Source organism: Mesobacillus sp. MER 48, from assembly GCF_023714225.1.
GTDB classification, from domain to species: domain Bacteria; phylum Bacillota; class Bacilli; order Bacillales; family Cytobacillaceae; genus Mesobacillus; species Mesobacillus oceanisediminis_A.
The window spans coordinates 692,058-733,545 of sequence record NZ_JAMAUR010000003.1 but is presented as its reverse complement, the minus strand read 5'-3'; the positions used below and the strand labels follow the sequence as shown (position 1 = coordinate 733,545).

At 44.1% G+C, this 41,488-nt stretch carries 35 protein-coding genes, 3 tRNA genes and 1 rRNA gene (1 of these 39 running past the window's edge); 29 read left to right on the top strand and 10 right to left on the bottom strand.

Annotated features, from left to right (window positions below; translation table 11 throughout):
* The 9 genes from M3593_RS14830 to dnaA form a co-directional block, all read right to left on the bottom strand.
* Positions 1–411: ribosomal RNA gene (locus M3593_RS14830) — 16S ribosomal RNA — on the bottom strand; the annotation flags it as partial.
* Positions 412–789: 378 nt separating this feature from the next.
* Positions 790–1,875, bottom strand: coding sequence for an HD-GYP domain-containing protein (locus M3593_RS14825; protein WP_251542414.1), 1,086 nt, complete (start codon positions 1,873–1,875; stop codon positions 790–792).
* A 93-nt stretch (positions 1,876–1,968) separates the two neighbouring features.
* Entirely contained in the window at positions 1,969–4,530 is a 2,562-nt protein-coding gene (gene gyrA / locus M3593_RS14820; protein ID WP_144479464.1) for a DNA gyrase subunit A, read from the bottom strand.
* 218 nt (positions 4,531–4,748) lie between these two features.
* The gene (gene gyrB / locus M3593_RS14815) at positions 4,749–6,680 is read right to left on the bottom strand and encodes a DNA topoisomerase (ATP-hydrolyzing) subunit B (protein WP_483308919.1); all 1,932 of its coding nucleotides are present in this window, start codon (positions 6,678–6,680) and stop codon (positions 4,749–4,751) included.
* Positions 6,681–6,840: 160 nt separating this feature from the next.
* Positions 6,841–7,089 (bottom strand): extracellular matrix regulator RemB, encoded by a 249-nt coding sequence (remB, locus tag M3593_RS14810; protein WP_144479462.1) that lies wholly within the window; start codon positions 7,087–7,089, stop codon positions 6,841–6,843.
* 10 nt (positions 7,090–7,099) lie between these two features.
* On the bottom strand, positions 7,100–8,218 hold the full coding sequence (gene recF / locus M3593_RS14805) for a DNA replication/repair protein RecF (protein WP_144479460.1): 1,119 nt from the start codon (positions 8,216–8,218) through the stop codon (positions 7,100–7,102).
* Positions 8,219–8,237: 19 nt separating this feature from the next.
* A complete protein-coding gene (yaaA, locus tag M3593_RS14800; RefSeq protein WP_144479458.1) occupies positions 8,238–8,453 on the bottom strand; it encodes a S4 domain-containing protein YaaA in 216 nt (71 codons plus the stop codon).
* Positions 8,454–8,924: 471 nt separating this feature from the next.
* Positions 8,925–10,061 carry a DNA polymerase III subunit beta gene (dnaN, locus tag M3593_RS14795; protein ID WP_144479456.1) on the bottom strand — a complete coding sequence of 379 codons (1,137 nt, stop codon included), beginning with the start codon at positions 10,059–10,061 and terminating at the stop codon, positions 8,925–8,927.
* Between the two features lie 180 nt (positions 10,062–10,241).
* On the bottom strand, positions 10,242–11,588 hold the full coding sequence (dnaA, locus tag M3593_RS14790) for a chromosomal replication initiator protein DnaA (protein WP_144479454.1): 1,347 nt from the start codon (positions 11,586–11,588) through the stop codon (positions 10,242–10,244).
* A 791-nt stretch (positions 11,589–12,379) separates the two neighbouring features.
* On the opposite strand from dnaA, the gene rpmH reads away from it, so the two are divergent.
* The 11 genes from rpmH to M3593_RS14735 all read left to right on the top strand — a co-directional run bounded on the left by rpmH (position 12,380) and on the right by M3593_RS14735 (position 23,190).
* Entirely contained in the window at positions 12,380–12,514 is a 135-nt protein-coding gene (rpmH, locus tag M3593_RS14785; RefSeq protein ID WP_144479452.1) for a 50S ribosomal protein L34, read from the top strand.
* A gap of 271 nt (positions 12,515–12,785) precedes the next feature.
* Positions 12,786–13,148, top strand: a complete 363-nt coding sequence (gene rnpA / locus M3593_RS14780) for a ribonuclease P protein component (protein WP_144479450.1) — start codon at positions 12,786–12,788, stop codon at positions 13,146–13,148.
* Between the two features lie 162 nt (positions 13,149–13,310).
* Positions 13,311–14,087 carry a YidC family membrane integrase SpoIIIJ gene (spoIIIJ, locus tag M3593_RS14775; RefSeq protein ID WP_144479448.1) on the top strand — a complete coding sequence of 259 codons (777 nt, stop codon included), beginning with the start codon at positions 13,311–13,313 and terminating at the stop codon, positions 14,085–14,087.
* The gene (gene jag / locus M3593_RS14770; protein WP_144479446.1) at positions 14,084–14,704 is read left to right on the top strand and encodes an RNA-binding cell elongation regulator Jag/EloR; all 621 of its coding nucleotides are present in this window, start codon (positions 14,084–14,086) and stop codon (positions 14,702–14,704) included. Before spoIIIJ ends, jag begins: the two co-directional genes overlap by 4 nt.
* A 489-nt stretch (positions 14,705–15,193) precedes the next feature.
* Entirely contained in the window at positions 15,194–16,579 is a 1,386-nt protein-coding gene (gene mnmE, locus M3593_RS14765; RefSeq protein ID WP_144479444.1) for a tRNA uridine-5-carboxymethylaminomethyl(34) synthesis GTPase MnmE, read from the top strand.
* Positions 16,580–16,723: 144 nt separating this feature from the next.
* On the top strand, positions 16,724–18,607 hold the full coding sequence (mnmG, locus tag M3593_RS14760; RefSeq protein WP_251542416.1) for a tRNA uridine-5-carboxymethylaminomethyl(34) synthesis enzyme MnmG: 1,884 nt from the start codon (positions 16,724–16,726) through the stop codon (positions 18,605–18,607).
* A 23-nt stretch (positions 18,608–18,630) separates the two neighbouring features.
* The gene (rsmG, locus tag M3593_RS14755) at positions 18,631–19,347 is read left to right on the top strand and encodes a 16S rRNA (guanine(527)-N(7))-methyltransferase RsmG (RefSeq protein WP_251542418.1); all 717 of its coding nucleotides are present in this window, start codon (positions 18,631–18,633) and stop codon (positions 19,345–19,347) included.
* A gap of 199 nt (positions 19,348–19,546) precedes the next feature.
* Positions 19,547–20,440 (top strand): nucleoid occlusion protein, encoded by an 894-nt coding sequence (gene noc, locus M3593_RS14750; protein ID WP_251542800.1) that lies wholly within the window; start codon positions 19,547–19,549, stop codon positions 20,438–20,440.
* Positions 20,441–20,718: 278 nt separating this feature from the next.
* Positions 20,719–21,480 (top strand): ParA family protein, encoded by a 762-nt coding sequence (locus M3593_RS14745; protein ID WP_144479437.1) that lies wholly within the window; start codon positions 20,719–20,721, stop codon positions 21,478–21,480.
* The gene (locus M3593_RS14740; RefSeq protein WP_251542420.1) at positions 21,473–22,321 is read left to right on the top strand and encodes a ParB/RepB/Spo0J family partition protein; all 849 of its coding nucleotides are present in this window, start codon (positions 21,473–21,475) and stop codon (positions 22,319–22,321) included. The genes M3593_RS14745 and M3593_RS14740 overlap by 8 nt, the downstream gene beginning before the upstream one ends.
* 158 nt (positions 22,322–22,479) lie before the next feature.
* Positions 22,480–23,190 carry a DUF554 domain-containing protein gene (locus M3593_RS14735; RefSeq protein WP_251542422.1) on the top strand — a complete coding sequence of 237 codons (711 nt, stop codon included), beginning with the start codon at positions 22,480–22,482 and terminating at the stop codon, positions 23,188–23,190.
* Positions 23,191–23,324: 134 nt separating this feature from the next.
* Here M3593_RS14735 and yyaC read toward each other — a convergent pair whose 3' ends face one another.
* Positions 23,325–23,957 carry a spore protease YyaC gene (yyaC, locus tag M3593_RS14730; RefSeq protein WP_251542424.1) on the bottom strand — a complete coding sequence of 211 codons (633 nt, stop codon included), beginning with the start codon at positions 23,955–23,957 and terminating at the stop codon, positions 23,325–23,327.
* 365 nt (positions 23,958–24,322) lie between these two features.
* Between yyaC and M3593_RS14725 the strand changes: the two genes are divergently transcribed.
* From M3593_RS14725 to walK, 18 genes are all read left to right on the top strand, one after another.
* Entirely contained in the window at positions 24,323–25,231 is a 909-nt protein-coding gene (locus M3593_RS14725) for a mechanosensitive ion channel family protein (RefSeq protein ID WP_186326821.1), read from the top strand.
* A 17-nt stretch (positions 25,232–25,248) separates the two neighbouring features.
* Positions 25,249–25,443: a DUF951 domain-containing protein gene (locus tag M3593_RS14720; protein WP_079505969.1), complete on the top strand. Its 195-nt coding sequence runs from the start codon at positions 25,249–25,251 to the stop codon at positions 25,441–25,443.
* Positions 25,444–25,528: 85 nt separating this feature from the next.
* Positions 25,529–27,529, top strand: a complete 2,001-nt coding sequence (locus M3593_RS14715; RefSeq protein WP_251542426.1) for a molybdopterin-dependent oxidoreductase — start codon at positions 25,529–25,531, stop codon at positions 27,527–27,529.
* An 836-nt stretch (positions 27,530–28,365) separates the two neighbouring features.
* The gene (ychF, locus tag M3593_RS14710) at positions 28,366–29,466 is read left to right on the top strand and encodes a redox-regulated ATPase YchF (RefSeq protein WP_144479425.1); all 1,101 of its coding nucleotides are present in this window, start codon (positions 28,366–28,368) and stop codon (positions 29,464–29,466) included.
* A 258-nt stretch (positions 29,467–29,724) separates the two neighbouring features.
* Entirely contained in the window at positions 29,725–30,012 is a 288-nt protein-coding gene (gene rpsF, locus M3593_RS14705) for a 30S ribosomal protein S6 (protein ID WP_144479423.1), read from the top strand.
* Between the two features lie 78 nt (positions 30,013–30,090).
* A complete protein-coding gene (gene ssb, locus M3593_RS14700; protein WP_144479421.1) occupies positions 30,091–30,576 on the top strand; it encodes a single-stranded DNA-binding protein in 486 nt (161 codons plus the stop codon).
* Positions 30,577–30,626: 50 nt separating this feature from the next.
* The gene (rpsR, locus tag M3593_RS14695) at positions 30,627–30,863 is read left to right on the top strand and encodes a 30S ribosomal protein S18 (RefSeq protein WP_079507585.1); all 237 of its coding nucleotides are present in this window, start codon (positions 30,627–30,629) and stop codon (positions 30,861–30,863) included.
* A gap of 251 nt (positions 30,864–31,114) precedes the next feature.
* Positions 31,115–32,056, top strand: a complete 942-nt coding sequence (locus tag M3593_RS14690; protein WP_144479419.1) for a YybS family protein — start codon at positions 31,115–31,117, stop codon at positions 32,054–32,056.
* A 30-nt stretch (positions 32,057–32,086) separates the two neighbouring features.
* Complete coding sequence (locus tag M3593_RS14685; RefSeq protein WP_144479417.1) at positions 32,087–34,060, top strand: DHH family phosphoesterase; 1,974 nt, start codon at positions 32,087–32,089, stop codon at positions 34,058–34,060.
* Entirely contained in the window at positions 34,057–34,506 is a 450-nt protein-coding gene (rplI, locus tag M3593_RS14680) for a 50S ribosomal protein L9 (RefSeq protein WP_144479415.1), read from the top strand. Before M3593_RS14685 ends, rplI begins: the two co-directional genes overlap by 4 nt.
* Before the next feature lie 114 nt (positions 34,507–34,620).
* Positions 34,621–35,985 carry a replicative DNA helicase gene (dnaB, locus tag M3593_RS14675; protein ID WP_144479413.1) on the top strand — a complete coding sequence of 455 codons (1,365 nt, stop codon included), beginning with the start codon at positions 34,621–34,623 and terminating at the stop codon, positions 35,983–35,985.
* 191 nt (positions 35,986–36,176) lie between these two features.
* Positions 36,177–37,466, top strand: coding sequence for an adenylosuccinate synthase (locus tag M3593_RS14670; protein WP_144479411.1), 1,290 nt, complete (start codon positions 36,177–36,179; stop codon positions 37,464–37,466).
* 501 nt (positions 37,467–37,967) lie between these two features.
* Positions 37,968–38,043 (top strand) — tRNA-Lys (locus M3593_RS14665).
* 41 nt (positions 38,044–38,084) lie between these two features.
* Positions 38,085–38,156 (top strand) — tRNA-Glu (locus tag M3593_RS14660).
* A 168-nt stretch (positions 38,157–38,324) separates the two neighbouring features.
* Positions 38,325–38,397, top strand: a tRNA-Phe gene (locus M3593_RS14655).
* Positions 38,398–38,782: 385 nt separating this feature from the next.
* Positions 38,783–40,270: a peptidoglycan DD-metalloendopeptidase family protein gene (locus M3593_RS14650; protein ID WP_251542428.1), complete on the top strand. Its 1,488-nt coding sequence runs from the start codon at positions 38,783–38,785 to the stop codon at positions 40,268–40,270.
* A gap of 260 nt (positions 40,271–40,530) precedes the next feature.
* Positions 40,531–41,241 carry a response regulator YycF gene (gene yycF / locus M3593_RS14645; RefSeq protein ID WP_144479407.1) on the top strand — a complete coding sequence of 237 codons (711 nt, stop codon included), beginning with the start codon at positions 40,531–40,533 and terminating at the stop codon, positions 41,239–41,241.
* 8 nt (positions 41,242–41,249) lie between these two features.
* A protein-coding gene (gene walK, locus M3593_RS14640) for a cell wall metabolism sensor histidine kinase WalK (RefSeq protein ID WP_251542430.1) crosses the window boundary here: on the top strand, positions 41,250–41,488 show its beginning. 1,588 nt of this gene lie beyond the right edge of the window; only the first 239 of its 1,827 coding nucleotides appear in the window; it begins with the start codon at positions 41,250–41,252; its stop codon lies off the right edge, out of view.

The window sequence follows — 41,488 nt, the reverse complement described above, 5'->3', positions numbered from 1 at the left end:
ACGCGGCGTTGCTCCGTCAGACTTTCGTCCATTGCGGAAGATTCCCTACTGCTGCCTCCCGTAGGAGTCTGGGCCGTGTCTCAGTCCCAGTGTGGCCGATCACCCTCTCAGGTCGGCTACGCATCGTGGCCTTGGTGAGCCGTTACCTCACCAACTAGCTAATGCGCCGCGGGCCCATCTGTAAGTGACAGCCGAAACCGTCTTTCAGCTTTCCCTCATGTGAGGGAAAGGATTATCCGGTATTAGCTCCGGTTTCCCGAAGTTATCCCAGTCTTACAGGCAGGTTGCCCACGTGTTACTCACCCGTCCGCCGCTGATCTTCAAAAGCAAGCTAATGAAGATCCGCTCGACTTGCATGTATTAGGCACGCCGCCAGCGTTCGTCCTGAGCCAGGATCAAACTCTCCAAGAAAGAGTTATGAGTTAGCTCATAAGTTAAAACGTTGGCTCATGTCTTCTATTAATAGAAGCATGATAATTTATTGTTTGTTGACGCTTGTTTGTTTAGTTTTCAAAGAGCAATTTGTTACCTCGTCGCCCGTAAGCGACTTTATTAATATAACATTTTCTTGCTGTATAAGTCAATAACTTTTTTCAAAAACTATTTAATTGAAGTTGTTGTTTCGCTACTGACTTTGAAGATTATATCAGTCATATAACTATAAAGCAATACCTTTTATACAGTTTCTCATTTTTGTTCAATAATTCTCTTCATAGCTATTTTTCAACATATTGTTTATATCTTCACAGCATCTCTGAAAATAAAAAAGCTGGCATACACAGCCAGCTCTTATTGGATGATTTCCTCGATATGCAAGTATCTGTTCTTCTCCAGAGCAAGGATCTGATCCGACTCCAGCAATTTCACCAACGGCCTTGCCGGATTCTTTTCCTCAACAAAAATGATTTCTGCAGCCTGGCCATCCGACAGACGGATTTTGGTGCCTACGGAATAATTCATAATCGCTGAACTTAATGCCTTCAATGCCGTTATATCAAACTCTCCGAATAACTCCTCATTGATCATTTCCAGCACTTTGAATGGCGAGTGCTTTGGTTTGTAGATCCTTTCTGAGGTCATTGCGTGGAATGAATCGGCCACCGCAAGGATTTTTGCAAATGGATGGATCCTGCTTGCCTTTTCGCCGAATGGATAACCGCTTCCGTCCATTCTTTCATGATGATGAAGAATGGCAATCTTCGTAGCATCCTTCAGCAATGGGCTGTTCCTGACCATCTGGTAGCTAAATGTTGGATGTTTTTTGATTTCCTCGAATTCCTCAACCGTTAAAGTTGTATTTTTGTTGAGGATGCTCGGGCTGATTTTTGCCATGCCGCAATCAGAAAGACATCCAGCAAGCGCAATTTGGGTCACTTCCCCTTTGCTGTAATTTAATTTTTTTGCGATGAAAGCACTGATAACCCCTACTGCCAATGGATGGTCATAGAGATATTCAGTCTTGGTAGAATAATGATGAAGGTTGAATATATCCGACGAACTCATGTCAGTTTGCTCAATAAGCGGGACAATGATCGACCTTAGTTTGGCAATATCAATCTGCATTCCTGATTGCCAGGAAATGAATTCTTTCTTGAACTCCTGTTTGGCCTGTAAAAACAACTCAACAAAAGTACGTTCGGTCCTGTCGGAATTCAATGAAAGATTCTTATCTTTTCCAATCGAAGGGGCTGTGCATGGCAATCCATTCACCAGCGTTTTCTCTACTTCTACCTCCTTGACCAGAAAGACTTTCAGAATATCGATTAGATGCTCTGATAAGACTGTTTTCTTGCTCATGATGGGTCTATTCGTTTTACTTAGAACATCTTCAGTAAGGATACAGCCCTCTTTTAGGTTGTCTACTAGTACGCGCAAGGCTATCCACTCCGGAATTTTAATTTTCTTACAATTATTTTACTTTATTTTACCAAAAAAGAGGAACACATTTTTGTGTTCCTCTTAAAAAGTTTATTCTTCTTCTGATTCGTTTGGTGTTTCTGCTGTTTCGGCTGATTCTGCTTCTTCACTGCCAACCTCTTCTGGGTCGACGATTGCTTCTGCATTCTCATCCTCTTCCAGTTCTTCCGGCTTATCTTCTTCCTTGTCCACCTTCGCGACTGTCGCAACATACTCATTTTCTGCTTTGTTGAGACTGATGAGTTTAACACCTTGTGTATTACGACCTGTCATGGAAATCGAGCTTACAGGAATTCGGATCAGCACGCCTCCTGTTGTGATCAGCATCAGGTCTTCCTCACCTGTCACAACCTTCATCGTGACAAGGTCACCATTCTTATCGGTGATATTGCATGTCTTGATTCCTTTACCGCCGCGCCCTTGCCTTCTGTATTCTTCGGAAGGTGTCCTCTTGCCGTAACCGTTCTTGGTGACAACAAGGATTTCGGCACTTTCTTCAAGGACTTCCATGCCGACAACTTCGTCACCTTCAGACAGGGTGATTCCTTTTACCCCGGTGGCTGTACGGCCCATAGAGCGGACGTCTGTTTCAGGGAAGCGGATCAGTAAGCCATCTTTTGTGCCGATGATCATTTCTTTGCTTCCATCTGTCAGACGAACGGAAATCAATTCATCGCCTTCGCGCAGGTTAAGGGCAATCAGTCCATTGTTGCGGATATTCGCAAATGATGAAAGCGGTGAACGTTTTGAAATTCCTTCTTTGGTTGTGAAGAACAGGAACCAGTCATCCACAAATTCGGACACAGGAATGATGGCATTAACCCATTCACCTTTCTCGATCTCCAATAGGTTAATGATTGGAATCCCCTTCGCTGTACGGCTGAATTCAGGGATTTCGTAACCCTTCGAACGATATACCTTTCCTTTGTTTGTAAAGAAAAGAATTGTATCGTGAGTGGAGGTCGTGATTAAGTGTTCAACGAAATCATCTTCATTCGTACCCATCCCCTGGATTCCGCGGCCGCCGCGGCGCTGTGCCCTATATGTCGATACTGGCAGGCGTTTTACGTAGCCGTTATGGGTAAGGGTGATGACAATATTTTCACGAGGAATCAGATCCTCGTCCTCGATCATTTCAAGACCGCCTGAGACAATCTCCGTGCGGCGCTCATCATTGAAGCGCTCTTTGATTTCAAGAAGCTCTTCACGGATGATTTCAAGTACCTTTTCATTGTCAGCAAGAATTGCTTTCAATTCTGCGATCAGCTGCATAAGGTTCTGGAACTCTTCTTCGATCTTTTCGCGTTCCAGGCCTGTAAGCCTCTGCAGACGCATATCAAGAATGGCCTGTGCTTGCTTTTCGGATAGATTGAACTGTGTCATCAATCCTTCTCTTGCGATATCTGTCGTGCGTGAGCTTCTGATCAGGCTGATGACCGCATCAAGATTATCAAGTGCGATTCGCAACCCTTCGAGAATGTGGGCACGGGCTTCTGCCTTCCTGAGTTCAAACTCCGTGCGGCGTCGAATGACGACTACCTGGTGGTCAAGATAGTATGTCAGACATTGCTTCAGGTTAAGAACCTTCGGCTGACCATCGACTAAAGCAAGAAGGTTGATACCAAAGCTTGTCTGCAAGGCAGTTTGTTTATAAAGGTTATTTAAAAGGACATTGGCATTCGCATCCTTGCGAACTTCAATGACAATCCTCATACCCTTACGGTCAGATTCATCCCGTAAGTCTGTGATGCCGTCAAGCCTCTTGTCGCGGACTAATTCAGCGATTTTCTCAATCAGCTTGGCTTTATTGACCTGGTATGGAAGTTCCCTGACGATAATGACTTCCTTGCCATTTGATTTCTGTTCGATTTCAACCTTCGCTCGCAGGGTAATCGAACCGCGGCCAGTCTCATAAGCTTTACGGATACCGCTGCGCCCTAAGATCAATCCTGCTGTGGGGAAGTCAGGCCCTGTGATGATTTCCATCAATTCCATGATGGTCATGTCAGGGTCTTTACTGATGGCCAATACGCCATCAATAACCTCGCCAAGCTGATGCGGCGGAATGTTAGTTGCCATGCCGACCGCGATACCGGAAGTACCGTTGACAAGCAGGTTCGGGAACCTTGAAGGCATTACAATCGGTTCTCTTTCAGAACCGTCATAGTTGTCCTGATAGTCGATTGTATCTTTATTGATGTCACGCAAAAGCTCCATCGAAATTTTGGACATACGCGCTTCTGTGTAACGCATCGCCGCTGCAGCATCGCCATCGACAGATCCAAAGTTGCCATGTCCATCCACTAGCATATAGCGATAGTTGAAATCCTGCGCCATACGGACCATTGTGTCGTATACAGCAGAGTCACCATGCGGATGATACTTACCAATTACTTCACCGACGATCCTCGCCGATTTTTTATAGGCCTTGTCTGAATGCATGCCGAGATCATGCATTGCATATAGAATCCTTCTATGTACGGGCTTTAAGCCGTCACGGACATCCGGAAGCGCACGAGCTACGATTACACTCATGGCATAATCCAGGAAGGATGAACGCATTTCCTGGCTAATATTAATCTCTTTCACACGAGAGTTTGGTGTCTCAGCCATTTAAGAGAAACCTCCTTTAGACGAAAAGCACAGGCGCTTAGGTTTAGCGCGAATGCCAATCACTAATCTAGTAATCAAATTACATATCATTATTCCATAAGAAGACAGGGGCTTAGCAGCCCGGTTCAATGCAGCCTTTTTCAAGAAAAATCAGGATAAGGATAGAGGACGTACCTTCTATCCTGGAAAAAGAATCGTACTTTTCAAAAAGAGCCTTATTAAATATCCAGGTTCTTTACATAAAGTGCATTCTGCTCGATGAAATTGCGTCGTGGCTCTACCTTGTCACCCATGAGGATTTCGAAGGTTTCATCCGACTCGATTGCGTCCTCAAGGCTTACCTGGAGCAATGTCCTTGTCTCAGGGTTCATTGTCGTCTCCCAAAGCTGTTCTGGATTCATCTCGCCAAGACCTTTGTAACGCTGGATGCCTGGTTTTGGCTGCTGCGGAAGCTCAGCAAGGATCTGTTCGAGCTGCTTGTCGTTGTAAGCATACTCGATTTTTTTGCCCTGCTGGATTTTGTACAATGGCGGCTGGGCAATATAAATGTAACCAGCTTCAAGAATTTTTCTCATATAACGGTAGAAGAACGTCAATAATAAAGTACGGATGTGAGCGCCATCCACATCGGCATCGGTCATGATGACGATTTTTTGGTAACGTGCTTTGGAAAGGTCGAAATCTTCGCCGATTCCTGTTCCGATTGCCGTAATGATTGCTCTTACCTCGTTATTCGATAGGATTTTATCCAGACGTGACTTTTCAACGTTCAGGATTTTCCCGCGCAATGGCAGGATTGCCTGGAAGTGGCGGTCACGGCCCTGCTTGGCGGAACCACCCGCAGAGTCACCCTCTACGACATATATTTCACTGATTGACGGATCCTTTGAAGAACAGTCAGCCAGTTTGCCCGGCAAACTTGAAATTTCGAGCGCACTCTTTCTTCTGGTCAGTTCACGCGCCTTTTTCGCAGCGAGTCTGGCTCTTGCTGCCATTAAGCCTTTGTCAACAATCTTCCTTGCGACATTCGGGTTTTCAAGCATGAATTTTTCGAAGTGGTCGGAAAACAGCGTGTCTGTTACCGTACGGACTTCCGAATTACCAAGTTTTGTTTTCGTCTGGCCTTCGAACTGAGGGTCAGGGTGCTTGACTGACACGATTGCCGTCAGGCCTTCACGAACATCATCTCCGGAAAGATTGGAGTCACTTTCCTTGAAGATGCCATGCTTACGGGCATAGTCATTGATGACACGAGTCAAAGCTGTCTTAAAGCCTGATTCATGCGTTCCACCTTCATACGTGTGGATATTATTCGCGAAAGAATAGATGTTGCCAGTGTAGCTGTCGTTATATTGGAGAGCGACCTCGACAGTGATGCCTTCCTTTTCACCCTCAATATAGATTGGATCTTCATGGAGTACTTCCCGCGTGCGGTTTAAATGCTCAACATACGATTTAATTCCGCCTTCGTAGTAATACTCATTCTTTTTGCCTTCGCCGCGCTTATCCTCAATCGTAATCTTGATTGCCCTGTTCAGGAAGGCAAGCTCGCGCAGGCGGTTTGCTAGCGTATCATAGTCATATTCCAATGTTTCAGTGAATATTTCCGGGTCAGGCTTAAAGTGGACAGTTGTTCCCGTATGGTCCGTTTCGTCAATGATCTTCAACGGATCACCGACAGCACCTCGTTCGAATTTTTGGTAATGGACTTTGCCATCACGGTGGACAAATACTTCCAGATACGTAGACAGGGCATTGACAACAGATGCACCAACGCCGTGGAGTCCTCCGGATACCTTATAGCCTCCGCCGCCGAATTTACCGCCGGCGTGAAGGACTGTCATGATGACCTCAACCGCAGGACGTCCCATTTTCTCGTGGATACCGACAGGGATTCCGCGGCCATTATCCTTTACAGTGATACTGTTATCTTCTTCGATTATGACGTTTATTTCATCACAGTAGCCTGCAAGAGCTTCGTCTATACTATTATCAACGATTTCCCATACAAGATGGTGCAGACCTTTTCCACTCGTTGATCCGATATACATCCCTGGACGTTTGCGTACCGCTTCCAGGCCTTCGAGCACTTGTATCTGGTTTTCATCATACGCTTGTCCCTGCATGGATTGTTGTTCCTCCATTGCCATATCGATCACCTACACTTTCAATTTCACTCATCTTTTTTCTAAATCGGTTCTGTAAAATAAAACAGCGGATTTACTGAAAATTTCCCAGCTACAATCATTTCAAGTGGGCATTTCCGCACACATCGTGTTTTTCGACATTTTTTGCGGATAAGCCGATCTATTAAAACTCCTGAACGGATAATTTTTGTGAGCGTTTCTTCAAAGTCCCTGATGCCAGTGGGGAATAATATATATGATTGCCTGTTACGACGATTGATTTGGCCGACCCTTTGGCCAGCTGGACAATCTCCCTGTCCTGCCGCGCGATGAATTCCTCCATGAAAGGAGAAGCACCGGCGCTTTCAATGTCTAATATCGCTATGATATCTTTCGTCCTGACAAGGACCTCTTCACCAACATGCAAATACATCGTGTCCACCTCATTGGATTCTTGACATTTCGCCGGTCTTCACGTTATAAGTGGCCGCTTCCCTTAATGTCTGATGGTCAATCCCATCCACACTGGTGGTGGTGACAAAGGTTTGAACTTTCCCCTGGATGGTATTTAATAAATGGGATTGGCGATAATCATCCAGTTCAGACAAGACATCATCAAGCAGGAGGATTGGATACTCACCGATCTCCGCATTGATCAATTCGATTTCAGCCAGTTTCACCGAAAGCGCAGTCGTCCGCTGCTGTCCCTGGGATCCGAAAGTCTGGACATCCCGGCCGTTGACGAAAAATTGCAGATCGTCCCGGTGCGGACCGAACATCGTCGTTCCCCGGTCAATCTCTCTTGTCTTTATTTTAGCAAATTTTTCTTCATACACTGCTATCATTTTCGACAAATCATCACCTTCTGATACCTCTGCAGAGGGTTTATAGATGATTTTCAGGTCTTCCAGCCCTCTTGAAATTCCCTGATGGATGGGCAATGCCCATTGTTCGAGCAAATTCAGGAACTCAAACCGCTTAAGAATGATCCTCGCGGCCGCCTGGATAAATTGTTCAGTCAGGATATCAAGCATCGTCTGGTCTGTCGCTTTTTTGATCTGCAGCTGCTTGAGATAATGATTCCGCTGCTGGAGGATTTTATTGTACTGGCTGATGTCATGCAAATAGACTGCCGATACCTGTCCTATTTCCATATCGACAAATCGTCTTCTTACCTGAGGGCTACCTTTTACAAGGTTCAGGTCCTCTGGTGCAAACATGACGACATTCATGTTGCCAACATACTGGCTTAGCTTGCGCTGCTCCAGATGGTTGACTTTTGCCTTTTTGCCTTTTTTGGAAATGACAAGCTGCATGGGCAGCGATCCGTTTGTTTTTTTAATCCGTCCCTCTATTTTAGCATATTCCTCGTCCCAGCGAATCAAATCTTTATCATTTGAGGTCCGATGTGATTTTGCCATTGCAAGCACATAGATGGATTCCATGACATTTGTTTTCCCCTGGGCATTTTCGCCAAGGATGACATTCACCTTATTTTCAAATGTCGCCTCGAGCCCCTGGTAATTGCGGTAATTCCTTAATTGCAGTTCCTCTATATACATGAACAGTTCATCCTCTGGATTATTGCATTATGACGAACTCGCCAAATCCAGGTATTGCAACCTGGTCTCCGGAACGAAGCTTTCTTCCTCTTCGCTGATCTTGTTCACCATTGATAAAAACATCGTGTTCACTTAAAAACCACTTTGCCATTCCGCCGGATTGGATCACATCGGCTAATTTAAGGAACTGGCCAAGCGTAATGTATTCGGTATCGATTTTTATTTCCTCATTCACGATTCTCACCCTTTTCTTCCAAAAGGACTTAATACTTTATTTTACTAAATATTTTCCATAGAAACAAATTTTCTTATTTTTTGCCTATAACCTTGGCCTTTTGATTTTCGTTCCAGGCGCTTCGCTTTCTGCTGGAAGAATAATAAAAAAGTCCAACTGCCGGCTTTTTCAAAAGGCAATTCTTCCTAACTGGCGCTGAGCCTCCTCGCCGCCTTTGGCGTCTGCGGGGTGCAAATGATTCCTCACGTGAATCATTTCACCTAGGTCTCTCCTATCCAGCTGATCCCGCAGGACATTGATTTGGCTTCCTTGAACCGGCCCACGCACGAAGGAAATGCGTTAGCAATTTCGAGGAGTCTTCGCGCCTTCCACTGCAATCAACAGGTGCTAAATATCATTTTTGTCTAAAATAAAGTCTATTTTTCATATATAAAAAAAACCACCAGCAATAAAACTGGTGGCGTTATGGAATTAGTAAGTTCTTACAGGCAGGATCAGCTGCAGGATGGAATCATCATGAAGCGGACGGATGACGAATGGTCTCATCGCGCCTGTGAAGCTGATCTGGATTTCTGTTCCCTCTAGTGCTTTTAAGGCGTCCATCATATATTTGGCGCTGAAAGAGATTTTCAGTTCTTCACCATCGATAGACTGGCTCTGGATTTCTTCGACAACAGTACCGATTTCTGGTGTGTTGGAAGAAACTTCGATGGCTCCGCCTTCGATTGTGGAAAACTTGACGACATTGTTTCGTCCCTCTCTAGCGAGCAATGAAGCACGATCAATAGCATGCAGGAATTCTTTTGTATTCACGACAACATCTGTTTTGCTTTCAGTCGGAATCAGCCGTCCTGTGTCAGGATAGTTTCCTTCAAGCAATCTTGAGAAGAATAACAGATGCTTGGCTTTGAATAAAACCTGGTTTTCGGTAATGACGATATCGACTGAATCAGAGCTGTCATCGAGGATTTTGCTCAACTCAGTCAAGCTTTTTCCTGGAATGACCACGTTGTAGTTCTCGGTATTGTCAGCCTCTAGCCTTGCCTTTCGCAATGCCAGTCTGTGGCTGTCTGTTGCAATACAGATCAGTTCATTGTTTTCGACCTTCCAGTTTACACCTGTCAAGATCGGGCGTGTTTCTGAGGTGGACACTGAAAAGACAGTCTGGCGGATCAGCCCTTTTAATAAGTCTGTCGGAATCTTGAATACATGCTCTTCCGAAATTTGCGGAAGGTGTGGATATTCTTCTGCATCAAGGCCATTAAGGTTGAATTCGGATTTTCCAGAACGGATGATCGTCTGCAGATTATTATGGACTTCGATTTCCACTGTGTCTGTCGGAAGCTTTTTAACGATCTCACTAAAGAAACGCGCCTGCAGAACAATGGATCCTGGCTGTTTGATTTCAACGATTTCATCCCCTGCTTCTTCTTTAGGAATGAAAGATTCAATGGAAATATCGGAATCGCTGCCTGTAAGAGTTACTCCCTCTTCATTTGCAACAATCTTGATACCAGTCAAAATAGGGATTGTCGTTCTGCTTGTTACTGCCTTCATGACGTCCTGGACGCTTTGCAGCAGAAAATCGCGCTGGATAATAAATCTCATTTTTTGGCCTCCGTTTTGGAATATTTTTTTCTTAAATGCATATATTAATATGTTTTAAAAAGTAATAGAAGTACTAGTAGGGCCTGTGGATTTGTGGATAAGTGATTTGATCAAAGGAAAGACAGCCTATCCACATGTGGACAGACTGTGCGTAACCAATGACGAGTTATTCACATTATCCTAAACCCTTAATTGTTCATTTATATCTTTTAACTGCCTTTGCAGATTTGTATCAGTTGAAATCATTTTAGAAATTTTCTCATGAGCATGGATGACGGTTGTATGGTCACGTCCTCCGAATTCTTCCCCGATCTTTGGAAGAGAGAAATCTGTCAGCTCCCTTGATAAGTACATGGCGATTTGCCTTGGATAAGCGACGGATTTTGTCCGTTTCTTAGCTTTGAAATCCTCGAGCTTAACATTGAAATGCTGCCCAACGACTCTTTGGATATCCAGGATTGTAATCACCTTTGGCTTCGAGCTCGGAATAATATCCTTCAATGCCTCGGCAGCCAGGTCTGCATTGATATCCTTATTGATGAGTGAAGAGTACGCGACCACACGGATCAAGGCTCCCTCAAGTTCACGGATGTTGGAGTCGATCTGGTTCGCGATATAAAGCATGACCTCATTAGGAATATCCAATCCTTCTGCTTTCGCTTTTTTGCGCAGGATCGCGATTCTTGTTTCCAAGTCAGGCGGCGTAATATCAGTGATCAAACCCCATTCGAAACGGGATCTCAGCCTGTCCTCAAGAGTCGGAATTTCTTTTGGCGGACGGTCACTGGAGATGACAATCTGCTTGCTTTCTTCATGCAAAGTATTGAATGTATGGAAAAATTCTTCTTGCGTTTGTTCTTTCCCCGCCAGGAACTGAATATCATCAATAAGCAGTACATCAACATTACGATATTTATCGCGGAAATCTCCTGCTTTGTTGTCCCTGATTGAATTAATAAATTCATTTGTGAATTTTTCAGATGACAAATAAACCACTTTCGCATTCGGATTATGATCCTGGACATAGTGCCCAATTGCATGCATCAAGTGGGTTTTACCAAGTCCTACGCCCCCGTAGATGAATAAAGGGTTATAGGCTTTTGCCGGCGCTTCAGCTACTGCAAGCGATGCCGCGTGGGCGAAACGATTGCCTGATCCAATGACAAAAGTATCGAATGTATACTTTGGATTCAGCATGCTGACTGGCAAATCGGGCGTGTCTTCTTCCTTCTTGACCCTTCTGGGCGGCAAGGGAATATCAAGATCTTCTTGATTCTGGTTTTGGGGAATGATGAATTTAACAGCAAGCTCTTCACCAGTAATTTCATACAAAATGCCGCTGATGAGCTGGGAATAGCGCTCTTCCAGCCAATCGCGGGCAAACTCGTTCGGTGCTGTAATCGTAAGGACATCACCCTGGAGCGAATGTGCTTTGGTTGATTTTAGCCATGTATCAAAACTGGGCTTACTGATCTTTTTCTCGATTTTAGCGAGAGCATTATTCCAGAGATCTGCAATATTCTCCAACAATTTTCCCTCCTTTTCTCGTAAGTTTTATCTCTATGTCTGGCTGATCTTCACATTTAGCCGTTTGGCCATATGCATCAGATCTGTTCGAAAAGCATAAAACGAAAGGTTATACACGTTGTACAACCCCTGATTAATAAATATACAAAACTATTAATGTGGAAAAATATATAATAAGGAAGAAAAGAAGCTTTTCGACAATATCCACTTTCTGTGGACAAACTTTTACAACAGCCCTGAATAACCTATCCACAGTTTATCCACATTTTGTGGATAATTATATTTCTGCCATCGAATTATTAAGAGTGAAAACACAAATATAATATCAGATAATCTAGCATGGTGCAACGCTTTTTCATACATTATCCACAATACACCCTCTCTGTGGAGAATAATTGTCCACAGCCATCTGGCTTGTGTAAAAGCTGTCAAAAAGGGGTGTGGATAATAAAAATGGTGTCGATTTTTGTCCACAGGTCTTCCGAAACAGTGAAATTTAAAAAAGTAAAATATATAAAATAAGATTTTCTTTTGGTGAAAAAATATTCTTTTACTTCAAAAATTTAAGTGGAATGAAAAACAACTGTTTCAGAAACCTGATACTTTTTTTCAATCTGTAAGCCAGGTGAAAAAATCCATCGAGGATCTCAAAAGAGCTGGCGGGGAATTCAAATTATTACTATATGGTAATAAGGTTCTTTTCCGAATAGGCACTTGACAATTTATGCTGCCCCTCTTTATAATTACAAAGACTGTCTGTAACAGCTATTCCTCAGGGAGGTGTAACATATATGAAACGCACTTATCAACCAAATAAACGTAAACACAGTAAAGTTCACGGATTCCGTGCTCGCATGAGCAGTGCAAATGGCCGTAAGGTTCTTGCTCGCCGTCGTCAAAAAGGAAGAAAAGTATTATCAGCTTAGGCCACTGAAATGTCAGTGGTCTTTTTTCTCTTTGGGCAATACTATTTTGGGTTGGGCTTACTGAGAAATGGGCTTTAGGGATTTATTTTTGGATATACTTTAAGAGGCTGTGTGAATGTACCACTTCTTTTTTAAAATCCTGTTGATTGTAGTGGAAAGCGAAGCGCCTGGAACGAAAATCAACAGTCTGATTTACACAGCCTTTAAATCCTTATAGCCATTCCAGCGAAGTTTACATAACAGGATCCATAGAGAATTGAAGGTGTTATAGATGAAAAAAGATTACAGAGTGAAAAAAAATAAAGAATTCCAAGAGGCTTTTAAAAAAGGAAGATCTGTCGCTAACCGGCAATTTGTCGTCTATATTTTGAAAAAACCGGAGCAGGAGAATTTCCGCATCGGACTATCAGTCAGCAAAAAAATCGGCAATGCCGTCATGCGAAATCAGATAAAACGTTATATCCGGCAATCTTTCCATGAATTGCAGGACCGGGTTCACAACGGCAACGATTATATCATTATTGCCCGGAAGCCGACTGCCGAAATGGACATGCATGAGGTCAAGAAAAGCCTTGAGCATGTTATGAAGGTCGGAAAAGTTTTGAAGAAGCCGAAAACTGGAGATAATGATTGAGGCAAAAATATTTGCCGAATTGCATTTTTTAAAAGCGCTTCCCTATAAAAGATGTTAAAATACTTTTGATTGCATTATGCAGCCAAAGGGAAATGTACATAAAATTTGGGACAAACTTTTGAAAATAAATGAACGTATCGGGAAGTTAGGAGGAAATGAAGCTTGAAAAAAAGAATATTATTGATATTGGGCTTGGTGTTAGTGGTGTCATTGCTGACAGGCTGTACAGAGTATAACCAGCCGATCACTCCAGAGAGTAAGGGTTTCTGGAACGAATATATTGTCTATCCCTTATCCCTGTTAATCATCAAGATGGCCGAATGGCTCGGTGGAAACTTCGGACTATCGATTATTGCTGTTACTTTGCTGATCCGTTTTGCGATCCTGCCGCTTATGATCAAGCAAACGAAAAGCTCGAAAGCGATGCAGGCATTGCAGCCGGAAATGCAGAAGCTGAAGGAAAAATACAGCTCAAAGGACCAGAAGACACAGCAAAAGCTTCAGCAGGAAACGATGGCACTTTTCCAGCAGCATGGTGTCAATCCGCTTGCAGGCTGTTTCCCGCTGATTGTCCAGATGCCAATCTTGATTGGTTTCTACCACGCGATTTCAAGAACCAGGGAAATTGCCGAGCATAACTTCTTATGGTTCGATCTTGGTGCACCGGATCCGTTTTATATTCTGCCGATTGTTGCAGGTATCACTACTTTCATTCAGCAAAAAATGATGATGGCTGGCCAGGAAGGCAATCCGCAAATGGCGATGATGCTTTGGCTGATGCCAATCATGATCGTTGTATTCGCGATCAACTTCCCAGCAGCACTTTCACTGTACTGGGTAGTAGGTAACTTATTCATGATTGGTCAAACGTACTTTATTAAAGGGCCGGATCTTAAAAAAGCAAAGGCTGCCGGCAATGCGGGAGGAGCAAAAAAGTGAAACAGGTAACTGCTACAGGACAAAATGTCGACGAAGCAGTAGAATCCGCTTTAGCTCAATTAAAGACAACCAAAGACCGCACAGAAATTGATGTAATTGATGAAGGCAAAAAGGGGATTTTCGGACTTTTCGGCACACGCCCGGCTGTTGTCAAAGTGACAGTCAAAATCGATGCTGTTGAAGAAGCCGTAAATTATTTGAAATCGGTTGGCGAAAAAATGGGTGCATCCATTGACGTGGATGTGAAAAAAGAAGGAAAAACAGTCCTATTGACGATGTCAGGTGAAAAAATCGCTTTGCTGATCGGAAAAAGAGGCCAAACACTGAATTCGCTGCAATTTTTAACGCAGCTCGTGGTAAACCGATATTCTGATCAGTACGCTACTGTGGTACTTGATGCGGAGGATTACCGTCAGCGCCGGAACGATACACTCGTCCAGCTGGCTGAACGCCTGGCACAAAAAGCAGTAAGAACCGGACAAAACGTCGCGCTTGAACCGATGCCTTCGTATGAACGCAAAGTGATTCATACTGCATTGATGTCAAACAAGAAAATCAAAACTTTTTCAGACGGCACAGAGCCGCACAGGCATATTGTGATCGCACCGTCTAAATAAAGAAATGTAACCCGAACCTGGTCCAGGTTCGGGTTTTTTTGTTGTTATTTTATGAAAAAATGAACCCTGGCAGCTTAATCTGACTTGAATAATCATGTTTAGATCACGATTATGATCTGCCTAATATGTTTATTGGCGAAAATTTAATTATATTGGCGATTATGAGCTGTTTTCTAGCGAAAATCAGTTTTTATTGGCGACTTGGAAATTTGCCGCGATTTTTACCAGTTTTTTGAATGGCAGAAAATCCTTATGAATTTCCCTGTGAGTTTTTCCACAATGCGAAATTTCCTCTCCTGGTTTTATTGTTATTCACATGTGGATAAGTTAAAATTAAAAGAGTTTATTTTATTTATTGTGGATAATTTGGCGATAGAGAAGATTCCTTTCTTTTTTTCGCTAAACTGATGTGTTATTCTAGTAATTTGTAGAAAACAAACTTCAATCTTTATATATATATTATTTTTTTAAAAAAGTGGGGTGAAGCATGTGGAATTTGATACGATTGCGGCGATCTCTACGCCGATGGGTGAAGGTGCGATTGCGATTGTCCGTTTGAGCGGGGATCAGGCATTCGAAATAGCAGACCGATTGTTCAGAGGGGTTGGAAGCAAGAGGCTTAGCGAGGCGGCTACGCATACGATTCATTATGGCCATCTGATCGAACCGAAAACTGGCCAAGTTGCTGAAGAAGTAATGGTCTCCGTCATGAGGGGGCCGAAAACGTTCACGAAAGAAGATGTAGTCGAAATCAACTGCCATGGGGGTCTTGTTTCTGTAAACCGTGTGCTCCAGCTTGTCCTGAATCAGGGTGCGAGACTGGCGGAGCCAGGAGAATTTACAAAACGGGCTTTTTTAAATGGACGGATCGATCTTTCCCAGGCAGAGGCAGTCATCGACTTGATCAGGGCGAAAACGGATCGGGCGATGAATATGGCACTTGGCCAGATGGAAGGGCGCCTTTCAAGACTGATCCAGAAGCTGCGCCAGGAAATTCTCGAAATTCTAGCGCATGTCGAAGTGAATATCGACTATCCGGAGTATGACGATGTCGAGGAAATGACTCATCATATGCTTCTGGAAAAAGCGAACTATGTAAAAGCTGAGCTTGAAAAGCTTTTGCAAACCTCGCAGCAGGGGAAAATCCTCAGGGAAGGGCTTTCCACTGTCATTGTAGGCCGGCCTAATGTAGGGAAATCCTCTTTATTGAATAGCCTTGTTCATGAAAATAAGGCGATCGTTACAGATATTCCAGGTACTACTCGTGATGTCATCGAAGAGTATGTCAATGTACGCGGTGTTCCATTAAGACTTCTTGATACAGCAGGGATCCGTGAGACGGAGGATATCGTCGAACGAATTGGTGTCGAGCGTTCCCGACAGGTTCTGAAAGAAGCGGATTTGATCTTGCTCGTTCTGAACTATTCGGATGAGCTTTCGGAAGAGGATCAGAACATCTTTAAAGCTGTAGAAGGCATGGATGTCATCGTCATCGTCAACAAAACGGATCTCCCGCAGAAAATCAATATGGATGAAGTGAGGGAGCTTGCGAAGCCATATTCACTTGTTACGACCTCGCTGCTGGAAGATCAGGGTGTGGACCAGCTTGAAGAAGCAATTTCAACACTGTTCTTTTCAGGTGCGATTGAGTCAGGGGATCTGACTTATGTATCCAACAGCCGTCATATCGCATTGCTCAACCAGGCTGCACATTCGATTGAAGAAGCGATCAGCGGCGTGGAAATGGGAACGCCTATCGATATCGTTCAGATTGACTTGACCCGTGCATGGGAGCTTCTTGGCGAAATCATTGGTGAAAGTGTTCATGAAAGCTTGATTGACCAGTTATTTTCCCAGTTCTGTCTAGGAAAGTAATTTTTAAGAGCAAATAAGGAAATTATTTCACGAAAATTTTCTATATAGTACGTTACTGGAAAACAGTAAATTTTTTCATAGAACAATATGACTATGGATTTTTAAAGTGGCTAGCTTATAAGCAGCATAAAAGGAGGCAGCAGGATGGGTTATGAAGCCGGGAATTTTGATGTGGTTGTAGTGGGTGCCGGCCATGCGGGTGTTGAGGCAGCTCTTGCGCCGGCGCGGATGGGTGCAAAAACAGCGATGATTACCATCAATCTAGATATGATTGCGTTCATGCCGTGCAATCCGTCAATCGGCGGACCTGCAAAGGGAATCGTTGTGCGCGAAATTGACGCTCTTGGCGGCGAAATGGGACGCAATATTGATAAAACCTACATCCAGATGAGGATGTTGAATACCGGTAAGGGACCTGCCGTACGTGCATTGCGGGCACAGGCCGATAAATTTGATTATCAGAATGAAATGAAGAAGACGCTTGAAAACCAGAAAAACCTCACATTGATACAGGGCATGGTGGAGCGCCTGATTGTAGAAGATGGTGAATGTAAAGGGGTCATTACTCAGACTGGAGCCATTTACCGTGCGAAAACAGTCGTCATCACGACGGGGACGTATATGCGCGGGGAAATCATCCTTGGTGAGTTGAAATATTCAAGCGGCCCGAATAACCAGCAGCCGTCAATCAAGCTTTCGGAGCATCTTGATGAGCTTGGCTTTGACCTTGTCCGTTTTAAGACTGGCACGCCGCCGCGGGTTCACAGCGACACTATTGATTATTCTAAAACAGAAATACAGCCTGGTGATGATGTCCACCGTGCTTTTTCCTATGAAACGACGAAATACATTACGGACCAGCTTCCTTGCTGGCTGACATATACGAATGAGCGTACACATCAGCTGATTGATGACAATTTGCACCGCTCACCGATGTATTCCGGAATGATCAAGGGGACTGGGCCGCGCTATTGCCCATCCATCGAGGATAAGGTCGTCCGCTTCAATGATAAGCCGCGCCACCAGATTTTCCTGGAGCCAGAAGGAAGGAACACTCAGGAAGTGTATGTGCAGGGACTATCAACCAGCTTGCCAGAAGAGGTCCAGCACAAAATCCTACAGACAATCCCTGGTCTTGAGAAAGTCCAGATGATGCGTGCCGGCTATGCAATTGAGTATGATGCGGTTGTACCGACGCAGCTATGGCCGACATTGGAAACTAAATTGATCAAAAATCTTTATACTGCTGGCCAAATCAATGGTACTTCAGGTTATGAAGAGGCTGCCGGACAGGGAATCATGGCCGGAATCAATGCCGGCAGAAAGGCACTGGACAAGGAAGAAGTCATCCTCAGCCGTGCCGATGCCTATATTGGCGTATTGATTGATGATCTCGTGACAAAAGGAACGAATGAACCGTACCGTCTGCTGACATCGAGAGCGGAGTACCGCCTGCTGCTGCGGCACGACAATGCCGATCTTCGCTTAACCGAAAAGGGTTACGAAATTGGTCTGATCACAGAAGAACGATACCAGAAGTTCCTGGCGAAAAAAGAGGCAATCGATGCGGAGAAGAAACGACTTCAGTCCATCATCATCAAACCTTCAGCTGAGGTCCAGGAATTAATCCGTTCGCTGGGCGGCAGTGAGTTGAAAGATGGAATCCGTGCTTCAGACCTCCTGAAGCGTCCGGAAGTTTCATATGAGCATATCAAGCAGCTCGTGCCTGCCGATGGAGAGCTCGATTTCGACACAGAAGAACAAACAGAAATTCAAATTAAATATGAGGGATATATCGAAAAATCACTTCAGCAGGTTGAGAGGCTGAAGAAGATGGAAGATAAGAAAATCCCGGAAAATATCGACTATGATGCGATTTCAGGACTGGCGACAGAAGCGCGACAAAAACTGAAAGAGGTCCAGCCATTGACTTTGGCACAGGCATCGAGAATCTCAGGTGTAAACCCTGCGGATATTTCCATCCTGCTCGTGTATCTCGAACAGGGACGCATTGCACGGATCAAGTAGTAACCATCAGAAAGGGTTGGCTTATGAATACAGATCAATTTAAATCGTTGCTCGCTGAAAAGGGGATTGAGCTTTCCCAGAGGCAAATGGAGCAATATGAAACATATTACCAAATGCTCGTCGAGTGGAATGAAAAAATGAATTTAACTGCGATTACGGAAAAGCCGGATGTGTACTTGAAGCATTTTTATGATTCCGTTTCAGCCGCTTTCTATTTTGATTTCAATAAGCCGCTCGATTTGTGCGATGTTGGAGCCGGTGCCGGCTTCCCGAGCATTCCGATAAAAATTGCTTTTCCAGAAATCAGGGTCACGATCGTCGATTCCCTGAATAAGCGGATCACGTTTCTTGAACAGCTTTCCAAGGAACTGGGTCTCGAGGGAACAACCTTCATCCATGACCGCGCAGAAACTTTCGGGCAAAACCCGGCATATCGTGAAAAATATGAAGTGGTGATGGCGAGGGCCGTCGCAAGAATGTCCGTACTGAGTGAACTTTGCCTTCCTCTTGCGAAAGTAGGCGGAACCTTTATCGCCATGAAGGGCAATCAGGCTGGGGAAGAACTCCAGGCCGGGGAAAAAGCGATCTCCGTTCTTGGAGGAAAACTTGAATCTTCGTATTCTTTCACTTTGCCAGTAGAAAAAAGTGAACGCAATATTTTAATCATAAACAAACAAAAGCCAACACCTAAGAAGTACCCGAGAAAACCAGGGACTCCGAATAAAACGCCAATAGAATAACGATGCTGCTCCTGATCGCGCACCCCTGACGCCCGTCAGGAGTGCAGAGTTTATCGAAATACAGATATCAAACGTGCTGGCTTGCGCTTTTTGTCCTATTTTGAAAAATGATTTTAGTTTATAATAGAGTCTATAAGCAGGAACTTGTCATTTTTATAGAGAATATGTAATAGGGAGTTCATAAAGGTGGTGTAGGGTGATGAAGCCTTCTTTTTCGCGCTTTTTTGGCCTTGGAGAAAAGGAAAAAGAACGGAACCAAGTGGAAGAACCGAACCAAATGGAAGAACAAACGGTTGAGGATTTTGACAACATAGAAAACGAAGAAATCAAAAAAATTCCGATTGACCATATTATTCCAAACAGATACCAGCCAAGAACTGTTTTTGATGATGAGAAGATTGAAGAATTGGCCCGTACCATTCACATACATGGAGTAATCCAGCCAATCGTCGTACGGGAATACGACCAAGATCGATTTGAAATCATTGCCGGGGAACGCCGCTGGCGGGCAATGAAAAAGCTTGAGTGGGAAGAAGTTCCGGCAATCGTTAATAACCTGTCTGATTCCGAAACGGCATCTGTGGCTTTGATAGAGAATCTTCAGCGGGAGGAACTGTCACCGATTGAAGAGGCGATGGCCTATGGGAAATTGCTGGAAATCCATAATCTCACACAGGAAGCATTGGCCCAAAGGCTTGGGAAAGGACAATCGACAGTTGCAAATAAGCTGCGGTTGCTGAAGCTTCCCCAGGAAGTCCAGGATGCACTTTTAAATAAATTGATCACAGAGCGGCATGCACGTTCACTCATTCCATTGAAAAACCCTGAATTGCAGGTACAGGTGCTGGCTGAGGTTATTGAGAAATCTCTCAATGTCAAGCAAACGGAAGAACGTGTCGTCAAGCTCCTTAGTCAAGGGGAAGAAAAACCAAAACCAAAGCGAAAGGCATTCAGCAAGGACATGAGGATTGCCGTCAATACAATCCGCCAATCGCTGAGCATGGTTTCTGACAGCGGCATCAATCTCGACTCGGAAGAAGAAGAGTTTGAAGAGTTTTACCAATTCACAATCCGTATTCCAAAGAAGAAATAACTATTGAAAGTGGGGGACAAGCTGTCTCCTGCTTTTTTGTTTTTTAGCAGAAAGCCCTTATCCCGTTCACATAACGATAACACTCTGGAAACCAATACTAGTTTACTATTTTCACAGTGGTATTACTTTTTCATAAAAATTCTATCAACTGTCAGAATTCATGATAAAATAGAATACATGATTGCTTTTTTCGGCATGGTGCTGGAAAAATCCTTATTTTACGTATGTGCTTGGACAAGCTGAATAGGATTTTTATGGGTTTGAAAGAAGGTGACAATGTGGGGAAAATCATTGCGATTGCGAATCAAAAGGGTGGAGTCGGCAAGACGACGACATCGGTGAATCTCGGTGCATGCCTGGCATACATAGGGAAAAAAGTGCTGCTTGTCGATACAGATCCTCAGGGAAATGCGACGAGCGGTGTAGGCATAGAAAAAGCGGATGTTGAACAATGCATTTATGATGTGCTCGTAGATGATGTGGAAGCGGGCAAGGTAATCCATCCTACCGCGGTTGAGAATCTATATACGATTCCCGCAACTATCCAGCTGGCTGGGGCGGAAATTGAGCTTGTACCTACCATTTCGAGGGAAGTCCGCTTGAAGCGGGCTCTTGAGGAAGTAAAAGACCGATTTGATTATATTATCATAGACTGTCCGCCGTCACTTGGACTATTGACCCTGAATGCTTTGACAGCTTCTGATGCGGTCATCATTCCTGTACAATGCGAGTATTATGCGCTTGAAGGACTGAGCCAGCTTCTGAATACGGTTCGTCTGGTGCAGAAGCATTTGAACCAGGATTTGAAGATTGAAGGTGTCTTGCTGACGATGCTGGATGCACGTACGAATCTTGGTCTGCAAGTGATTGAGGAAGTGAAGAAGTACTTCCAGGACAAGGTTTACCAGACGATCATTCCCAGGAACGTCCGTCTGAGTGAAGCTCCCAGCCATGGAGAGCCAATTATCATTTATGATCCGAAATCCCGCGGAGCAGAGGTTTATTTAGATCTTGCAAAGGAAGTGGTTGCAAATGGCTAAAGGCTTAGGTAAGGGATTGAATGCTTTCTTCAACATGGAAGCGGAAAAGGAAGAAAAAGTCCAGGAAATAAGCATCAAGGAAATCAGACCAAATCCATATCAACCACGAAAAGTTTTTGAACCAGAAGCGATTGAGGAATTGAAGCTTTCAATTCAGGAGCATGGAATCCTCCAGCCAATCATCGTCAGGAAAACGATTAAAGGCTATGAAATCGTAGTTGGGGAAAGGCGTTACCGTGCTGCGAAAGAAGCCAGACTGGAAACCGTACCGGCAGTCGTGCGTGAGCTGAATGAGCAGCAAATGATGGAGCTTGCGGTGTTGGAAAACCTTCAACGTGAAGATTTGAATCCGATCGAAGAGGGAATTGCCTATCAAACTTTGATTGAGAAGCTTAAGCTCACACAGGAAGAGCTGGCGAAAAGACTGGGCAAAAGCCGGCCGCATCTGGCAAACCATATCCGGTTGCTGTCGCTGCCGCCAAAAATCCAGCAGCTTATTTCAGAAGGAAAAATCTCAATGGGGCACGGCCGTGCGCTTCTTGGTTTAAGAAAGAAAGACAAGCTTTCTGTCCTTGTCGATAAAATCCTTAAAGAAGGCATGAATGTACGCCAGCTTGAACAGCTTATCCAGGAAATGAACGAGGTCGTTCCACGTGAAACAAAAACCGAAAAAGTGACCAAGGACGTATTCATCCGCGAGCGGGAAACCTCGCTTCGTGAACGCTTTGGCACCACGGTTAACATCAAGCAATCAAAAAACAAGGGGAAAATTGAAATTGAGTTTTTCTCTAAAGATGATCTGGAGCGAATCCTTGAATTATTAGACAAGCAAAATTCCTAAGCTATCATTTTGATGGCTTCTTTTTTTACATAGGCTTTTCGTGCGTTTTGTTGCTTTCACCCACCCTTATTGCTTTCAACTATTCATCACGGAGTTGCATAGCAACACTTAATGCGAAAAAAGCCTTACATAACTAAAACTGAAAATAGGTGAACAATATGTTTTTACTTGGCACCATGGTGAATGGTTTATTGATCATCATCGGAACCTTATTGGGCAGGCTGCTGACGAAAATACCTGAAAATATGAAAGCCACCGTCATGCATGCCATCGGGCTTGCCGTTATGGTGCTGGGCCTGCAGATGGGCTTTAAGAGCGCCAATTTCCTGATCGTCATCTTAAGTCTGGTAATCGGTGCAGTGCTTGGGGAGGCATGGAAGCTTGAGGATAAGCTGAATGCAGTCGGGGACTGGCTTGAAAGTAAGATAGGCTCAAAAGGAGAGGGCAGCATTTCCCAGGGGTTCGTCACCGCGACGTTGATTTTTGTCATTGGGGCAATGGCGATTATCGGGGCACTTGACAGCGGGATCCGAGGCGACCATGACGTCTTATATACCAAAGCGATCATTGACGGCTTCACGGCACTAATCCTCACTACCACACTTGGTATTGGGGTGCTTTTTTCAGCGATACCAGTCGTGATCTATCAGGGAAGTATCGCATTATTTGCAACGCAAATCGATAAGCTGATTCCGCAGGCATTGATGGACAGCTTCATCCTTGAGCTGACCGCAACAGGAGGGGTGATGATTTTTGCCATCGGTTTGAACATGATTGGCCTGACTAAAATCAGGGTAGCGAACCTCCTGCCCGGCATACTGGTTACAGCTGTACTTGTCATGATTTCGCATTATATGATCGGAGTTTGAAGCGCGAGATCCTAGTTTGCTCTCGCCGCTAAACTCTGGATGCTCTATTGAATGTCATGCTCTTAAAGGTTGTGGATTGCCATTTTGGCATAAAATTACGCCGGGAGATCATCTCCCGGCGTTTTACACTATCGTCATTCCACAACCGTAGGCTGTTCAGCTTCAAGGTCCCAATTCAGCTTTGGCCAATCCTGTTTCCTGGATCGTTGCTGGCTGCTTTCGAAAATGCCGTTCGCAATCGTTTTGGCCATTTTTAGCACGAGATTCAATCTTGTGTTCTGTAAAACGAAGAACTCCATAAAACCGCTGACATTAACAATTCCTGTAATATGCATATCCCCGACTTCCGGCAGTTCCTTGTTCACACCGGCACCTGGCTTGACAGGCCCATTGGCAACCTGGATCGAGCCGACGCTTTTCAAACGTCCAAGACATGCGTCTATGCCGATTATGAATGGATTAAAGTGCTTTTGCTTGATTTCCGTCAGCTTGGCATCCATATTGACAGCATGTATCGGATCATCGAGCGTCCCATACACATGATATGGAGCGATATCCTTTTCTTCCAGCAGTGTTCCAATCAGCGGACCCAATGAATCACCGGTGGAGCGGTCAGTTCCAATGCAGACAAAAACAATGGGCCTGGCACTGAAGTTAGGAAGAAGGTCCAGGATTTCAGAAGCCAGCTTTTCGGCCGCCAGCTCATCCTCATGATTGATTTTCGCCACACTGTTTTTCCGCTCGAAAAAATGGTTTTTGAGATTCATTGGATCAACTCCTTAAAATTCGTACTATCAGTATACGGACTTTTTTTGTAATCTATACATACCTGTAAACAGAAAGATTTAAACAGGGTCTTTTGGAGCAGTGAATCTTTTATAGAGGTATAAGGTCTTATTTTTACCAACGAAGGTTTTTGATGTTATGGGCCCTTTTAAAAAGTGTTGATGTTATATTAATATAATGAAACAATGGAACGGCAACTTCGTCTAAACGGTTGTTGTGTTACTGGACAAACACTCTTCTTTAACTACATTATAAAACTTGTTAAAATGGATGTGTTTGTATGAAATCTTCTACTTTGTTACATAACGTTTGATAGATGGATGAATTTTACGGGCAGGTGAAAAAAATGACGAAAGCAGAAGAGAGTCTGACAAGGACGCAGAAAGTTTTAAATAATATAAGCAATCAACTCACGGACGATAAGCTTTGGTTTGCAATTGGGGAAGGTGTTTTGAAAATCATTGCAATCCTGATCATAACTGGCTTGTTTATCCGAGTCGGAAAGATTGCAATCCGCAACTTCTTTAAGGTCAGGACGAGAGGACCTCTCCGGATTACGGAACGGCGTGAAGCTACCTTAATGAAATTGCTGGAAAATGTGCTATCATATGTTGTCTATTTTATTGCGATTATGTCCATTCTTGCAGCACTGACAATTGATGTAAAGGCGATGCTTGCCGGTGCCGGGATTGTCGGTTTGGCAGTCGGCTTCGGTGCACAAAGTCTCGTGAAAGACATCATCACCGGCTTCTTCATTATTTTCGAAGACCAATTCTCGGTAGGAGATTATGTAAGAATTGGCCAATTTGAAGGAACTGTGGAGGAAATCGGGCTGCGGACGACGAAGATTAAAAACTTTACAGGGGAAATGAATATTTTGCCCAACGGAAGTATCGTGGAAGTCACCAATTTTTCGCTTTATAACAGTGTCGCTGTCCTGGATATCGGCATTGCTTATGAAGGGGATATAGATCACGCAGAAAAAGTCATCCAGGAGTACCTCGAGACAACGACTGAGAAATATCCTGAACTCGTCAAGACGCCAGAGCTTTTAGGGGTTCAGCAATTCGCAGCGTCTGAAGTCATCCTGCGGATTGTTGCGGAAACTCTTCCGATGAAGCATTGGTATATTGGAAGAAAGATGCGCAAGGACATCAAACTAGTTCTTGATGAAAATGGAATTGAAATTCCATTTCCTCGTATGGTCATGTACTCACGCCAGGAAGGCGGAGAGCAGAAAGAATTCGGTAAATAAACAAGGAGGTTTTGAAATTGGAGCACGAGTTTCAACTGAATGATGTTGTTGAAATGAAAAAACCACATCCTTGCGGCACCAACAAGTGGAAAATCATCCGTCTTGGCATGGATATCCGAATCAAATGTGAAGGCTGCGAGCACAGTGTCTTAATTCCAAGAAAAGAGTTCACACGAAAAGTGAAGAAGGTTTTATCGAAGCAGGGAGAATAATCCTGCTTCTTTTTTTATCAATATTGTATTATCCTTAGTATTAAAATTAATGAACGATATAGAGAAGAAGTGGGGAGATGAGGAAATGGCAACAGTACAACATTCAGCCTGTCCGTTGAATTGCTGGGACAGCTGCGGGTTCCTTGTTACCGTGGAGGACGGAAAAGTAACAAAGGTAGAAGGCAACCCCGAGCACCCTATTACCCAGGGCAAAATTTGCGGCCGCGGCAGGATGCTTGAGAACAGGGCGAACTCAGAAGATCGCCTGCTCTATCCACTGAAAAAAATCGAGGGCAGATTCCAGCAGATTTCCTGGGAGCAGGCGTTAGGTGAAATTGCTGAAAAACTGGCCTATTATAAAGATAATTTTGGTACCATTTCCGTTTTACACAGCCACGATTACTCCAACAGTGGTTTGCTTTCCAATTTAGACAGCCGCTTTTTCAATCTTTATGGCGGAGTGACTGAATTGACAGGTTCAATCTGCTGGGGCTCTGGTATTGAGGCACAGAACTGGGATTTCGGTGACGCGTACAGCCATGCACCTGAGGATTTGGAAAATAGCAAACATGTCGTCATCTGGGGCAGGAATGTCGCCCGGACGAATATGCACCTTTTTCAGAACCTCCAGGCAGTGAAAAAAAATGGCACGAAGATATATGTAATTGACCCTATTTATAATGCAACTGCCAAGCTGGCGAATGAATATATCTCCATTAAGCCTGGCTTCGATGGGCTGTTAGCGGCGGGCATCATGAAAGAGTTGCTCCGGATGGAGCTGCAGGACGTTGAGTTTTTGGCAAATCAGACGGTAGGGTTCGAGGACTTGAAGACTCTGCTGGATAGCGTGACGTTAGAATATATCAGTCAAGTGACAGAGGTTCCGGCCGAAATCATTACCCTTCTTGCAGGGGTTTATGCTGACCGCCCGGTTTCCACGATCATGGGCCTTGGAATGCAGCGCTATGAAAATGGCGGCAACACGATTAGACTTCTTGACGCACTGGTCGCTGTCAGCGGCAATATTGGAATTGCGGGCGGCGGAGCCAATTATGCCAACAAACAGGTAGGGCAGAGCTTTGATTATCAGAACATGGCGATGCCTGAACAAAAGAAGGCTTCACGCACGTTCACGATGATGAGGCAGGCCGAGGGGATTCTTACCGCTGTGGATCCAGAAATCAAAATGGGGATCGTCACCTGCGGCAACCCGCTGACGCAGGTTCCTGACACAAATCGGGTTCGGAAGGCATTTGAATCGCTCGAAACTCTCGTCGTGATTGACCAGTTCATGACAGATACAGCCGAACTTGCTGATTATGTTCTACCAGCCGCGACCGCTTTTGAAGTGGAGGATGTATATTATTCGTCGATGTACCATCATTATGTGAACCATGGCCCAAAACTTGTAGAACCGCCGGGTGAGGCCAAGCCAGACGCCTGGATCTGGGAAGAACTAGCAACAAGATTAGGGTTTGGGGACGAATTTAATTTTACCAGAGAAGAATTCATCGGAATGGGGCTTGCAGCTTTGACTGAAAAGGGCATCAGTCTTGATAAAATCCGTGTGGAAAAGTTCGCTGAGCTTCCCGTTGATAAAATTCCCTGGGCAGACAGGAGTTTCAAAACGCCAAGCGGCAAGTATGAATTCACTTCATCCGCCGTTGCGGACGGAAAAATCAAGCTGTCGCTGCCAACCGAAACAAAATGGACCAATTCCGAGCTAGCTGAAAAATACCCGTATACATTGCTGACGATTCATCCGCTGCGTTCAAACCATTCGCAACATTTCCACCTGTTCCAGCCAGAACCATATGTGAAAGTGGAAATCGCCGAAAGCGTCGCTGCCGAAAAAGGCTTGAAAGATCAGGATTATGTGCGGGTATGGAACGACAGAGGAGAAGTGAAAGGGACGGTTTCCATTTTTAAAATGGCCCATCCGGGAACGGTTAATATCGATGAAGGCTTGAGCGCCCGTTTCGGCGGCTCAGTCAACCAGCTGACATCCAGCCGAGAATCAGACAACGGCCTCGGCAGCACCCTTTATGATTGCCTGGTCAATATTGAAAAAGTGGAAAAAGGATGATGGATTGGTTGCCGCACTTTAATAGAGAGTGCGGTTTTTTTAATTTGGGTGGAGAGGATAGCAATCCCAATTTCATGAGGACACCATTCGAGTGGAAAGATACCCTTATGTGGGCAAATCCATCTCTATAAGGGTACCATTCAAGCGGAAAGATACCCTTATGTGGGCGAATCCATCTCTATAAGGGTACCATTCAAGCGGAAAGATACCCTTATGTGGGCGAATCCATCTCTATAAGGGTATCATTCAAGCGAAAAGATTCCCTTATGTGAGCAAATCCATCTCTATAAGGGTACCATTCAAGCGGAAAGAAACCCTTATGTGGGCAAATCCATCTCTATAAGGGTACCATTCAAGCGGAAAGATACCCTTATGTGGGCAAATCCATCTCTATAAGGGTACCATTCAAGCGGAAAGATACCCTTATGTGGGCGAATCCATCTCTATAAGGGTACCATTCAAGCGGAAAGATACCCTTATGTGGGCGAATCCATCTCTATAAGGGTATCATTCAAGCGAAAAGATACCCTTATGCAGTCAATTCCACCTCCATAAGGTCACCATTCAATCAGAAAGATACCCTTATGCAGTCAATTTCATCTCCATAAGGTCACCATTCAAGCGAAAAGATACCCTTATGCAGACGAATTCAGCACTATAAGGTCACCATTCAGGCGGAAAGGACATACATTTCCCCTTCAATAGGGCACCAAGAGGCTTGCTCTTTTTTACAAGCTTGTCTTTTCCCCCTGTAATCTCTATAATTGTGAGAGGAAAAAATCGTTTAGGTGATTCTTGCTTGAATAGATACATTTTTAAATAGAGGAGTGACATGGATGGCTTTAACAGCAGGTATTGTTGGGCTTCCTAACGTCGGGAAGTCAACATTGTTTAATGCGATCACACAGGCTGGTGCTGAATCAGCCAACTATCCGTTCTGTACGATTGACCCGAATGTCGGAATCGTTGAGGTTCCTGATCATCGTTTAACTAAATTGACTGAGCTGGTCCAGCCGAAAAAGACGGTGCCGACTGCTTTTGAATTCACTGACATTGCCGGCATCGTTAAAGGTGCGAGCAAGGGTGAAGGACTGGGTAACAAGTTCCTTTCACATATCCGCCAGGTAGATGCAATCTGTCAGGTTGTCCGCTGTTTTGCGGATGACAATATTACTCACGTTGCAGGTAAAGTAGACCCAATATCTGATATTGAGGTTATTAACCTGGAATTGATTCTGGCTGACATGGAATCTGTTGAAAAAAGAATCAGCCGTGTTGAGAAATTGGCTAAACAAAAAGATAAGGAAGCTTCTATTGAGTTTCCGATTCTGGCACGTTTGCGTGAAGCATTTGAAGCTGAACAGCCAGCTCGCGCAGTGGAATTCACTGAAGAAGAAATGAAAATCGTCAAGCAGCTTCACTTATTGACAATCAAGCCAATGCTTTACGTTGCCAACGTTGGCGAGGAAGATGTCACAGACCCTAGCGGCAATGAGTATGTGCAGAAAGTCCGCGAATTCGCTGAAAAGGACAATGCGGAAGTTATTGTCATCAGTGCGAAAATCGAGGAAGAGATTGCTGAGCTTGAAGGCGAAGAAAAGGAAATGTTCCTTGAGGAGCTGGGAATTGAAGAATCAGGTTTGGACCAGTTGATCCGTGCGGCATACAGCCTGCTGGGACTGGCTACCTACTTCACAGCTGGCGTCCAGGAAGTACGCGCATGGACATTCCGCCGCGGCATGAAGGCACCTCAATGTGCCGGCGTCATCCACTCTGACTTCGAGCGAGGATTCATCCGCGCAGAAACAGTCCACTACGATGACCTTCTTGCAGCGGGGTCAATGACAGCTGCCAAGGAAGCCGGAAAGGTCCGCCTTGAGGGTAAAGAGTATGAAGTGAAAGACGGAGACATCATCCACTTCCGCTTTAATGTATAATCAAAGTCAGTCCTGCCGAGATGCAGGGCTGATTTTTTAAAATTAGCTAAAATTACCTAAAATTAGCTTGGACAAAAATGCGAACATATGTTAGTATTTTCTTATAGAATTCTATGACACAGCAAAAGCAAAAGCAGTTTCATTTCATATTGCGTTGCTTTTGAATAGGTTCTGTGATATAATTTCATCTTGTGAGTAATTAAACAATTACTCCTTGCCCTGTAATGGGGCCGTTTAGACCAAAAGGAGGTGACAGTGATGAGAAAGTACGAAATTATGTACATCATCCGCCCAAACATTGAAGAGGAAGCTAAAAAGGCTCTTACTGAGCGTTTCAGCACAATCCTTACAGACAACGGTGCGGAAGTTGCAGAAGCTAAGGAATGGGGCAAACGCCGCCTAGCTTATGAAATCAATGATTTCCGTGATGGCTACTACCAGCTTGTTAAGGTAAACGCTACTCCGGCAGCAGTTGAGGAATTCTCTCGTCTTGCTAAGATCAACGAAGATATCCTTCGCCACATCGTAATTAAAGAAGAAGAATAATAAATGATATAAATAGAAACTTTCAGCGGAAGGTGTTTCACATGGAACATCCATGCTGGGGGGAAGGAGTTGATTCTGATGATGAATCGTGTCGTTCTTGTCGGCCGTTTGACCAAGGATCCTGAATTACGTTTCACACCTAATGGGGTTGCAGTTGCTACTTTCACGCTTGCGGTAAATCGTTCATTTACCAACCAGCAGGGGGAAAGAGAAGCAGACTTCATTAACTGTGTGGTATGGCGCCGTCCAGCTGAAAACGTTGCTAACTTCTTGAAGAAAGGCAGCCTTGCAGGTGTAGACGGACGTGTCCAGACTCGCAGCTATGAAGGACAAGATGGTAAGCGTGTATACGTTACAGAAGTTCTTGCTGAGAGTGTTCAGTTCCTTGAGCCAAAAGGACAGTCTTCAGACAGAGGGGATAGCGGTTATTCCCGTCAAAATGATCAAGGTTCCCCGTTTGGGAATCAGAATCAACGCCAGAACCAAGGTTATACAAAAGTAGATGAAGATCCATTTGCAGGTGGCGGCCAGATCGACATTTCAGATGATGATCTTCCATTCTAATATAACTCGGACATGAAATATAATACACAAGGAGGGAAATGACCATGGCAATGGGTGGACGCAGAGGCGGACGTGCAAAACGCCGTAAAGTTTGCTACTTCACAGCAAACGGAATCACTAAAATTGATTATAAAGATGTTGATCTTCTTAAGAAATTCATCTCTGAGCGCGGTAAAATTTTACCACGCCGTGTAACTGGAACTAGCGCTAAATATCAGCGTAAATTGACAGTTGCAATCAAACGTTCTCGTCAAATGGCATTACTGCCATACGTTTCAGGCGAATAATGATCGGTTTTAAAAGGCAGCGGGGCTTCCCGCTGCCTTTTATATTACTTTTGCCTTTCTTCCAGCTATAATACCGCTTTGGTTGCTTGTCCGTAATTTACAGGATAAAATAGTTCTTATCGGTTATTTTAGATGTGGCCATGCCCGGAAGTCTTCAGTCTGGAGATGATGTCGGGCATAATCAGGATGCATACGCTTTGAACGCTTGTCAGGGCTATCCAAGGCGCTTAAGCTTTTAGATGAGGTGAAATATGAAAAATACATACAAGCTGACAGAGGGTGCCATCCTGTTGGCGATTTTTGCTGTTTTGTTGTTAATTACTTTGTATATTCCCGGATTGGGAATGGTCGTGAATTTCTTTCTTTCCTTGCCGTTCCTGATGTTCGGGGCTAAGCATGACTGGAAAAGCACCGCTGTCTTTACACTCGCGGCTGTTTTGCTATCGATGATTCTTGGTTCGTTCCTGGCGATGCCGCTGGCTCTAGCTTTTGGAACGACAGGAGCAGTCATGGGGTATATGGTGAGGGAAGGGAAAAGCAGGTTTGCTGTTTATATCGCCGGTTCCGTCGTGTTTCTAGTGAATTTAGTGGCACAATATGCTTTGTCGATCGTTTTATTTAACATCAATTTCATTGATGAAATGGTGACGGTATTCCGTTCCTCTGTTGATCAGGCAATCAATATGCTTGAACAAATGGGCCAGACACCTGATGAGAAGCTTATCAAACAATTTGAAACAATGGTCGATATGATTGAAGTACTTGTGCCAAGCATGTTCGTGATGTCTTCCTTTTTAATTGTGTTCCTGCTTCAGCTTGCTTCATTTCCGTTCATGAAACGGTTTGGCATCAAGGTGCCTGTATGGCGTCCGTTCAGGGAATTGAATCTTCCAAAAAGCATTCTATGGTACTATCTGATCACGATGATCGTTGCATTGGTCATGCAGCCTGAACAAGGGACGTATTGGTTCTGGGTGATATCCAATCTTTCGTTCATCCTGCAAATGCTGATGGTTCTTCAAGGTATCGCGTTCGTTTTTTATTTCACGCATATAAAAGGGTACACGAAAGCTGTCCCCATTATCGTGATAGTCCTGATGTTCCTCCTGCCATTTGTTCTTTATATTGTGAGGATATTAGGTATAATTGATTTAGGATTTGATTTAAGAAAACGTCTAGGAGAGAAGAAGTAATCAGAAACTAACGCTTTAGGAGCTGAGCACATGCCTTCTTATTTAGAGAGGCGGCAAATACGTTATCCATTGTATGGATTGATGGCCGTAACACTGGTGCTAATTGGATTTCTGTCTTTCTATAACTGGATTATAGGGGCTGCAGGGTTCATTCTCACTGGCCTGTTGGTATATTTGATTTTTCAAGTGAATCATAAAATAAAGGAAGAAACGGAAGAGTATATTTCCACCCTTTCTTACCGCGTGAAAAAGGTCGGCGAAGAGGCTTTGATGGAAATGCCGATCGGGATCATGCTAATCAATGATGACTATTATATTGAGTGGACGAACCCTTTCATTGCCTCCTGTTTCAATGAAGACTCGCTTGTCGGAAAGTCACTGTATGATGTAGCCGATGCCGTCATTCCATTGATCAAGCAAGAGGTCGAAACGGAAATCATCACTCTTCACGATCGCAAATTCAGGATCATCCATAAACCTGAGGAGCGGTTGCTCTACTTTTTCGATGTGACCGAGCAGACCGAAATTGAAAAAATGTATCATGATGAACGGACAGTCATCTCGATCATTTATCTTGATAATTATGAAGAAGTGACCCAGGGGATGGATGATCAGACAAAAAGCAGTCTGAACAGTTTGGTGACCTCGATTTTGAATAAATGGGCGACCAATAATGGGGTTTTCCTAAAAAGGGTATCATCAGAGCGCTTTATCGCGGTATTCAATGAGCATATCCTCCGGCTGCTGGAAAAAGGCAAATTCACCATCCTTGATGAGGTAAGGGAGACGACATCAAAGCAAAACGTTCCTTTAACTTTAAGTATTGGGGTTGGCACTGGATATTCTTCTCTTCCTGAGCTAGGTACACAGGCACAATCCAGTTTGGACCTTGCTTTGGGGCGTGGCGGTGACCAGGTGGCAATCAAGCAGCCTAATGGAAAAGTGAAGTTTTATGGAGGCAAGACCAATCCTGTTGAAAAGCGTACAAGGGTAAGGGCACGAGTCATTTCCCACGCACTGAAGGAACTCGTCATCGAGAGTGACAAGGTCTTGATCATGGGCCATAAGAACCCGGATATGGACGCGATCGGTTCGGCAATCGGAATCCTTAAAGTTGCCCAACTGAACAAGCGTGAAGGGTTCATTATCTATAATAAAAACGAGATTGATACAGGTGTACAGCGCCTGATGGATGAGATTAAACAAAACGAAGATCTCTACTCCCGTTTCATCACACCGGAACAGGCGTATGAAATCGCCTCAGATGACACTTTGCTGGTCGTCGTCGATACGCATAAGCCGTCACTGGTGATCGATGAAAAGCTATTGAACAAGATTGAGAATGTCATCGTCATTGACCACCATCGCAGGGGCGAGGAGTTTATCAAAAATCCGCTGCTTGTCTACATGGAACCCTATGCTTCCTCGACAGCAGAACTCGTTACGGAATTGCTTGAATACCAGCCGAAGAATGGAAGAATCCAAATGCTTGAAGCCACGGCTTTACTGGCAGGGATTATCGTCGATACAAAAAGCTTTACTTTAAGGACTGGTGCACGGACATTCGATGCTGCTTCCTACCTGCGCAGCCATGGTGCGGATACCGTTCTAGTCCAGAAGTTCTTAAAAGAAGATATTAATACCTATATTAAAAGAGCAAGAATCATTGAAAATGTTTATTTTTACCGTGACGGCATTGTCATTGCAAAAGGATCGGATGATATTTATTGTGACCATGTCCTGATTGCACAGGCAGCAGACACCCTTTTGACGATGGATGGTGTACAGGCGTCATTTGTTATATCCCGGAGAGCCGAAGCCACGATTGGCATCAGCGCAAGATCATTAGGTGAAGTCAATGTCCAGGTCATCATGGAAAATCTCGAGGGCGGCGGGCATTTGACCAATGCAGCAACACAAATGTATGATCTTTCAACGGACGAGGCAGAAACACTTTTACAAAATGCGATAGATGATTATTTAGAAGGGGGACAAAAAGAATGAAAGTAATCTTTTTGAAGGACGTTAAAGGAAAAGGCAAAAAAGGCGAAATCAAAAATGTGGCAGACGGCTATGCTCATAACTTCCTGATCAAGCAGGGGCTTGCTGTAGAAGCCAATCAGGCCGCAATGAGTTCCCTGAGCGCACAGCAGAAGAAAGAAGAGAAAATGGCCCAGCAGGAGCTTGAGGATGCGAAGGCATTGAAGGAAAAACTGGAAAAAGTAACAGTTGAATTATCTGCAAAGTCCGGTGAGGACGGCCGTCTTTTCGGTTCAATCACAAGCAAGCAAATTGCTGATGAACTGCAAAAAGCGCATAAAATCAAGCTTGATAAGCGCAAAATCGAAATGCAGGATGCTATCCGCACACTAGGATACACAAAAGTTCCTGTAAAGCTTCATAAAGAAGTTCAGGCAACATTGAATGTCCATGTAAAAGAAGGAAAATAATTTACAGTTCCATATAGTCTTAAACATGATAAAATAATATAGTTACAGAAATAGGTGATCGGTTCAGCTGATCACTTTTTTTCAATTACAGTAATTGTGTAAGGGGGCTGGCAGATGAGTGAATTATTCGCGGATCGACTTCCGCCGCAAAATATGGAAGCGGAACAAGCCGTACTTGGTGCAATTTTTTTAGAGCCATCAGCTTTAACTCTTGCTTCAGAAATCCTGTTACCAGATGATTTTTATCGTGTGGCACACCAGAAAATATTCAGCGTCATGCTGGATTTGAATGATAAAGGGAAAGCAATTGACCTCGTGACTGTCACGGAGAACCTGGCATCTTCCAAGCTGATTGAGGATGTTGGAGGGGTCAGCTATCTAAGTGAATTGGCTGCGTCCGTGCCGACTGCAGCAAACATAGAGTATTATGCTAGAATCGTAGAAGAAAAATCGCTGCTGAGAAGGCTGATCCGTACTGCTTCAGGCATTGCTGAAGATGGCTATATGCGTGAAGATGAAGTTGAAGCATTGCTGGCCGAGGCAGAAAAGAACATCATGGAGGTTGCCCAGCGCAAAGGCGGCGGGGCGTTCCACAATATAAAAGATGTCCTTGTCCGGACTTATGATAATATCGAGGAAATGCATAACCGTAAAGGGGATATCACCGGGCTGGAAACTGGTTTTGCTGAGCTTGACCGTATGACCGCCGGTTTCCAGCGGAATGACCTGATCATCGTGGGTGCCCGTCCTTCTGTTGGTAAAACAGCGTTCGCCCTGAACATCGCCCAGAATGTTGCGAAAAAGACAGGGGAGAATGTCGCGATTTTCAGTTTGGAGATGGGTGCGGAACAGCTTGTCATGCGTGTACTCTGTGCTGAGGGAAATATTGATGCCCAGAGACTGCGTACTGGATCCCTAAATGATGAAGACTGGGGCAAGCTGACGATGGCAATGGGCAGCCTGTCCAATGCAGGGATTTTCATTGATGATACCCCGGGTGTCAGGATTACTGATATCCGTTCCAAATGCCGCCGTCTAAAGCAGGAACAAGGTCTTGGCATGATCATGATCGACTACTTGCAGCTGATCCTTGGAAGCGGCCGTGCTGGCGAAAACCGCCAGCAGGAAGTATCGGAAATCTCACGTTCCCTCAAGCAGCTGGCACGTGAACTGCAGGTTCCAGTCATCGCCTTGTCGCAGCTGTCCCGTGGCGTGGAACAACGTCAGGACAAGCGTCCGATGATGTCCGATATCCGTGAATCCGGATCAATCGAGCAGGATGCCGATATCGTTGCGTTCCTGTATCGTGATGATTACTATGATAAGGAATCCGAAGACAAGAATATCATCGAAATCATCATTGCCAAGCAGCGTAACGGCCCGACAGGAACCGTGAAGCTAGCCTTTGTAAAAGAATACAATAAATTCGTCAACATTGAAAACCGATATGACGAATCGTACGCTCCACCCGGGGCATAATGAGAATTGACCAGTTTGGTTAATTCTCTTTTTTTTATCTTTAATCAATTATTCAAGTTAATTTTACGAACGAAAGAATTGTTATATAAATTTAATGTTCGTGTTTTATTGACTTACCCCCATGATTACTGGTAAACTTTATATGTTTCAAACGGAAAAATAACCGTATTACCTTTGGAGGTGCTTTTTATATGTCATCCGTAGTAGTAGTTGGAACACAATGGGGAGACGAAGGAAAGGGAAAAATCACAGATTTCCTTTCAGAAAATGCCGAAGTGATTGCCCGTTATCAGGGGGGAAACAACGCAGGCCATACAATCAAGTTCAATGGTGAAACATATAAACTGCATTTGATTCCATCAGGAATTTTTTATAAAGAGAAAATCAGCGTCATCGGAAACGGAATGGTTGTCGATCCAAAAGCACTTGTAAAGGAACTTGCCTATCTTCACGATAAGGACGTCTCCACTGACAATCTTCGAATCAGCAACCGCGCCCATGTTATCCTGCCATATCATCTGAAGCTTGATGAAGTGGAAGAAGCAAGCAAGGGTGCCAATAAGATTGGCACGACAAAAAAGGGGATCGGCCCAGCGTACATGGACAAGGCTGCCCGTATAGGAATCAGGATTGCTGACTTGCTGGATCGTGAAGTATTTGAAGAAAAGCTTACCCGCAACCTTGAAGAAAAAAATCGCCTCCTTGAACGCATTTATGAGACAGAAGGATTCAAGATTGAGGACATTCTGGATGAGTATTATGAATATGGCCAGCAAATTAAGCATTATGTTGTTGACACTTCCGTCGTTTTAAATGATGCATTGGACGAAGGCCGCCGAGTGCTGTTTGAAGGCGCACAGGGAGTAATGCTTGATATCGACCAGGGTACATATCCCTTTGTTACCTCTTCCAATCCAGTTGCTGGCGGAGTGACAATCGGGTCTGGAGTAGGGCCAACGAAAATCACTCATATTGTAGGTGTTTCCAAAGCCTATACGACTCGCGTAGGTGATGGTCCGTTCCCAACTGAACTGGACAATGAAATTGGAAACCAGATTCGTGAAGTAGGCCGCGAGTACGGGACAACGACAGGCCGCCCGCGCCGCGTTGGCTGGTTCGACAGCGTCGTCGTCCGCCATGCCCGCCGAGTCAGCGGAATCACGGACCTATCCTTGAATTCCATCGATGTTCTGACTGGGATTGAAACGCTTAAAATTTGTGTGGCCTATCGCTATAAAGGTGAATTGATCGAAGAGTTCCCTGCAAGCCTGAAGGCACTCGCTGAATGCGAACCAGTCTACGAAGAACTGCCAGGCTGGACCGAAGACATCACAGGCGTGAAGTCACTCGATGAACTGCCGGAAAATGCAAGACACTATCTCGAACGCATTTCACAGCTGACAGGTATTCCATTATCTATTTTCTCAGTCGGTCCAGACCGCACCCAGACAAACGTCGTGCGCAGCCCTTGGAGATCATAATTTAGCTAAAAATAAGCCCCTGATCATGGAGATCGGGGGCTTATTTTATTGTTGCGGCCGGTTTTCCAGCCGTTTTCCAAGTCGCGGAATTATGGGTTGAATTCACGGAATTAATGTGTGATTCCGCGGGAATGCCAGTCTGACTCGCGGGAATAGTCCATATGTTCGCGGAATTAGCCAGTAACTATGTAATTTTCGAGCAAGAAAAATTCAAATTCAGAAGAATTACTACTGAATTCGAAGGGGAATTGCAGGATAAAAGAAAAAAGTAAAAAAAGTTTATAAAAAATATATACAAAAGACAAATTGCTATGGTAATATAAACAACGTTGTCACTAATTCGACAAAAAATGATAAACATTTATAGGAGCCATTAGCTCAGTCGGTAGAGGGTTGCTAACTTCACTGAAAATGCTTCAGCGGCAACCTGCGAGAAATACCGAAGGTCTTTTGAGCACAGGTTCCACCTCCAACCCAGTTAAGGGAGTAAGATTATATAGCGAGCCATTAGCTCAGTCGGTAGAGCATCTGACTTTTAATCAGAGGGTCGAAGGTTCGAGTCCTTCATGGCTCACCATTGCTTTTTCAGGTCAATCATTTTGGTTGCTATTTTTATATGGCCCCTTGGTCAAGCGGTTAAGACACCGCCCTTTCACGGCGGTAACACGGGTTCGAATCCCGTAGGGGTCACCTTATTACATATTTAATTGAATAGTATTATGGCTCAGTAGCTCAGTCGGTAGAGCAGGTTGCTCACATCCTCGACTAAGCTCCAGCGGCAACCTGCGAGAAAGACCGGAAGGTCATTCGAGCAAAGGACTTAATCAACACATAGTTTAGGGAACATAATATCATCTTGGCTCAGTAGCTCAGTCGGTAGAGCAAAGGACTGAAAATCCTTGTGTCGGCGGTTCGATTCCGTCCTGAGCCATTAAAAAAGGGAGCGTGTCTAAAGACATGCTCTCTTTTTTTTGTAATACTTTTGTAATAAAGTCGGTAATCTTCCTATTATTAACATGTTTGTATTGGATTTAACAAGAAGGTTCAAAAACTTTCATTTAAAAGTAGGGGAATACCCTGATATTACTAGGTTTTTGGCTTATTTTGTGCGTGGAAGATAGGAAAATAGATCGATGCAAAATGGCATTTATCTGACAAAAAACGTAATAAAATGTCAGCTATTATACATTTTTGTTACATAATGAAGACTAATCTTCCCTGCGAGACATTATATGGTAAAGTATAAAGGTACAATTATCAGATAATAGTTATATAGAACTAGACTAATAGTGTTTGACCGTTGTAGGAGGATCAGGATGAATAATTTAAAACATAGGCTGTCCAATCTTGCCGGCAAAACATCTAAAGAGATGAAGCCAGCAATAAAAAAGTCAATCATGGCTGCGGTTACTGTAGCTGCATTGTCTTTTGGTGCGGGAAATGCGGCACATGCGGCAGAATCTAAATTAACAACAACGACCGTATTTTACGTATATGTAAATGATAAATTTGTAGGAACTGTAGCAGACAAAACGCAAGTGGAGAAACTGGTTGAAGCTGAGTTAGCAGCTGCCAAGAAGGATTATGCGGACCTGGATGTCGATCTAGGGGTAGATGTATCTTATATTCCTGAGCAAGTGTTCAGTTCTGCAAAAGACTCCAATACAAGTGAAGTATTGGCTGAACTTAAGAGCCAGATTAATGTCCAGGCAGATGCTTCAGCTTTAGTGATTGGTGACAAACCTGTTGCTTATCTAAAAGACCAGGAAGCAGCTGATGAAGTACTCAAAACCTTAATGCTTGAATACATTACCAAAGAAGAGTTGGCTGAAGTGGAGAGTAAAAAAAATTCTCCTAATCTACCATTACTCGAAGTAAAAGAAAATGAAACTCGTTTATTAGACGCTAGTTTTACCCAGGAAGTTTCACAATCAAAAGAAAAAGTTGCTCCTGAGAAGATACTTTCTGTTAAGGAAGCTGTAGAGCTACTTAAAAAAGGTACTCTTGAAGAACAGAAGTATCGGGTTAAAGAAGGAGATGTATTGGGAAGCATTGCAAGTGACCACAATCTGGAGCTTGCCCAGTTGCTTTCATTAAATAAAGGGTTGGATGAAAATTCCGTCCTTAAGCCTGGTCAAGAGCTGAATGTAACTGTTTTAAAGCCTTTCGTTGAAGTAGTTGTCGACCGTCAAGTATATGCTAAGGAAGAAGTGGCTTTCGAAAAAGAAGTCATTGAAGATCCTGCAATGCCTAAGGGTGATACTAAGAAAAAGCAGGAAGGCAAAGTTGGTATGAAGGGCATCACCTACTCACTGACTGAACAAAATGGCAGGGTAATCAAGAAGGAAGTCATCAAAGAATCTGTACTTGAGGAGCCTGTGAAGGAAGTTATCGTCAAAGGAACCAAGGTTATGCCTTCCCGTGGAGACGGTACATTTGCATGGCCGACGAATGGCGGTTACATCTCAAGCCGTCAGGGTTACCGCTGGAGCAGGATGCACAAAGGTATCGATATCGCTAGGCCGAGTAATTACACAATCAAGGCAGCGGATAACGGAACCGTAGTATATGCTGGCAACAAGGGCGATGGATATGGCAATAAAATCATTGTCGATCACAATAACGGCTACCGTACTATGTATGCTCACCTTGCATCCATCTCTGTAAACGTAGGTCAGACAGTTGCTCGCGGTTCACAAATCGGTGTTATGGGAAGAACGGGGAATTCCACTGGTATCCATCTTCATTTTGAAGTTTATCAAAACGGCAGGATTATTGACCCGTTGTCTAAATTAAGTAGATAAAATTGAAACATATAAAAAGGTCTCTAGCCAAACTAGAGACTTTTTTTATTACAGGTCCTCTTTGGTATAGTACTGATATAAGCCAGTTATTTTAATGTTATGGGCAGGATTGGTACAATTGGGAAGAGAAGAATAGAAGTTGTATAACAGAAAAATTCAGTTTTTCTCTGTTTTACAGTAAAATAGATAAGATAGCACTTTTAAAAAAGAGAAGATTTTTCATATACGAATGATAATATGTCTTTAAAAGGAGAATTGGTATGGAGAAAAAAATCCTGGTTGTAGATGATGAGAAACCAATTGCAGATATCCTGCAGTTCAATTTAAAAAAAGAAGGTTACGATGTTTACTGTGCATATGATGGAAATCAGGCGGTTGAAATGGTCGAGGAAGTACAGCCTGATTTGATCTTGCTTGATATCATGCTGCCTTTGCGCGATGGCATGGAAGTCTGCCGCGAAGTCCGCAAGAAGTATGAGATGCCAATTATCATGTTGACGGCAAAGGATTCAGAGATCGATAAGGTTCTCGGCCTTGAGCTTGGAGCAGATGACTATGTCACGAAGCCGTTCAGCACGAGAGAATTGATTGCAAGGGTAAAAGCGAATCTTCGCCGCCACCAGGCGAATGCAGTCAAAGAGGATGAGCAAGAGGAATCAAATGAAATTAGTGTCGGTTCTTTAACGATCCATCCGGATGCTTACGTTGTTTCCAAACGAGGAGAAACAATTGAATTAACGCATCGTGAATTCGAACTGCTCCATTATCTTGCCAAGCATATTGGACAAGTCATGACGAGGGAGCATCTTCTTCAAACGGTTTGGGGTTATGATTATTATGGCGACGTTCGTACCGTTGACGTTACTGTAAGACGTCTTCGTGAAAAAATCGAAGATAATCCTAGTCATCCAACGTGGATCGTGACAAGACGAGGAGTAGGCTACTATTTAAGAAACTCTGAGCAGGAGTAAGAACAGGGATGAAAAAAGTCGGTTTTTTTCGCTCCATACACCTTAAATTTGTGCTTATATATGTCCTGCTTATTCTCGTAGCGATGCAGATCATCGGAGTTTATTTTGTCCGCAAGCTCGAGACGACCCTCATTACGAACTACCAGGAATCTGTAAAATCCCGTGTCGACCTGCTGGTTTATGATATCCAGGAAGAACTTGTCAAGGAGCGCGGGAAAGAAGATCCTACTAAAGAGGAAGCAATCAG

Coding starts and splice junctions, on each gene's coding strand:
- gyrA (WP_144479464.1), bottom strand. CDS start 4,530: ATGGCTGAGACACCAAACTCTCGTGTGAAAGAGATTAATATTAGCCAG.
- gyrB (WP_483308919.1), bottom strand. CDS start 6,680: ATGGCAATGGAGGAACAACAATCCATGCAGGGACAAGCGTATGATGAA.
- remB (WP_144479462.1), bottom strand. CDS start 7,089: ATGTATTTGCATGTTGGTGAAGAGGTCCTTGTCAGGACGAAAGATATC.
- recF (WP_144479460.1), bottom strand. CDS start 8,218: ATGTATATAGAGGAACTGCAATTAAGGAATTACCGCAATTACCAGGGG.
- dnaN (WP_144479456.1), bottom strand. CDS start 10,061: ATGAGATTTATTATCCAGCGCGATTTTCTGCTGCAAAGCGTCCAGGAC.
- rpmH (WP_144479452.1), top strand. CDS start 12,380: ATGAAACGCACTTATCAACCAAATAAACGTAAACACAGTAAAGTTCAC.
- rnpA (WP_144479450.1), top strand. CDS start 12,786: ATGAAAAAAGATTACAGAGTGAAAAAAAATAAAGAATTCCAAGAGGCT.
- mnmG (WP_251542416.1), top strand. CDS start 16,724: ATGGGTTATGAAGCCGGGAATTTTGATGTGGTTGTAGTGGGTGCCGGC.
- rsmG (WP_251542418.1), top strand. CDS start 18,631: ATGAATACAGATCAATTTAAATCGTTGCTCGCTGAAAAGGGGATTGAG.
- noc (WP_251542800.1), top strand. CDS start 19,547: ATGAAGCCTTCTTTTTCGCGCTTTTTTGGCCTTGGAGAAAAGGAAAAA.
- M3593_RS14740 (WP_251542420.1), top strand. CDS start 21,473: ATGGCTAAAGGCTTAGGTAAGGGATTGAATGCTTTCTTCAACATGGAA.
- M3593_RS14735 (WP_251542422.1), top strand. CDS start 22,480: ATGTTTTTACTTGGCACCATGGTGAATGGTTTATTGATCATCATCGGA.
- yyaC (WP_251542424.1), bottom strand. CDS start 23,957: ATGAATCTCAAAAACCATTTTTTCGAGCGGAAAAACAGTGTGGCGAAA.
- M3593_RS14725 (WP_186326821.1), top strand. CDS start 24,323: ATGACGAAAGCAGAAGAGAGTCTGACAAGGACGCAGAAAGTTTTAAAT.
- M3593_RS14715 (WP_251542426.1), top strand. CDS start 25,529: ATGGCAACAGTACAACATTCAGCCTGTCCGTTGAATTGCTGGGACAGC.
- ychF (WP_144479425.1), top strand. CDS start 28,366: ATGGCTTTAACAGCAGGTATTGTTGGGCTTCCTAACGTCGGGAAGTCA.
- rpsF (WP_144479423.1), top strand. CDS start 29,725: ATGAGAAAGTACGAAATTATGTACATCATCCGCCCAAACATTGAAGAG.
- ssb (WP_144479421.1), top strand. CDS start 30,091: ATGATGAATCGTGTCGTTCTTGTCGGCCGTTTGACCAAGGATCCTGAA.
- rpsR (WP_079507585.1), top strand. CDS start 30,627: ATGGGTGGACGCAGAGGCGGACGTGCAAAACGCCGTAAAGTTTGCTAC.
- M3593_RS14690 (WP_144479419.1), top strand. CDS start 31,115: ATGAAAAATACATACAAGCTGACAGAGGGTGCCATCCTGTTGGCGATT.
- M3593_RS14685 (WP_144479417.1), top strand. CDS start 32,087: ATGCCTTCTTATTTAGAGAGGCGGCAAATACGTTATCCATTGTATGGA.
- rplI (WP_144479415.1), top strand. CDS start 34,057: ATGAAAGTAATCTTTTTGAAGGACGTTAAAGGAAAAGGCAAAAAAGGC.
- dnaB (WP_144479413.1), top strand. CDS start 34,621: ATGAGTGAATTATTCGCGGATCGACTTCCGCCGCAAAATATGGAAGCG.
- M3593_RS14670 (WP_144479411.1), top strand. CDS start 36,177: ATGTCATCCGTAGTAGTAGTTGGAACACAATGGGGAGACGAAGGAAAG.
- M3593_RS14650 (WP_251542428.1), top strand. CDS start 38,783: ATGAATAATTTAAAACATAGGCTGTCCAATCTTGCCGGCAAAACATCT.
- yycF (WP_144479407.1), top strand. CDS start 40,531: ATGGAGAAAAAAATCCTGGTTGTAGATGATGAGAAACCAATTGCAGAT.